Source organism: Alteromonas nitratireducens (assembly GCF_040812025.1).
In the GTDB taxonomy this organism is placed as follows: domain Bacteria; phylum Pseudomonadota; class Gammaproteobacteria; order Enterobacterales; family Alteromonadaceae; genus Alteromonas; species Alteromonas nitratireducens.
The window spans coordinates 57,672-115,157 of record NZ_JBFNPK010000002.1 but is presented as its reverse complement, the minus strand read 5'-3'; the positions used below and the strand labels follow the sequence as shown (position 1 = coordinate 115,157).

Here is a 57,486-nt window from a genome sequence, read left to right as displayed (position 1 = left end):
CCTTCACAGAACCCGAGCAGTGCAGGCTCAATGAAGTGCTTTGCCGCCAGCACAAAGTGCGCCATCAGCTGTTTCACGTCATCAGTGCCCATAGCGATACGCATGGTGGTCAGCTCAATCCCTGCTTTCTTCTGTTCTTCGGTACTCAGTTCTGAATGTGACGTCAGCGCCGGGCACAGAATAATGGTGTTGGTCTGGCCGATACTCACCTGATGGCTGAATGCCGGTTCAAGCGCATCGAAGAAACGGGTAAAGGTTTCACGCGACAGCCCTGCCTCAGCCATGTCAACGGTAAACAACGGACACGGCCAGCCGTGACGATGCTGCTTTTCACGCAGGCCGGCATTGCTGTGCTCAGGCAGCGCATGACTGTTAACCCGGATTTTCGGATGGGAATTCAGAAACGCCGTAAAGACCCGTGTATTGATGACTTTATTCATCATGCGCATCGGCAGTGTCTTCATACCGTTGAGCACATCAAACGCCTTTTCTGAATCAAGGAATGCCCCCTTGATGTAATACACATCCCAGAACAGCGTCTTAGACCAGTCGTAGCCGTTCACACATGCCCCTTTAGGCTGGAACATCCGATATGCTTCACCGATCACCACACCCGCTGTAGTCGCACCGCTACCGCAGATATCCTTGGTGTAGCTGTGCACCACGTAGTCAGGGCGTGCTGCTTTGTCTGCATGCTGCAGTGGCTGATGAAGTTCAGGCGTGGCCAGTGTTGAGTCCAGCATCACCAGCGCGCCTTCCTGGTGCGCACGCTGGCAAATCGCCGGCACATCCAGTACATAACCATGTGGGTTACACGGCGACTCAAGGTACACGTGCAGATTAGCGCCGTCAGCCAGACGCTGTTTGTGCGTCGCTTTCGCTCTTTCCAGACACGCCTCGAACTCCTCTTTGGTATAGCCGTCAAACCAGACCAGCTGAATATCCATTCGGTTCGCCCGCGCAAAATAATCATGCAGCAGCTGATAAACACCGCCATACACGTTACGAGACACCACCAGCACATCACCGTGCGTCAGCACGTTAGACAGCATGCCATCAATAGCGGCCATTCCCGAGTTGAAGTTCCACGCCAGATAATCTGCCGCGTACGGTCCCGCTTCCATATCGACAATCGCATTAGCCAGTGAGATATTGGTCGGGTTGAGAAGTCGCGAGTAAATCTGGTGGGTAAACTCTTTACCCTGGAAAGCGTCATCTACCCATTCGGTACAGGCATAAACGTATGTCGCGGTTCTCACAATCACCGGTGTGGCGGAAAACAGCGCCGTCACGTTATCAAACAGCGGATAGTGGCCCTGTGAGGCGTTACCGCCGGCCAGGCTCTGGTAAGTAGCGCGAAACGGGTTTTGCAGCGTATCCAGAATTTTGGCAATCTGGAACGACAGAAACTTCTTTGCATTGAAGTACGCGACACGGTCTTCTTTATTCAGAGATTTCAGCGTATTGCTGGTAATATCCCACAAACGCATGACATCAGACTGCGCGTGATACAGGTGATTGGCGGTGGCGGCAAGCGCTTTGCCGTAATCGCTGTCAGCCGCAATACCAAAGTGATCAAGCTGTTCACTAACCAGGCTTTCAACAGAGTCTGCGGCGGTGGTGTTACGACGGGGAGAAAGAAGCTTCGCGTTCTCAAAGGGTGACTGCATAAAACGATATCCTTTTACTTTTTCACCCAAATGTAATTTTTTAATAACAATTTATAAACACATTGTCTGAACACGCCGCAATGTGACAGGAAAGAAAAGTTTACTGATAATTGGAAAACCATGATGACCTCTGCTGTGACGTATTCCATTTTAAGCCGTGACGCCGACGAGCTTGCTGCGCTGGTTCGTGACCGGCTGCCGTCCCACTTTACACTGGCGGATGTCACCGACGACCCCGGCCGTGTAGCCGCCGCAAAACTCGACGTACTGCTGGCCGACCCAGGTCTGGCGGCCACGATCATTCCTCATTCAGACCGGCTACGCTGGTGTCAGTCAACCTGGGCAGGTGTAGCCCCGCTGGTAAAGCTGCAAAAGCAGGACTATGTACTGACAGGCGTAAAGGGCATTTTTGGTGAGCAGATGCGCGAATATGTGTTTGCTTACCTGCTGTACTTTTCGCGCAATATCGCCACTTTCAACAAGCAAAAATCAGCAACACCGCCGTGCTGGCATGAAGCCCCCACTGAACGCCTGGCGGATAAAACACTCGGTGTAATGGGCGCGGGCTCTATTGCGCAGGCGCTCATCGCGCCTGCCCGGGCATTTGGCATGCGCATCATCGGGCTACGCCGAAACAATACGGATTTGCTGGGTTTTGATGCCATGTACACACGCGCACAAAAACTCGACTTTGCCGCCCACTGCGATGTTTTAGTGAATTTACAGCCGGACACGCCTGACACAGCACGCTCTATCGATTCAGCTTTTCTCGCCGCGTTGCCTCGTGGGGCCTGTCTGATTAACGCCGGCAGAGGCAGCGCACTTGATGATGATGCACTGATAGCGGCACTGGATCAGGGCCACCTTCGGGCGGCCGTGCTTGACGTCTTCAGACATGAGCCACTGCCAGCCTCGCACCCGTTCTGGTCACATCCGAATATTCATATCACATCGCATACGGCCGCGATTTCGCGGCCACAGGATATTGCCGATATTTTTATCCGGAACGCGAAGCGCTTCACCCGTAGTGAAGCACTTGAACACGTGATTGATTTTACGCTGGGTTACTGACGCGGATCGGTTGCGGTCACTTCAATACGGTCAATGTGACGGTCTCTGAAAGCGCGAAGTTGCGGATAGGCAGCCAGCGAGTGTAATTCGCGAAACTCAACCCAGTCGACCAGCGAAAACAGGCAAATTTCCGGATAGTGCCAGCCACTGAAGCCGCCCTGCTCAAGCTGCGATTCCAGCGCTGAGAAGACCTCCTCAATCCGTTCCCGCTGCAGGCGGAAATGCAGACGGTCCTGGCTGGTATCGATGTCTGAGCGCGTCAGCATCAGTAACTGTACAAACGAATCTGTGGCCGCATCAATCAGAGTAAGCTGGTTTTCAGCTTCCCAGGACAACGGGGCATGAGACAGTTTGTCGGCCAGATAGCGGTAAATAATTCTGGAGTCAAACAGCATCTGCCCGTCATCTTCCAGACAGGGAATTTTCATCGCAGGATTGCGCGACGCCAGTAATACCCGGTCATCACCTGACAGTATTTGCAGATTCAGAAACTCATGAGGCGTATTGGCAAGAACCATTCTGATGCGTCTGACGTACGGTGAGGTTGTTGACCCGTACAGTTTCATTGAGCTCATCACTTATCCCTTCAAATCACGTTTAGCTGTTTACGTATGGCAAAGGGTATGCGTATATCAACAAACCAGCAAGCGGCCCTTCAGCATCGCTTATCAGATGCTGAAGCTGGCACCACAGCCACAGGTGGTTGTCGCATTGGGGTTGTTAACCAGAAAGCGGGATCCCTCGAGGCCATCAACATAATCGACAACGCCGCCAACCAGATACTGGAGGCTCATCGGGTCGACCACCAGCGTGACCTCATCTTTTTCAATGGTCATGTCACCTTCGTTCACTTTTTCGTCGAAGGTAAAACCATACTGAAAGCCAGAGCAACCGCCGCCAGTCACATACACCCGAAGCTTCAGCGCCGGATTTTCTTCTTCCGTCACCAGCTCTTTCACCTTCCGGGCAGCCGCATCCGAAAACTCGATTGGCATTGCGGTCTCTACAGTCATATCCACCTCTTAAAACATACTGTGAACTATTGCACATTGGCGTCTGATCGAATTATCTAATACCTGACCAAATACATCAACTATTAGCGTGCGCCAGGGCATCGGCAATGGCAAGGGAAACGGACAGCAATAACAGGCAGGATTTATCAGTTCTGAAAAACAAAACCGGCAGTGGATGCTTGCGCAACCAGACTGCCGGCAAAAATGCAGCATCCGCACAGCCGGAGATGCTGCCACACAAGGGAGTTACCGCTTAAACGGGGGACGGGAGCCCTTTAATTTATCCCGGTTCTGTGCGTCAGTGATTTCCTCAAACTGCGCAACATCAACCACTGGCATTTCGACAACCCGGCGGCTGTACGGCGGCTTGCCACGATAGTCAACCACCGTTTGTCGGGTCGTTTCCAGTTCATTCTGCGACACCGCCTCAAACTGCGCGATGTCTGACACCGGCACCTCTACGATGGAGCGCTTGAACGGGGGCTTACCGCTGGTATCCACTACCATGACTTGTCGGGTTTCTTCAGCAACAGCGAACTGGCTGGTGAACGCACAAACCAGCGACAACAATGCAATGCGTTTTTTCATCATGTATTACCTCAAAGCAACAAGTACACGAATAATTTACGATAGAAAGACGCTCAGGTTCATCTCTGTTCGCAATAGCTATTGACTATCAGAAAAGGGATATATTGCTGTTACTTTCTGGCATCACTTATCAAAGTGGTGCAACAGATACCTGGCATCGCCCTGTTTCGGTGAAAAAAAGCGCAATAATTACACTATTGGCTCATATTTCGCTGGCCTGAATTTTGCGATAGTGGTTTACGTTCATTTTTCACGGGCCGGCTTATGGTCAGACAATGGTGCGGTATCCTGCTAACGGCATTGCTGATGCTAACGCATTCTGCGCTGGCTGAGGACTTTTCTCAGCAGGTGACGCTTGAACGCAGCGACGCCAATACCCTGTACGTCAGTGCTGTGCTGGATAACCGGCTGACAGCGACCTTTATGGTTGATACCGGTGCGTCGATTATTATTCTTAACCAGCAGACATTTGACGCATTAAAAGCTAAAGGCGCGTCGGTTGAATTTATTGGGCAGTTAGGGGCGAGGCTGGCCAATGGCCATATCAGTACCGTCAAACGCTATCAGATTGCCTCGCTTACGCTGGGTACATCCTGTCAGTTCAGTAACGTAGAGGTCGCCGTCATGCCGAATAAAAACAATATACTGGGCATGAATCTGCTGATGAACGCTTCCCCGTTTGCGATTTTCACCAGCCCACCGCGGCTGGCGCTGAGCCGCTGTGACCTGATGGCCAGTGCGCAGTAAACTCACTCCCTTGTTGGCGGCACGGTCCTGCTGCACTGACCAGTTAACCCTGTCTTCTCAAACATTTACAAAGCGCAATTCATCGTTTAGTTTTTAATCTGCGGATACCGACTCTATCGATAAAATCCTGCAGTATTTTCGAGTAGTTGGAGCATCGAGTCTCGCATATAACGAAAAATAAACTCGAGGAACTCTAATGAAAAAGCTTATTTCGGCTCTTACTGTCGCCGTCGCATGCGCGTCAGCAAGTCCCTTAGCACACGCGGCAGACTACGTACTTTTCTCCAAAGGCAAAGATTTTCCAGCCAACCTGAAAGCCCAGGTTGAAGCCAAAGGCGGCACGCTAAAAGCCGTTTATCCTTTTGGGGTCGCCGTGGCGTCCTCAGACACTGAGCTAAAAGGACTGAAAGGCGTCACCGATGTGGTTGCCGACGTGGTCTTTGATCGCGCCAAACCGGTCCCTGATATCGCACTGGGCGATGAAGCCGGTTACCCGCCGTATAGCAGTGATGATGATTTCTTCTTCGATCTGCAGTGGGGTCATAACTTTGTGAATGCGCAGGAAGCCTGGGCGTCGGGCATTCGCGGGCAGGGCGTACGCGTCGCGGTTCTGGATGGCGGTTTCGACCTCGACCATCCCGATCTTGCGCCTAACATTAACCTGGCACTGAGTGCAGACTTTACTGGTGAAGGCCTGCAATACACGCTGCCCGACACCTTCAGCCATGGTAGCCACGTAGCGGGGACGATTGCGGCGGCGGATAACGGTTTTGGGACTATTGGTGTCGCTCCTGATGCGGAGCTGGTGCTGGTAAAAGTTCTGGGTGATGCTGGCAGCGGCTCGTTCGCAGACGTTATTGCCGGTATTTACTACGCCGCCTCTGTTGATGCCGATGTTATCAATATGAGCCTGGGTGCTGTGGTGCCCCGCGATCAGGACATTACCAAGCTGGCCGTTGCGGTTAGTCAGGCTATCAGTTATGCCGACCAGCAAGGCACTACCGTGATTGTCTCTGCCGGTAATGACGGCATGGATCAGGATGGCGATGGCAACCTGGTTCGCTTTATGGACATTGGCGAAAAGTCAGTACCTATCAGCGCACTCACCACCCTGAACTGGGCGGGTGATCCGGATAATGCCTCTCTGGTACCGGCCTCATACACCAACTACGGCACCAGTGGTGTTGACTTTGGCGCACCAGGTGGCAGTGTCGATTATCCAGGAAATGAAGGGTGTACTGTGGCAGGCCTGGCAAGACCATGCTGGGTATTTGACCTGGTATTCAGTACCGGTAATGGCGGCTGGTACTGGTCAGCTGGCACCAGTATGGCAGCCCCGCATGCAGCCGGTGTTGCCGCGCTTATCATCAGCGAACACGGTGGTGATATGAAGCCGGCACAGGTCAAGGCCGAGCTGCGTAAGCGCAGCATGGACATGGGTAAACCAGGTCGTGATGACTACTATGGCCATGGCGTAACGCAGTCTGGTTACTAATCCGGACGTGTAAAAAAACGGGCGCAACGCGCCCGTTTTTTATCGATGTCTGCTACTGTCTACTCTGAATATTCAGTTGGTTATCCTTACATACTATGTCAACACCCCACTCTGCTTCATACCCACAACTCCCTGACAATCATCATGCGATTTTTCCAGAGATTGGCAATAAATCAGATTACAAAGCCCGTTTAGAGGCACTACAGACGCAGCTGACACTTATCCAGCAGGCGTACTATCACCAGCAGCGTCCCGCCCTGATTATTCTGGAAGGCTGGGATGCTGCGGGAAAAGGCGGCGCTATCCGCCGCCTGACGGAAAAAATGGATGCCCGTGGCGTGCGGGTTTACCCCTTTGGCGCGCCCTCTGAGGACGAGCATCGCTATCACTACCTGCAGCGTTTTGTGCAGCGCCTGCCTGTCAGGGGACAACTGGTCATCTTCGACCGTTCATACTATGGCCGGGTGCTGGTTGAACGCGTTGAACAGTTTGCCTCAAAAGATGAATGGCGCCGGGCATACCGGGAAATTAACGAGATGGAGCGCATGCTCAGCGATGACGGGATACGGATTGTTAAACTGTTTCTGCACATTACGCCGGACGAACAGCTCAGGCGCTTTTCAGAGCGCTTACACAACCCGGCCAAACGCTGGAAACTGACCTCTGAGGATATTCGAAACCGGGCACGCTGGGACGACTACGTTCGCGCGACAAACCACATGTTCAGAGAAACCCATACTGACGTGGCACCCTGGCACATTATTCCGGCCAATCACAAATGGTTCGCGCGCACGGAAGTACTGGCGACGGTTGCCAGTTGCCTGAGTCAGGGCGTGGACGTGTCTCCGCCACCACTGGATGAGCATGTTATCCGGCTGGCCGAAACGGAACTTGGGCTGCTTCTGAAAGATACGACACTGTCCGGCAAACGTTAGTCACCGGTGCCGGCGTTGACACCACTGAGCGCTTCCTCCCAGGAAATATTGACCTGGTAGTCACCGCGGCGCGTGGTGTACTGGTACACGGTCGTGGTAAACCGCAGGTATTCAGGGACGAAGTTGTCGGGCAGCCGGAACTCAAAGCTGACTGGTTGAAAATATTTGAAGCGGTATTTAATGCCGCCGTCCGGCAAAAACGCATCGGTACCCGCCTCCAGGGTATAAGGCGCGCCGTCGCGGCTTCCCTCTATGGCAATGGCTAAATCTCCCTTCACCACCGCTTTGTTCTGTCGTTGCTGCAGCAGCACAAAACGCAGACGAAAATAGCCTGTGCTGGCCGCCGGAATAACTTCAACGCCGTCAACGAAGAACCCGTCCTGGGTGTGCTCGGGAGCCATTACATGCTGATAAAACGCCAGTCGGGTTGTCGCCTCTTCCAGTTTGGCCTTCAGCTCATTCTGCGCTGCCAGTAACTGTTCCGCCTCCATTTTCGCCAGCTCCAGCTGAACGTCGGTCTCATGTAGCTGGCGGATCAGCGCCTGATTCTCATTTTTTAGAAACGAGATGGTTTGTGACTGCGCTGCAACCTTACTGTTGTCATTAGCATGAAAAAAATTTGCCAGCTGATAACCAAAAAAAACCATGGCCGAAAGCGCAGCAAGCAGCACCAGACGCTGTACGCCTGATGACGGATGTTGTGTGTTCATGAACGACTACCACGCGCGTAATTAGGCGCTAACATAACGTGATGAATTGAAAGCAATTGTGTTAGACTTAAGTCACTTTTGCATCAACTCTATCACACTTCGCATGATGTGGCTGTCAGTTCTACGACATGAGGTTGCTCATCCACGTACCTCCGTTCAGCTTTGCCTGTTAGGCATTGTCGGTGGTGTGGCCGCTGCGTCGCTGATTATTCTTTTTCGGCTGTGTGTAGAGTGGCTTCAGCACAGCGGATTTGGTTATCTGCGTACCAGCTTCAATAATGACTGGCCCGTGTGGTTTCTGATGCCGCTAATCAGCGTTGCGCTGATCCTGCTTATTGCCTACCTGACAGGGTTTAAACATTACCGGATGGGTATCCCCTTCATTATCCACCGGGTGAAATACTTTTACGGCTACGTGCCCTTTCGTACTACCATCAATCAGTTCTTTGGCGGCATGCTGGCCCTGGCCGGTGGCTTTGTCGTTGGCCGGGAAGGCCCCTCTGTGCATCTTGGTGCCGCCAGCAGCAGTATGCTGGGGCAGTGGCTGAGACTGCCCTATAACAGTATCCGGATCCTCGCAGGCTGTGGTATTGCAGCCGGCATTTCAGCCTCGTTTAACACGCCATTCGCTGCCGTTATTTTTGTGATGGAGGTGGTACTGCGGGAGTACAAAATTCATATCTTCGTCCCGGTCATGCTGGCCGCCGCCTGCGGTTCGGTGCTGACCCGCATGGTGTTTGGCGAAATCAACGAGTTGTCATTCCTGTCCTTCGGAGATGTCAGTGGCTGGATGTATGCCTACCTGATTATTTTCGGCGTGTTACTCGGCATGCTGGCGACGCTGTTTAACAACCAGCTGATGCGAGTCATGGCCCTGTTCAGGCCTGTCAGCATGATATGGCGCCTTGTCCTGGCCGCACTTATCACCGGCGGTATCGGCATGCTGCTGCCTGAATCTCTCGGTGCCAATTTCGTTGATATTGAACGCATGTTCGACAGTCATCCCGGTACTCTGTTGCTGGTCAGCATTCTGATTGCCAAGGTCCTGCTGGCCGTATTTGCCATCGGGCTCGGTGTTCCCGGCGGGATTATGGGACCGGTCATGGTTATCGGCATGCTTGCCGGCGCAGTGCTGTTGCTGCCGCTAAGCTCCTTGCTGGATACCGATGAGTACACCAGCAGTTTTGCGCTGCTGGGAGTGGCAGGCATGCTGACTGCCGTATTGCACGCACCACTGGCAGCCTTGTCAGCGGTGATGGAACTGTCATACAGCCCGCAGATTATATTGCCTGCGATGCTGGTCATTGTGCCTGCCTATGTCACATCGACCCAGTTTCTTGGCAACCGCTCTATTTTTATCCGTCAGCTGGATTATCAGAACCTGCCCTATGCCATTTCGTCTATCCGCGAGGCACTGGAGAAAACCGGCGTGCTGGCTGCCATGCAGTGTCAGTTCAAACTGTTCTACGATGCACCTCAGCAGGCACTGGAAAATTATCTGTCGAATAACCCGACTGACATTGTGGTTCAGCAGTCAAAGTTTGAGCTGGACGTACAGTACCGCCTGGTTCAGTTTGACGTGAGCCTTGAACACGGAGCATCCGCGCTCAAATATTATGAAATGGAAGGTCTGGATGCCCAGTCCACCCTCAACGAAGTCTACGAAAAACTCAAAAATGCCCGTTCCGGTGCAGTGTTTATCTATGACAACGAGCCGGACCAGATCCGTGGGGTAATTACCTGGAATATTCTCCAGAACTTTCTCCAACGCGCACAATACTAGGAATAAGCAGTAATGATTTTGTGGTTCAAAGCCCTGCACATTTTTTTCATGCTCGCCTGGATGGCCGGGTTATTTTATTTGCCCCGGTTATTCGTCTATCATGCTGAAACGGAAGATAAAGCCGTGCATGAACATTTTAAGGTTATGGAACGCCGACTGTGGTGGTTCGTGACACCGTTCGCCATACTAACCCTGGTGTTCGGGGTTGCGCTCATCGTGACCTACGGCATGGCGTGGTTATCCATGTCAGCCTGGCTGCACGTAAAATTAACACTCTTGCTTGCAGTTTACGGCTATCACTTCTACTTATATAAATTAATGAAACAATTTGCTGCGGATAAAAATACGCACAGTGCGCGTTTTTACCGTTTTGTGAATGAAATCCCGGTATTGTTTATACTGGCGATTGTCATTCTGGCGGTTGTCAAACCATTCTGAACTGGCTGACAACGCCACACACAGGCATCGAAAAAAGGACACCGACAACATGGATGTAACCAATAAGCATCTGAAAGTGCTGCTGGAACGCACCGATAATGCATTCCGGGCACTGATGCGAGATCCCGAATCCTCAGAGCTTAATGTGGCGTATGAAAGCGCCAAATCTGATCTCGACAAATACGTGGCATCACTGAAGCATACGCTTAATCAGCGTCATCAGCAGCGCGGCTGAAGGTCTCAAACTGATTCGGCAGTGCTTCGGCCAGTTCCCCCGCCAGCGCGACATAGTCCTGCAGTTGCATGGGAAGCTGACGCCATAACAGCGGCAAATTCTCCTGCAGTGCAGCCTGTTGCTGAGCATTACGCATCTCCATTGCCAGTCCAACATCGGCAAGTGTAGAAAAAAGACGAAGGCTCCGCTGTAGACGGGCGGACTGGGTTTCTTCGTCTCCGGCAGCCTGTGACCAGGCCTGCTGCCAGTCTTTCTCTGCCTGCTGGTGCCCGCGTAGCAGGCCTTTTAGCCAGTCACGTAATGCCGTTGGCACCTCACTTTCATTTTCGTGCCAGCGACAGGCAAGCGGCAGCAATATCTCGTCATGTCTCATGGCATCAAGATGACAGCGTAAACACGCCATAAAGGCGTCTGCCATGTTGTCGACATCATGATTGTTCAACCCGCCATGGCTGGCGTTGATCAGTTGCGGCATCCAGCGTTCAGGCATCGGTATTTCGGGTGAGGCCGCTACCGCAAAAATGAATCCATCGGTCTCGTACAGTGATGGTAGCACCGACGTCATCGGCGCAGTGTCAAATAGACGGGATAGCGCCATCAGCGCCGGACTGTCTTTGTTCACACGCATTCCCCTGGTTGCGTTACCCCTCGCCGAAACGTTATTGTGTACGTTTTTTTCGGCGGCATGTCAGCATGTCGCTGTGCGTTTTTATGTTCGGCTACACGCGGTGGGCTACACGCGGTGGGCTACACGCGGTGACCCGTTTTCACGCAGTCAGCAGTATTGATTGTAGCGTGATGTTGCGGTGAGTTCGAACCACAAATGAAGAGTGGAACACTATGGCAAAAGACAAATCCGGTTTCGTTATCGCAGCGGCGTTTATCGGTCCGGGAACCGTCACAACCGCCAGTCTGGCAGGGGCAAACTACGGCTTTCATCTGATATGGGCACTGATATTTTCGGTGTTTGCCACCATTGTGCTGCAGGATATGGCCGCCCGGCTGGGTATCGCTACCTCACGAGGTCTCTCGTCGGGCATGAAAGAAATGGTAGCTACGCCGTGGCTGCGAGTGCTCTTTATTGCCCTGATTGTCAGCGCAATTGGAATTGGCAACGCCGCTTACGAGTCGGGTAACCTGACCGGTGCAGCAATCGGGCTGGATGCCTTTATTTCTATTGGCAGTGCCAACTGGGCCATCATTTTGGGCGTATTGGCGGCACTGTTGCTATGGACCGGCCAGCATCAGTGGATTGAATCTGTGCTGGTGTACCTGGTGTTTGTAATGGCTGGCGTATTCTTACTGACACTTATTGTTGCCTCACCAGATATTCCGGCCATGCTGTCGCAGGCGTTCTCGCCCCGGCTTGATGCGGACAGTGTCACAACGGTGCTGGCGCTGATAGGCACAACGATCGTTCCTTACAACCTGTTTTTGCATGCCAGTCTGGTGGCGAAAGCCAGCAAAGGACAAGACAAGGCAACCGCAATCCATGCCAGCCGAAAACAGTCCGCCATGGCAATTTCGATGGGCGGACTGATAACGCTGATTGTGGTGGCAACAGCCATGATGGCTTTTTTCCAGCAGGCAGCAACCATGGATGCATCGAACATGGGCGAGCAGCTAAAACCGGTGCTGGGTGATAAAGCCCAGTGGTTTTTCGCACTGGGCCTGTTTGCGGCGGGGTTAACCAGCGCGATTACAGCGCCGCTGGCAGCCGCTTACGCAGTATGCGGTGCACTCAACCTGTCTGATGACATGAAAGGCAGTGCTTTTCGCTCTGTCTGGATGATCATTATTGTCTGTGGTGTCATTGTGGCGGGCGCCGGATTTAAACCGTTACCGGCCATTTTGTTTGCGCAGGCAACCAACGGCATATTACTGCCTGTAATTGCCATATTTTTGCTCGTTGTCATGAATCGCAGCAGTGCACTCGGTGAATTCCGTAACACCTGGAAAAGCAATCTGGCGGGGGGGCTTGTAGTTGCCACCGTGATTGGCCTGGCAACCTACAAACTCGCCGGACTGATGATGTAGCCCGGCGTGTCCGTTGCGGTCAGTCTGCTGACAGCCGGTCCAGCATGGCATTCAGCATGGCACGACTGCAGCCATAATTAATTCGAAAATGGTCACGGGCATGAAAGTCAATGCCCGGAGACGGGCCAACACCGCGCGACTCAGCCCAGGCCTGGACGTTACTGACACCCAGTCCGCTGGCGTCTACCCAGGCAAGAAACGTTGCCTCAGGCGTGTGCATGGATAAGCCATCTATCTGGTTAATGCGCTCGCTGATAAGACGACGGTTGTCGCGCAGATAATCCAGTTGTGCCTGATGCCAGTCATCACATAGCGTAAAGGCGGCTTCGGTCGCTACCAGTCCAAGAATATTAACCCATGGCACAATACCAGCAGCCGCCTGCACAAACTGTCTGCGCAGCGTGTCATCAGGGATCACCGCAAATGCGGTTCCAAGCCCTGCAACATTAAACGTTTTACTCGCCGCCATAAGCGTAATTGCCTGCGGCTCATGGCGGCCGGCGGGACGGTGCGTCAGGCCGGGCTCCAGAATAAGGTCGCAGTGAATTTCATCGGAACACAGTCTGACCTGGTTGGCCCGACAAATATCGATGATTCTCGCCAGTTCCGATTCCGTCAGCACACTGCCCACCGGATTCATCGGATTGCATAGAATAAACAACGTACAGGCGGGATCGGCTGCCAGTGACTCCAGCGCATCAAAATCGATTGTGGGACGACCATTTTCCCAGCGTGTAGGTACATCGACGCGTTCCAGCCCATTAAGCTTAGGGGCAGCCAGTAGCGGCGGATAATTAGGCGTTTGCACCAGCACCTTGTCTCCCGGCTGACAACAGGCACGGCAGGCAACGTTGAAAGCCGGCACTACACCGGGCATCCAGACTATCCAGTCTTTTTGTATTTGCCAGTCGTGCTTGTCGCCCAGCCAGCGCACTACAGCGTCAAGAGCCGGGGTATATTGCGCCGGCAGCACATAGCCAAGATTTCCATGTTCAACCCGGGCTTTGAGTGCGTCCAGAATTGGCGTGGCACAACGAAACTCCGTGTCGGCAACCCAGGCAGGTATGATGTCTCTGCCCTGATACTTCTGCCATTTGAATGAGAAAGTGTCCTGCCTGTCGGGCGTCTGATCGAAATTCACGGTATGCCTTTTGAGTGTTAACTGCCTGATGAGAAGTAGTCTACAAACACTCGAAGTATGACTCCAGTGCCGATTAGACCGATTTACTCTGACTTATTCACGGGTGACCGATTATTTTGGCAACAGTGATGGTGGTGCCGTCAGCCAGCGCGCATAGTCATCGGCGGGTAGCGGGCGGGAAAAATAGTACCCCTGATAGTAGTCGCAGCCCATGGCATGTAATTCCTTAACCTGCGCTTCGGTTTCGGTCCCTTCTGCAATAATCGCCAGTTGCATGACCTTGCCAATGGCAATAATGGCCCTAATCAGCTCGGCACTTCTGGCATCAAACAGATTATCAACAAACGACTTATCAATTTTAAGCACATCAATAGGCAGGTCGCGCAGATAAGACAGCGACGAATAGCCAGTGCCAAAATCATCCAGCGCCACGCTCATGCCGGTACCACGCAGGGATGTCAGCGTCTCCACCGCAGCACCACTGTCTGATAACAGTCCTGACTCGGTAATTTCCAGTTCGAGTTCGTCTGGGCTGACTTCACAGGCTTTCATGATCCGCTGCACGTTGGCTGCAAAGCCCGGATCATCAAACTGCATGGCGGTGACGTTCACGGATACCTGACCGAACGCGACCTGCAGCTTCTTCCAGCGGCGTATCTGCTCACACACCTCAGTCAGCACCCACAGCCCCAGCGCGTGAATGACACCACTCTCCTCTGCCATCGGAATGAATTCGGCGGGCGAGATAATCCCTTTTACCGGATGATGCCAGCGCAACAAGGCTTCGGCGCCAAACAGCACGCCCTGATGGTTGACCTTGGGCTGATAGACGACAGAGAGCTGGCCGGGCGATCTCAGCGCGGCGGCCAGATCGTTATTGAGCTCACGCCTGGCGACCAGTGACGTCAGCATCTCAGGGTCAAACAGCGAGCACTGGTTACGTCCATTTTCTTTCGCCTGCTTGAGCGCGTGCTCAGCAGCACTCATGGTATCAAAGCGTTCACTGATCTGTTCAGGGAACACCACCGCCCCCATGCTGCACATCACCTGAACACGGCGATGGCCAACCTGGCAAACGCCGTTAATAATGGCGCTGATGGCCGCCCAGTGCACATTCATCAGTGCCCGGGCATCGCCCTGAATGGTCTTTAACAGGACAACGAATTCGTCCCCGCCATTGCGCGCGATAAAAATATCACCCGAGGCATAATGAGACAGCTTGTTGCCAATCTGGCGGATGACCTGATCTCCCACGTCATTGCCGTATTTTCGGTTTATCTCGCCAAAACCATCAAGATCAACCAGCATCAGCATGGCATTTCTGTGGTGTCGCTGACAGTCGAAAAATGTCTGATTGACCACTTCCAGCAGGCGTGCCCGGTTGGGCAACCCCGAAATGTAGTCGGTATAGGCCATGCGTTTGAGTCTTGACTCTAAGTGGTCACGCTCAAATTCGGCCCCCGCCCTGGCAGCAAACACCTGCATAATCAGGTCGGTTTTATCGTCAGTTTCAACCGGATGGCGGTAAAGTAAAGCGAGCAGGCCCGTGGTTTCTCCCTGACTGTTCTGAAATGCCACGCCAAGGTAGGACTCGATCCCCTCATCGGCCAGCATGGTGTCGCCGGGAAATAACGCCGCAACCTGCTTTTCATATCGACAAATACCATGTTGAATGGCGTTTTCACACGGGGTACCTTTTAGCTGGTAACTGAAGTTCTGCGCATTTTTCCCCTCCCGTAAAACCACAACGGTGTTCACGGTGCCGGGATCATCACTGGCAATTTGCCCAAGCAGTACCAGGTCGGCTTTGGCAAAATCGTACAACACCGACACCATCGCCGAATAAAAATCGCGGCTGCCGGGCGCCGACACAGTCTTCGCAATTCGTGCAAACGCGGTTTCCAGCTTAATCCGCTGACGCTGCTGTTTTTCCAGGGCAGCTGAGGTCGACTTCAGGCTGATACTGATAGCCACGGCAATGACCAGCGATAACAGGCTTAGCGGCAGGCCCCCCATGTAAAAAAAGACCACCTGATGGGTGTCTATCTGGTAGGACAAATAGGAAACGGCAATCTGTACCAGGAAAAATGCGATAAGCGATAACGCGAGGGCAGACTTACGCTGCCGGAAAAAGCGCAGGGTGACCGCTAAAAGAAATACCAGGGTCGCGAAGAAGAGCCCGTGAAACAGGTAAAAACCCGCTTCATCCGTGCCCCTTAGCAGGCTGATCATGTCACCGGTCAGGCTCATTTCACGAACCAGCACCACATCGCTGCCAAACCGCAACGTGCCGTCGGTCGCAAAATTAAGCACCACGAGCACCATCACCAGGGCGGTGTAAAACGCCATCAGCAGTTTCAGGTGCCGGATTTTACTCCATAAGCCAAAAGTCATTACCAGCAAGGGTATCGACACCAGGATCATGACGCTGTGCCAGCGCGCAATGACAATCGCGTCACTCAGCACGCGCGCGGTGTGCATTTCGTAGGAAAGCCAGTGATACAGCGCCAGCAAAATATTAAGGCCAATCAGCGGCCACATGTAGGGGCGTCCGCGCTGCCATCCTGACATGCCGATAATCAATACACAGACAATATTGACTGCGATTAATGCTGCAAAATAACTTTCCATAGTAATGATGTGATGCTGACAGAGGCCTTAAGTGTAGTACGGACCCGGGCTTCGTCGCAAAAAAGAGAAAAAACGCCAGCGGTTGCTGGCGTTCATCGTGATTACTTTTTCTCGCGTGAGGCGCGCTTACGATCGTTCTCGGTAAGCAGCTTCTTGCGGATACGGATGCTTTGTGGTGTCACTTCTACCAGCTCGTCATCATCGATAAACTCGAGCGCCTGTTCCAGTGACATTTTAATCGGTGGCACCAGCGTTTGCGCCTCGTCAGTGCCGGATGCACGGACGTTCGTCAGTTGCTTGCCTTTCAGGGCGTTTACCGTCAGGTCATTGTCACGGCTGTGAATGCCGATGATCATGCCTTCATACACTTCAACACCATGACCGATAAACAGACGTCCACGCTCCTGCAGGTTAAACAGAGCGTTAGTCAGCGCTTTACCTGGCGCGTTAGCAATCAGAACACCGTTTTTACGCTTACCAATGGTGCCACCTTTGTATGGCCCGTAGTGATCAAACGTGTGATACAGCAGACCAGAACCTGATGTCATCGTCATAAATTCCGTCTGGAAGCCAATCAGGCCTCGGCTCGGAATGATGAAGTCGATACGCACACGGCCTTTACCGTCCGGCGACATATCTGTCATCTCAGCCTTACGCAGACCAAGCTGCTCCATGATCGAGCCCTGATGCTGCTCTTCACAGTCAATAGTCAGAGTCTCAAACGGCTCAAGCGTCTGCCCGTCTTCTTCACGCAGAATCACTTCCGGGCGAGACACAGCCAGCTCATAGCCTTCACGACGCATATTTTCAATCAGGATACCCAGGTGCAGTTCACCACGTCCTGACACGCGGAATTTGTCCGGGTCACCGGTTTCCTCCACACGCAGTGCCACGTTGTGGACCAGCTCATCCTGCAGACGTTCCAGAATATTTCTGGAAGTAACATACTTGCCTTCTTTACCAGCAAACGGCGAGGTGTTGACCTGGAAGGTCATGGTAACTGTTGGCTCGTCAACCGTAAGTGGCGGCAGCGCCTCAACAGCATTCACGTCACAGATGGTGTCAGAGATTTTCAGCTCACCCAGCCCTGAGATAGCAATGATGTCGCCAGCACTTGCCATGTCAACTTCATGGCGCTGAAGACCGAGATACCCGTATACCAGACCGACTTTACCGGTACGTTTTTCACCCGATGCAGTGACGACCGTAACCTGCTGGTTCGGCTTAACTGTACCGCGCTTCACACGACCAACACCGATAACACCAACATACGAGTTGTAGTCCAGCTGCGAAATCTGCATCTGGAACGGGCCATTGATATCCGCATTCGGTGGAGACACCTGCTCAACAATCGTTTCGAACAGCGGCGTCATGTCAGTACCGGTTGTGTCAGAGTCGAGAGACGCCCAGCCGTTCAGGGCTGACGCGTAAACCACCTGAAAATCAAGCTGGTCATCAGTCGCACCCAGGTTGTCAAACAGATCGAACACCTGATCCATTACCCAGTCAGGACGTGCGCCCGGCTTATCAATCTTGTTAATCACGACGATAGGCTTCAGGCCCTGCGCGAACGCTTTTTGCGTCACGAAGCGGGTCTGTGGCATCGGACCTTCCTGCGCATCCACCAGCAGCAGTACCGAGTCTGCCATTGACATAACTCGCTCTACTTCACCACCGAAGTCGGCGTGTCCCGGTGTGTCTACAATGTTAATTCGGTAGTCGTTCCAGTTAATGGCGGTGTTTTTTGCCAGGATGGTAATACCGCGCTCTTTCTCGATATCATTCGAGTCCATCACCCGCTCTTCCGCCTCGCCACGGCTTTCCAGGGTGCCGGATTGTTGCAGCAGTTTGTCGACCAGCGTGGTTTTACCATGGTCAACGTGCGCAATAATGGCGATATTGCGCAGCTTACTAATATCAGTGGTATTCATTAATGGAACCTGTATCTGTTGGCGCCTGAGCCTTATGGTGTAAGGCAGCAGGAAGTGTTGATTCTTGCGAAGAGAAAAAATTTGCGCGGATTGTACAGAAAAACTACGGTCTTTGCGCCACTTTTTTTTATGCCACTGTGAAAAAGAACAAATCATCTAAATGTGGTGTAGCGAGGCTGGCGGGATCCATGAAGTTACACTAGGCTAGGAAAGGATAAATGACGCAACTTGCACCACAAAAATGCAAGAATGCACCATTACAGGGCAAATCAGAATCACGTCATGCATTCAAACCACCGCTATCCCGCATGGCGTGGCACTGGGTTTTATGGCACGAATATCGCTTCTGATTCTGGAATTGCTGAAGTGATTGCCTTCACTTCACCTGTTTACATCAAACCTGGAGGACACGATGTCAGTAGAAAAGGCATTAGAGCTGATTAAAGAAAGCGAAGCTAAGTTTGTTGATATGCGCTTTACCGATACCAAAGGTAAAGAACAGCATGTTTCTATTCCTGTTTCGCAAATCGATGAGGAATTCTTCGAAGAAGGTAAAATGTTCGACGGTTCTTCGATTTCCGGCTGGAAAGGCATTAACGAATCAGACATGGTACTGATGCCTGATCCGACGACAGTTGTACTGGATCCGTTTGCCGAGGAAGTCCAGGTTAATGTTCGCTGCGATATCCTCGAGCCTTCTACGATGGAAGGTTATGAGCGTGACCCGCGTTCAGTTGCCCGCCGCGCTGAGGAATACCTGAAATCTACCGGCATCGGTGACACCGTGTATTTTGGTCCGGAACCAGAATTCTTCCTGTTTGACGACGTCAAATTCCACACTGATATGGCCGGCTCTTTCTACAAGATTGATTCGTCTGAAGCGAAGTGGAACTCAGGTGCCGATTTCGAAGGCGGTAACCTCGGTCACCGTCCGGGTGTCAAAGGCGGTTATTTCCCGGTACCTCCGGTAGATTCTGCACATGATATCCGCGCTGCAATGTGTCTGGTAATGGAAGAAATGGGCCTGACAATTGAAGCGCACCACCACGAAGTGGCGACGGCTGGCCAGAACGAAATTGCGACCCAGTTCAACACACTGGTTAAGAAAGCAGACGAACTGCAAATCTATAAGTATGTTGTTCATAACGTTGCGGATGCCTACGGTCTGTCTGCGACCTTCATGCCAAAGCCTCTGGTAGGTGACAACGGCTCTGGTATGCACTGCCACCAGTCAATCTCTAAAGATGGCGTCAACATCTTTGCCGGTGACAAGTACGCAGGTCTGTCAGACGAAGCGCTGTATTACATTGGCGGTATCATCAAGCACGCGCGTGCCATCAACGCGTTTGCAAACGCGTCTACCAACTCGTACAAGCGTCTGGTACCAGGCTTTGAAGCACCGGTTATGCTGGCCTATTCAGCGCGTAACCGCTCTGCGTCAATCCGTATTCCTTACGTTACCAGCGATAAAGCACGTCGTATCGAAGTTCGCTTCCCTGATCCAACCGCTAACCCATACCTGGCGTTCAGCGCCATGCTGATGGCGGGTCTTGATGGCATTAAGAACAAGATCCACCCTGGCGATGCAATGGATAAGGATCTGTACGACCTGCCAGCCGAAGAAGCGGCGGAAATTCCAACCGTTGCCAGCTCGCTGGAAATGGCACTGGATGCGCTGGACAGCGACCGTGACTTCCTGAAAGCCGGTGGTGTTATGACTGACGACATGATTGATGCGTACATCGATCTTAAGCGTGAAGAAGTCACTAAACTGAACATGACTACCCACCCGGTCGAGTTCGACATGTACTACAGCGTATAATTACGCACGGTATAAACCTGCATACAAAAGCCCGCATTTGCGGGCTTTTTTTATGTGTGCGTGTCAACTAGTATGTGGAGTATGGTCGCAATGGAGGCGATAGTTTGTGTGGAGAGATAACGTGGCAACAAAGATAGCGCAATACCTCTTGCTTAGTGCGGTATGTATGCCGATGGCCTTTGCCGGCCCGGTGTATAAAGTAGTGAAAGAGGACGGCAGCGTGATCTACACCGACCAGCCGGTACAGGGAAGTGAAGAAGTCCGGTTTAACGAGGCAACCCGCAACGTGGCTGCTCCTCTTGCCACGCCAACCGCGGCACCTGCACAGAAAAAGGCAGCCCGTCAGATTGACTATCATGTCTCCGTCACATCTCCCGAAGAAGAAGCCACGCTACGTGATAACCGTGGCAATATCACCATTACAGCAGCGAAAACCCCGCCCAGTGCCCCCGCCCGCTTTCAGCTTACCTTTGATGGCGAGGTAAAAGCCGTCAACACCAGTGGTGTTTTTCAGTTGGAGGGAATCAACCGTGGCGCCCACCAGTACAGTGTTCAGTTGGTTGACAATAAGGGCAAGACTCTTGCATCTACCAGCGAAAGAACGCTGTTTTTGCATCAGGCATCAGTGTTCATTAATAACCAGTAACGGTCAATCATAGCGCAACGCCCGCACCAAAGCGGTTCAGAGCCAGACCCTACTGTGTGAATCGATCTGACTGACTCGCATTGTCAGGCTATAATGCACCAACACAGTGCAAGGAGATGCGCTCGGTATGCTGGAACCCGGGTTTGATACAACACAACTGATAAACAGTCTTAACACTGCGCTGGTCATGGTGGACAGAGATTTACGTATTCTGTTTGCCAACCACGCCGGTGAAGCCTTATTCGAAACCGGCACCAAACAGTTGTACGGGCACCGTCTGAGTGACTTCTTTATGCCTGAAACCATTGATGAGGCCAGACTGAAAGCGGCTATACGACTAGGCGAAGATTTTACCGAAAATGAGGTGAAGCTGATTTTTCGGGAGGAGCGTTGTGTACTGGCCGACCTGACGGTCACTAACCTGCAATCGGAAGCCGGACCGCGACTGCTGTTTGAAGTCAAAAAAATTGACCAGCAAAAACGTATTTCCCGCGAGAACCTGCAGCATGCCCAGCAACATGCCGCGCGGGAACTTATACGCGGACTGGCGCATGAAATAAAAAACCCGTTAGGCGGGATCCGCGGCGCCGCACAGCTACTGGAAAAGGAACTGGATGACAGCCAGCTCGAATTTACCCGCATGATCATTGAGCAGTCTGACCGGCTACGAAATCTGGTAGACCGTCTGCTTGGCCCGAATTCACTGCCCCGGCTGTCATGGAGTAACCTGCATCAGGCGCTGGAAAAAGTGCGCAGCCTTATCCGCTTTGACGCAGACTCACACATTACCGTGATCCGTGACTACGATCCCAGTATCCCGGATCTCCACATTGACCAGGATATGATTCAGCAGGCCGTGCTCAATATTGTACGCAACAGCGTGCAGGCACTGGCCGACAGCGCCACGCCCGATCCGCAAATACGACTGGTCACACGCGTTGAGCGTCAGATGACAATTCATGGCAACCGCTATCCGCTGGTTGCCAAAATCCAGATTATCGATAATGGTCCGGGCATTCCCCCGGAAATCAAAGACACTCTGTTTTACCCCATGGTAAGCAGCAAACAAAATGGATCCGGTCTTGGCCTTTCTATTGCTCAGACCCTGATTAATCATCACGGTGGAAAAATTGACGTAGACAGTCGTCCGGGACAGACCGAGTTTGTTCTGTATCTGCCCATTCACCGCAAGGAGTCAGAACATGAATAGTGAATCCGTATGGATTGTTGATGACGACAGTTCCATTCGCTGGGTACTGCAGAAGGCATTGCAGGCGGCCAGTATTGCCTGCCATTGTTTTGAGAATCCTGAAGACCTGCTGAGGCAACTCCACAGCGGGCAGGCACCTGAAGTGATTATTTCAGATATTCGCATGCCACAGATGGACGGCATGACCCTGCTTGAAGAAGTGCATACCACGCATCCTGTGTTACCGGTGATTATTATGACCGCCCACTCAGACCTGGACAGTGCCGTTAACGCCTACCAGAGTGGCGCTTTTGAATACCTGCCAAAACCGTTTGACGTGGATGAGGCCGTGTCGCTCACGCAACGCGCACTGGCCCATGCGCGCGAGCAGTCGCGCAGTCAGCAGGTTCCGCAGGATGACGTGGTTACAGAAATTATTGGTGAAGCCCCTGCCATGCAGGAGGTATTTCGCGCAATCGGGCGCTTGTCACGTTCTTCCATCAGCGTACTGATTAATGGCCAGTCCGGCACCGGTAAAGAACTGGTGGCGCATGCGCTGCACCGTCACAGCCCGCGCGCTGCCAACCCGTTTATTGCGCTGAATATGGCAGCCATTCCGGCTGATCTGGTTGAGTCGGAGCTGTTTGGTCATGAAAAAGGCGCGTTCACCGGCGCACAAAATACCCGTCAGGGCCGGTTTGAACAGGCAAATGGTGGCACGTTATTTCTCGATGAGATTGGTGACATGCCGCTGGATGTTCAGACCCGCCTGTTGCGGGTGCTGGCCGACGGCCAGTTTTACCGGGTCGGAGGGCATCAGTCGGTGACCGTTGATGTCAGGATCATAGCCGCAACCCACCAGAATCTTGAACAACGTGTTGCCGAGGGCAAATTCAGGGAAGACTTGTTTCACCGTTTGAATGTTATCCGTATTCATCTGCCGTCACTGGCGCAGCGGCGTGAAGATATACCCCTTCTGGCCCGGCACTTTCTGCGCCGTGCAGCGCGCGAGCTTGATGTAGAAGTGAAAACGCTGAGCACGGAAGCAGAGAAAGTCATGAGCCAGTTACCCTGGCCTGGCAACGTACGTCAGCTTGAGAATGTCTGTCGCTGGCTCACCGTCATGGCGAGTGGTCAGGAAGTCCTGCCCGGCGATTTGCCTCCGGAGATCCACACCGACAGCCATGCCGATGTCACCGGCGAAAATAAGGGCGACTGGACAACGCTGTTATCAGCCTGGGCTGACCAGCAGTTACGAGACGGTAAAATGAATATTCTCAACGACGCCATGATGACGTTTGAAAAAATCATGCTGGAGCGGGCCCTGCATCACACCCATGGCCACAAACAGGACGCCGCACGCCGTCTGGGCTGGGGCCGTAATACGCTTACCCGCAAACTAAAAGAGCTGAATATCAGTTAGTCATGCAGATACCGCCCGGACACTAGTGCGGGCGGGTCAGTAAATGCGTCATGGCGTGGTTAAAGTGGCGTACCCACTTCATGCTGAACTGGCCTTTGGCAATACGGTTTATTTCAATCACCGCCTGCTTCTTGGACAGTTGCTTGTCTTTGTTGTGGGCGCGGGAGTGCGTCATCGCATCGTAGGTGTCCAGAATAGCCAGCAGCTTCGCGCCGTCACAGATATCTTCTTCCTTCAGCCCAAGCGGATAGCCGGTTCCGTCCACCCGCTCGTGGTGCTGCAGTACAATTTTGCGGGCCTGATCCCACTGGTCCAGATGTTCCAGCAACCGTGAACTCTTGTACACGTGTGAGCGCATCAGATTGAATTCAATATCCGTGTACTCTTCCTTTTTATGCAGAATTTTCAGTGGCATAAATGCCATGCCAAAATCATGCACATAACAGGCAACTGCCAGCTGGTCTTCCTCAATCGGACTACCTGCGGTTTCATTAATGTACAGCGCCAGTTTGGCTATCCGGTCACCCCGCCCCGCCCAGTAGTTGGACCGGTGTTCAATGGTTTGCATCAGCTCACGGAAGAACAGGATGTCCATTTTCTTTTCGGCGCTGGTGTCTTTGGGAATGCCTGATGTCGCCAGCGTCGGTGGCTTGACCTTCTGTTCCTCACCCGGGCCGACGTCCAGCGCAGGATTCAGCAGCAACACCGCGTCGGCCAGCAGCTTTTCATGTTCCTGGTGATTGTCCGGTGTGATTCGGCTAATCGCGAGTACCAGTTGTTTATGCAGCTCGTCATCGAATTCTGCGCGCTGATTCAGCATCACCGCCTCGACAAACGCTTTCACCCGGTCCATGGTCAGCAGAACCAGATCGCTCATGGTACTGGAGTAATGAATTTGTCCCTTTCTCAGAAAGTCGAGCAAATCTTCTACATGCTGTAAAAGCGGGATCATCGGCGTAAAGTTGACCAGCCCAAGATCGCCTTTGATGGTATGCACAGACCGAAAGAGCGCGCGCTGCAGTTCATTATCCTCAGGACGCAACTCAAGCTCAATCAGAGTCTGCTCACTGGCTTCGTACAGCTCATTAATTTCATCGATCAGATCGGTGAGGATATCATCTTCAAGATCGTCAGGAACAAACGTTTGCATACACAAATTTCCGCTGGTCAACATGGTAAAAACAGTGTGGTTATATCATTTAGCTAACCGGATAGCGAATCCCGTTGTCGGGCCTGATGAGACACAAGACTGATCGGACATGCTACCTGCCCGCTTTGCCTTATACTGCGCCGCACCATTCGTAAACAAGGTGCTGTTTTGTTAGCTGTTCTACGTATTATCGTCCTTTTGCCGGTTTTTATAATGATAAACCTGTATGTTCTCGTCGTTTGTCTGGTCCGCCCTTTTCATCGTGACAATGTGCACATTGCAGGCAGAGCTTACGCAATAATGGCAGGCATCCTCGGACTGAAGGTTATTCTGCGGGTCTCAGACGCCATAAAAAAAGACGAGCCATATGTGTATATTGCTAATCATCAGAATAGTTACGACATCATTACTGTTGCCAAAGCCGCACAGCCGGGGGTCGTCACTGTCGGCAAGAAAAGCCTGAAGTGGATCCCCATTTTCGGCCAGATTTACTGGCTGTCAGGCAATATTATGATTGACCGGAAAAACTCAGGCAAAGCCCGCGACACACTGGCTGCCGCCGGCCGAAAGATTAAAGCTAAACGCACATCCGTCTGGCTGTTTCCTGAAGGTACCCGCAGCAATGGCCGCGGTTTATTGCCGTTCAAACAGGGCGCATTTCACCTGGCGAAAGCCACCGGCGAGCCCATTGTGATTGTGGCCGCCAGTAACCTGCATAACAAAATTCGCTGGAACCGTTGGAATAACGGCGTGATGCTGATTGAACTGATGGCCCCCCTGACTATGTCTGATGAGCATACCACCAAGGAATGGATGGCGATTTGTCATCAGCAGATGGCCGATAAAATTGAGGCGCTTGATGCCGAGGTCGCAGAGCTGGAAAAAAGCAGATAAACTTGCCGACAAAATCGGTTAAGGATCTCACTATGTCTCAGTTTGACGAACGCACCGAATGGCATGCGTTTAATCAGGAAACCATCGACGCCCTGCTTGAAGACGGCAGCCAGGCAGATGCGGTATACACTATCGAGCACCATTTCGCGAGCAACGACTTTGATAAACTGGAAAAGGCGGCGGTAGACGTTTTTAAGGCCGGTTTTGAAGTCACTGACGCAGAAGAAATGATGCTCGATGACGGCGGCCTTATCTTCTGTTTTGACGCCATCGCAGAGCGCGAACTTGTTCGCGAGGCTCTCGATGCCGATACCGACAAACTGCTGCAGATTGCTGATAAAGCCGACGTATATTATGACGGCTGGGGCACCTATTTTATGCCGCGTGACGAGGACGAAGAACAAACCGACGACTAAGCAGACAGGCTAAGTTAAGACTTCCTTCAGTTTTCGTTCATCAACCTTTTGCCACACTCTCCTTAACGCACATCAACGTGTTGTGTGAAGGAGAGTGTGATGAAAAAAATAACAACCCTTGTGCCTTTGTTGCTGTCTTCACTGTTACTGACCACTGACAGTATCGCAGAAGACATACAGCCCGAAATAAAAACGCAGTCGGTTGCCCGTCAGTTTGACGCCGTCCTGCCCGAGCAATCATCCTCGCCTGCCGCCATCCTCACCCGCCCTGCGACGCAGGCAGTGAAATCGCGCGATGCCGTGGTTCAGTTCAGCAGTCCCGACTTCTGGATCTACGACAGCTGGACTGAGTTCACCATTGATGCCGACTATGATGGTTACTATTCCGCGTTTTCAGTGACGTTTGACGCTGACACGGTGTACAGCGTTGCCGATGTGTATGCCATTATCTATTTAGGCAGACTCGACCGCTTTGAAGCCATCTATGAAACCCGTATTTTTAGCATAAGTGGTGACGACAGCCTGGATGCCATTACCATAGACAGCGACCTTGTCAGTGGCTTCCCGCCCGCCGATTATAGCGTGCTGATTGAGCTGTATGATGCTTACACCCACGAGCTGGTAGCCATTGCTGACGATTATGACGACGCCGATTTATCGTTGCTGAGCCTGGAAAGCCAGAACCATGACCAGGTAATCGAAGAACGTGTTGTCATTGTTGAACAACACGGCGGCAGTCTGTCTTGGCTGACAGCCCTCGCGCTGCTGGGGGCAGTTGGATGGCGGGCCGCCACAGGCCGGCGCATACGCACTTAATCGTCTGATAATGCAGGCTTTCTGCCGAGAAACTTGGTATTGATTTAAGAAAGGTGCCACACTGTAATTCAGCGAGATTCTGACATCAGGTTTTAAGGTAATGGGCAAGCCCGGCATACCCTCTAATTCGGCACTGAAATCGCGCCGCTCATTCCTGAGCGGCGCTGCCGCATTTACCGTTGCTGCTGGCGTTACGCCGTTCGCTATCGGCAAGGAAAAACCGGTCATTCGTGTACTCGGTACGCATGTCACTCTGCAGGAGCCCATCCGACAGCAAGCCATGGCCGACCTGGGGATCGACATCCGGTTTGAGCCAGGCGGCAGTGCAGCTGTGTTGCAAAAAGCCTCAATGGATCCGGCCAGCTTCGACCTGTATGAACAGTGGTCAAACAGCATTACCGTACTGTGGCGTGCCGGCGCTATTCAGGCCATTGACAAAACCCGGTTGCGTTACTGGGACGAAATCAACAGTTTGTCAAAAACCGGCAAAGTCACCCCGTCTGCCAAAATCGGTGCCGGCGATGCGCCGCACAAAATTCTGCATATTCAGGCCGATGGTACGCTGGGAACCGGGCATACTGATCAAATCAGCTTTTTGCCGTACGTCCACAATGTCGATTCCTTTGGCTACGATACCGGTCGGGTCCCCTCTGGCATGAACGCCGGCAATGAAAGCTGGGGCTGGCTGCTCGACAGTCAGTTAAGCGGCAGTGTCGGAATCGTCAACGACCCGACCATCGGGCTGTTCGACCTTGCGCTGGCAGCCCAGGCGAAAGGCTTTATGACTTTTAATGATATTGGCGCCATGACCCGTGACGAACTGGATGAACTGTTTGCCATTCTCATTGAGCTGTCACAACTCAATCATTTTAACGGGTTCTGGACCTCCGTGCCGGAGTCGGTTCAGTTTATGAAGAGCCAGCGGGTGGTGATTGAAAGCATGTTTTCCCCAGCGGTATCGGCGCTGAATGGTGAAAACATTCCGGTTCGGTTTGCCGCACCTAGAGAGGGCTATCGCGGATGGCATGGCGTTATGTGCCTGTCGTCAAGAACCCATGGACGCCGACAGGATGCTGCCTATGACTACATGAACTGGTGGCTGTCAGGTTGGCCGGGCGCCTTTATTGCGCGCCAGGGGTATTACATTTCTACGCCGCAACGTTCAGCCCAGTACCTGAGTCAGGCTGAATGGGATTACTGGTATCGCGGTTTGCCAGCGGCACAGGCTCTGAAAGGCCCGGATGGCAATGTTACCGTGCAGCAGGGTGAGCAGCGCTCTGGTGGCAGCTATGAAGACCGCTTCAACAATGTTGCAGTGTGGAATACCGTTATGCCAACCTACGAATACAGCCTGCAAAAATGGTATGAGTTTATTACGTCGTGAATACTAAGGATCGCTCCGTCGCATGCTGACATCCATTCGCACCCAACTGGTACTGGTACTGCTGGCAATGGTCGTGCTGTTATTGCTGCAGGGGTTTGTTGCCCGGCAAAGCCAGACTGTGCTTACCGACGGTCTGGAAAAGTCAGGCCAGGCAGTGCGCAATGTTTCTTTGGTTAAAGAACTTGAACGGGAAGTGCTGGATTTGCAGCGCAATGTCCTTATCTTTAACGAAAACGCAAGTAACTCCGCAGTCAGACGCTTCGAGCGCCTGATGCTGGCCATTGACGATAAGCTTACTCAGCTTGAGGCCGCGGAGATTGGCGACAGTGACACCATGCAGCATAATGATCTTCTGTCGCGAATGCGCAAACACCTCGAGGCTTACCAGAAAAATTTTCGTGATGTGGTTCTTTCCCGCGCCGAGCGCGATGATCTTATCGACCGCAACTCGCTGAAAGCACTGGTTAGCATCAAAGTTTTGCTGACAGAAGAAGTTGCGAAAGGCTATCTGGAGAGCACGCTGGTGACCCGGCTCAGGCAGAGTATTCTTGATGCAGAAAATGCGGTGCTGCAATACATGACCTCACCCAGTTTTGAACGTGTCACCGATTTTAACCGGGCGATGGATAACCTTCAGCAATCAATTACCGCTGACTCACCGCTGTTAGCCGTACTTACCCCCGTGCTGGCCAGAGCCAAAGAGCACTTCTTACAGCTGACCCAGCTGACCCAGGGCAATCTGTTTTTGGTAAATGTGGTGATGGCAGGTTCAGCGAATGAATTTCTGTATTTAAGCGGAGAACTGGCCGACAGCGTCACAATACAGACTGAACAACTGAAAAAACAAACCCAGGACGTAGCCGAACGTACGCGCAGCAATGGCGAAATGTTCTCATTCTTTGCGATATTGCTGGCGATCGTCACCGCCTTGTTTACGGCCTTCCGTATCCTTGGTCCAATCCGGTCGATTACCGATGTTTTTATCCGGCTGACCAACAATGAAACGAACGTGGTTGTGCCGGGCAGCCAGCGTTCGGATGAAATAGGCAAACTGGCGCGCGCGGCACGTGTTTTCCAGAATAAAAATCAGCAGACAGAGCAGTTGCTGCTTCATTCAAGGGAAATGAATAATCAGCTCGAAGCGCTTAACCGGGCGCTCTCTGAATCCAAGCAGCGCGCCGAGCAGGCCACCGCGTCAAAAAGTATCTTTTTGGCCAATATGAGCCATGAGATCCGTACACCGCTTAACGGCATTATCGGGTTAATTGAGCTGGCGCAGCAGCAGCCCATGTCGGCACAGTTAAAAGGCTACCTCGAAAAAGCGGCGTACTCCGGGCATATTCTGATGAGTGTCATTAATGACATTCTCGATTTCTCAAAAATTGAAGCCGGTAAACTGAATATTGAGGCTGTCAGTTTTTCCCTGCATTCGCTATTCAATAATCTGATTGCTGTGATCGCACTGCGTGCGCGCGAGAAAAACCTCAATGTAACCCTTACGGTGTCGCCGGACATCCCTCCGCAGGTGATTGGCGATCCACTGCGCATCGCACAGATCATCATGAACATCGGCACCAACGCGGTAAAGTTTACCGAGAAAGGGCGCGTTGACATTGCCTTTGACGGACAAATGAACGACGCGGGCAACCAGTTGACCCTGTCGCTCACAATTGCTGATACCGGCATTGGTATGACAGAGGAACAGGTTGCCCGTATCTTTCAGCCATTTACGCAGGCCGATGATGCCACCAACCGCAAATTCGGTGGTACCGGCCTTGGGCTGGCGATTGTAAAACAACTCACCGACCTCATGCATGGCACGCTGTCCGTCACATCCGCCCCGGGTGAGGGTACTACGTTCCAGGTAACGCTACCGCTGCGGGCGTTTAAGAACCAGCATGGGGTATTACATGAAGTACCGAGTATCCCGGATGATACCGTGTATGTCACAGCCTCACCGCTGCTGCCGTTAGCTTACCGGCAACCGGCCCGACTGCTTAACATCATCACGCCAAAGGCGCTGCGCGCTCAGACGCCCGCCCCTTCAGCCGTTGTTGTTGATATTGACGATCCTGCGGAGTTCAGCGAATGGACACCCACGTTTTCCTCCCTGACCGAAAACGGCACAACCGTTGGGCTGGTGCTTACGTCTCAGGCAGGCGCGGGATTAGAGTCACAATTAACCAACTGGAACGGCCCACTGCTGATACATCCCTTCACGCCGCTGCAGTACGAACAGTTTATTCGCGAGCTGCTGTTACCGGCTGGCGTATCCAGTCGCACTGAACAGCGCCAGGTAACAGAAGTTGCACTGCATGGTCACCTGCTGCTGGTAGAGGATAACCACATTAACCAGGTCGTGACCGGCGAAATGCTGACCAACCTTGGGTTGACGTATGATGTTGCCGAAAACGGCGAGCAGGCCGTCGATAAAGTCCGGCAACGAGGCCACTACGACCTGGTCCTGATGGATGTGCAAATGCCGGTAATGGACGGTTATGCCGCGACCCGCAAACTTCGCAGTCTGGGCTTTAAATACCTCGTGATTATTGGTCTATCTGCCAATGCCATGAAAGAAGACAAGTTACAGGCAGTACAGGCAGGAATGAACGACTACCTCACCAAACCGCTCAAACATGCCGCGCTGGTTGATATGCTGCAAAGACGCCTGAAGGTCAGTGACAACGCAAAAGAAACACCATAAAAAAAGGGTTGCCGAAGCAACCCTTTCTAACGTTTACAGAGAGGCGATAGTGTCATGCTGTGCTTTTAGTTTCTCCAGCTGACTTTCTGCGTCTTTCAGTTTCTCTCGCTCTTTCTCAATGACCGCATCAGGTGCATTACTGACAAATTTCTCGTTAGCCAGTTTGCCACGCGTACGCGCGACGTCTTTCTCCACCTTTTCCATAGCCCGTGTCAGACGCGCCAGTTCTGCATCTTTATCGATGAGTCCGGCCATAGGGATTAGAATTTCCATCTCACCAACCAGGGCGGTGGCACTCGGCGGAGGCGTATCGTTGTCACTCAGTACGGTAACGCTTTCCAGACGCGCCAGCTTGTCCAGGAAGCTGTCAGCTGCATCCAGACGGCGATGATCTTCCTCAGAGACGTTTTTCAGCAAGGCATTCAGCGGCTTGTTAGGCGAGATATCCATTTCGCCGCGAATATTACGAATGCCAACGATGAATTTCTTCACCCACTCGATATCGCTGAGTACCTGCTCATCCTGCTTAGCAGCATCCATCTCAGGGAACGGCTGACTCATGATACTGGCATCATCACTGACCTGAACCGCACTGACTTTCACTACGCGCTGCCAGATGGTATCCGTGATAAATGGCATCATCGGATGCAGTAACCGCAGAAGGTGTTCCAGTACGTTGATCAGCGTGTGACGGGTACCGCGCTTTTCAGCTTCTGAACTCTGGTCGTTGTTCAGCACCGGCTTGGTCAGTTCCAGGTACCAGTCACAGAACTGGTTCCAGGTAAACTCGTACACTGCCTGGGCAGCAATGTCGAAGCGGTATTCAGCAATGGCCTGTTCAAACTCTTTCAGGGTTTGCTGGAACTTCGCCCAAATCCAGCGATCCGCCAGACTCAGTACCATTTCACCACCGTCACGCCCGGTGTCCTTATCTTCTGTATTCATCAGCACAAAACGCGAGGCATTCCAGATTTTGTTACAGAAGTTACGGTAGCCCTCAACCCGGCCCATATCGAAGTTAATGTCACGGCTGGTTGATGCCATTGCGGTAAAGGTGAAACGCAGTGCATCAGTACCGTAGGCCTGGATCCCGTCAGGAAACTGCTTACGGGTACGCTTGGCAATTTTTTCAGCCAGTTGCGGCTGCATCATGCCTGAGGTACGTTTTTCAACCAGCGCGTCGGCACTGATCCCGTCAATCAGATCGATCGGATCCAGCACATTACCTTTGGACTTCGACATTTTGTCGCCATTCTCGTCACGAATAAGCCCGGTAATGTAAATGTGCTTAAACGGTATCTTGCCCGTGAACTTTTTGGTCATCATGATCATTCTGGCAACCCAGAAGAAAATAATGTCAAAACCGGTAACCAGCACCGATGACGGCACAAAGGTATCCAGCTCCGGCGTTTTTTCCGGCCAGCCCATGGTCGCAAAAGGCCAGAGCGCAGAAGAGAACCAGGTATCCAGTACATCTTCATCCTGGTGCAGGCTGACCTCAGCGGACAGGTCATGTTTCGCACGTACTTCATCCTCACTGCGACCCACGTACACGTTCCCCGCATCATCGTACCAGGCAGGGATACGGTGTCCCCACCACAGCTGACGGGAGATACACCAGTCCTGAATGTTATTCATCCACTGGAAGTAAGTTTTACTCCAGTTCTCCGGGATGAACCTGATTTCACCACTTTCCACCGCCTCGATGGCAGGCTTCGCCAGTGACTCAACCGCCACGTACCACTGATCGGTCAGGTAAGGTTCAATTACCGCATTGGTGCGGTCGCCACGAGGCACTTTCAGCTTATGCTTATCAACCTTAACCAGCAGTCCCTGCGCGTCGAGGTCAGCAACAATCTGCTTACGGGCCTCAAAACGGTCAAGCCCGCGATAGGCTTCCGGCGCCTCGTCGTTAATTTTGGCGTCGGCGGTAAGAATATTGATCATGGGCAGGTTATGACGCTTACCCATGTCATAGTCGTTAAAATCGTGCGCCGGAGTAATTTTCACGCAACCGGTGCCGAATTCAGGATCGACATAGTCATCGGCAATAATCGGGATAAGCCGGCCGGTAATCGGCAGACGAATAAACTTGCCCACGAACTGCTGATAGCGCTCATCGTCCGGGTGCACAGCCACCGCGGTGTCGCCCAGCATGGTCTCAGGGCGGGTGGTTGCGACGACCAGTTCGCCACTGCCATCACTGAGCGGATAACGCATATGCCACATGTGGCCGTCTTCTTCCTCATTAATTACCTCGAGGTCAGACACGGCCGTGTGCAACACCGGATCCCAGTTAACCAGGCGTTTACCACGATAAATCAGCCCTTCTTCATGCAGTTTCACAAACACTTCCGTGACTGCACGGGACAGGTTGTCGTCCATGGTAAAGACTTCACGCGACCAGTCCGGTGACGTGCCCAGTCGGCGCATCTGGCTGGTGATGGTGCCACCACTGTGTTCTTTCCATTCCCAGACTTTGTCGATAAATGCCTCGCGCCCAAGGTCGTGACGCGTTTTTCCCTGCGCATTGAGCTGACGCTCAACGACCATCTGCGTTGCAATACCCGCGTGGTCTGTACCCACCTGCCATAAGGTATTGTCGCCTTTCATACGGTGGTAGCGGGTCAGCGTATCCATAATCGTCTGCTGAAAACCGTGCCCCATATGAAGGCTGCCGGTCACATTGGGCGGCGGCAGCAAAATACAGTAAGGGTCGCCGGTGCCCGACGCTTTAAACAGCCCGGACTTTTCCCACTTTTCGTAACACTGTTTCTCGATGGATTGAGGTTCGAAGGTTTTATCCATTGTCTCTCTCAAAGATTACGCCGACTTGAACTGCATGGCGCAGCCGGCCTTCTGATATTCTTTATAACGTACCCGGGCCGCCTGTTTGGCGTCCTCTTCAACAGGTACAAAATCGATAATTTGCCGATGACTGTTCATGCTGGAAATGCGTTGTTCGCTCAGGTTGACCAGCATAGGCTGCCTGCCCAGCTGATCTCCCTGCCAGCAGATCTCGACCGGGGTTCCGGCCGCCGGTCCCTCACCATGAAGGTTGTGAGGCACAAAACGGTCAGACGGTAATTGCCAGAGCAGTTCATCCAGTTCCTCGGCCTGTTCCTGACTGCGGCACAGCGCAACCACTTTTTGCTTGTTCGCATAAGCGTCAGCAATCAGAGTGGCTGCACGGGCCGCAGCGGAGTCATCCGCTGCAGTCAGCTGGTAAAACACAACCTGAGGCATACAGGCTTAGTCCTCGTAACTCACACCGGCACGGTTCATCAGGAACTGTGACAGCATGGGCACGGGACGACCTGTCGCCCCTTTATTTTTACCACTGCGCCAGGCGGTGCCCGCAATATCCAGGTGCGCCCAGTTGTACTTCTTGGTAAAGCGCGACAGGAAACATCCTGCCGTAATACTGCCGGCCGGACGGCCACCCAGGTTCGTCATATCAGCGAACGGGCTTTCCAGCTGCTCCTGATAGTCATCCCACAGCGGCAGACGCCAGGCACGGTCTGAACTCTGCTCCGATGCATTCAGCAGTTCGTGGGCCAGCGGATTGTGCTGACTCATGACGGCGGTAGCATGGTGACCCAGCGCGATGATGCAGGCACCGGTCAGCGTTGCAACGTCAACAACCAGTTCTGGTTCGAAACGCTCTACATAGGTTAGCGCGTCACACAATACCAGACGACCTTCTGCGTCGGTGTTGAGTACCTCGACGGTCTGTCCCGACATGGTAGTCAGGATATCGCCGGGACGGTACGCGTTGCCGTCGGGCATGTTTTCACAGCCTGCCAGCACACCAATTACGTTAATTGGCAGGTTCAGTTCAGCTACCGTGTGCATAACACCCAGTACACTGGCTGCACCGCCCATGTCATATTTCATTTCATCCATGGCTTCACCGGGTTTCAGAGAAATCCCCCCGGCATCAAACGTCAGTCCTTTACCAACCAGCACGATAGGCGCCTGGTCAGCCGGACCACCACGATGATGGATGATACTCATGATCGATTCGTTATCAGAACCACGCCCCACCGCCAGGTAGGCCTGCATACCCAGCTCGGCCATCTGCGTTTCATTCACACAAGACGCCTCAACAGAGTCGTAGTCGCTGGCAAGCTTCTGGGCCTGTTCCCACAGATAGGCAGGATTACAGATATTTGGTGGCATGTTCGCCACGTCTTTGGTCGTGCGAGCCCCTTTGGACACTGCCAGACCATGTTCAATGGCTTTCTCACCCACCGTAAGTTCACGGCGTGTCGGGACATTAAACACGATTTTGCGCAGCGGACGACGCGGCTCACCTTTTTTGGTTTTCAGGTGCATGAAGGTATACAGCGTATCTTCGGTCGCCTCGACCGCCTGACGTACCTTCCAGTAGGTGTCACGGCCTTTCACATGTAATTCTGTCAGGAAGCAGACGGCTTCCATTGAACCGGTTTCGTTCAGCGTACGAATGGTTTTAGCGATGATTTGTTTATACTGGCGCTCATCCAGTTCACGCTCTTTACCGCAGCCAACCAGCAATACCCGCTCACTCAGGACATTCGGCACGTGATGAAGCAGCAGCATTTGCCCTGCTTTTCCTTCCAGATCGCCGCGGCGTAACAGGTTGCTGATATAGCCTTCACTGATTTCATCCAGTTGCTCAGCTACCGCAGTCAAGCGTCGTGGCTCGAATACCCCAACCACGATGCAGGCGCTGCGTTGTTTTTCGGGACTGCCACTTTTTACACTAAACTCCACGATAATACCTCGCTGTAATTCATTTTAAAGGTCGCTTGTTAGCGAAATTCACGTAACGTTTTGCGCCGCAATATGTTTTAATACATAGCCAGACCTGCATGCTTGCAGAGACTGTCGCAATGTACAATTATTGTGCGACAGACGATGAGCTGATGCGGCTGAACCGGGTAAGAAACCCGCAACAAATTCAGGCAAAACTTGTAAAAACATAAAGTTTAAACAAAATCGTGCGTTTTTTCATTAAAAATCCCAATTTTCCGAGCCCGTACTTATGCTGATTTTTCGCTATCTGGTCAGGGAAACACTGAAGTCACAGTTCGCTATCTTCTTTATTCTGATGGCGATTTTTGTGACCCTGCGTTTTGTGCGCGTGCTGGGTGATGCGTCGGACGGCGAGCTGCCTGCCGGACTGGTGATGGGCTTTCTCGCGCTCTATGCACCCATTCTTGCCTCACTGGTACTCCCCATCAGCGCTTACCTGGGCATCATGCTGGCACACGGCAGACTGTATGTTGACAGTGAAATGACCGTGCTTAAAGCCTGTGGCGTGAGTGAATGGTACGTTACCCGCGTGATGCTGATATTGTCAGTATTTATCATGCTGATTACCGCTGTCATTACCCTGTATCTTGCCCCCATGGCTGCCCAGAGCGAATACCAGTTGCGCGAAAAAGCGCGCAGTGAAGCCGGATTCTCTGCCCTCATCCCGGGCCGTTTTCAGCAAACCGGCAATGAAAAGGCGGTGATTTTTGCGCACGATATCGATGCGGATGACAACACCTTACAACGGGTCTTTCTGTCACAAACCCAGGAAGAGGACGCCTCACACAGCACCGCTCAGGTTCGCGTGGTATATGCGCGTCAGGGAGAGATTGAAACGAATGATGATGGCACCCGTAACCTGGTACTTCGTCAGGGTGTGCAGTATGAAGGTCAGCGAACACGCCGCGATTTCCGGCGCGTGGAATTTGATGAGTACCAGATTCAGATCAACGACAAACCGATAGAAGAAAGCGGGCGTAACGTGGAAGTCCTCCCCACACTGGCTCTGCTGGACGACGATACTCCCGAAGGCTGGGCTGAGCTGCAGTGGCGCCTGGCCATTCCGCTGTCCATCCCGTTTCTGGTGCTGATTGCAGTTCCGCTAAGCTCTGTCGATCCCCGCCAGGGTCGCTTTGGAAAAATGTTCCCGGCCATCCTGCTCTATCTGGGCTATTTTCTCCTGCTGCTTGCCAGCCGACGTCTGCTTGAAGATGGCAAAATGCCAGCAGAGCTGGGGCTATGGTGGGTACATACCATCATGCTGATCATCGGTGTCATGTTGCTGGTGCGTGACAGAAAGACCGGGACGCAACTGCGTGCCTGGCTGTTGGGGAGGCGCTGATGTTTAAAATTCTGGATATGTACATCGCACGCACCCTGCTGGGCACTATTACCGTGACCCTGTCTGTGCTGGTGGGGCTGTCAGCACTGATTAAGTTTGTTGAGCAGCTGCGTAAACTCGGTGAAGGCGACTACGATATGGCGCTGGCCGCGATTTATGTGGTACTCAGCCTGCCCCGAGAGCTGGAGCAGTTTTTCCCCATGGCCACCCTGCTCGGCGGACTAATCGGTATGGGCGTGCTGGCCAGTAACAGTGAACTGGTGGTTATGCAGGCGTCCGGGCTGAGTCGCTGGAACATCATTGCCTCGGCAATGAAATCCGCGGTGCTGATGATTGTGCTCGTTATGGCGGTTGGCGAATGGGTCACCCCATTCAGTGAGTCGAAAGCAAAAGAAATTCGCACTGAAGCGCTGACCGGCGGCAGCCTGTTTTCTTCCGATAAACTGGTGTGGGCGAAAGACGGCGACCATTTTGTCAGCATTGGCCAGGTACTGTCACAGGACAGCCTTCGCGATATCAGTATCTTTGACTTTAACAGCGATCTGACACTAAACAGCATTACCTATGCGCGCAACGGCAACTTTGACAGCGATGGCTGGTGGCTCAATGATGTCAATGTTACCCGTTTTACTGATGCTAAGGTCAGCGCCGAGCAGCAGGAACAACTGCGCTGGGACTCGACGCTGACACCGGACAAGCTGGGGATAGTCGCAGTTAAGCCAGAGGCACTGTCGATTCAGGGCCTGCTTGATTATATTGGCTATCTTGAAAACAATGCACAGGATGCCAGCCGCTACGAACTGGCATTGTGGCGAAAGATCCTGCAACCGGTTTCCGTCAGTGTGATGCTGCTACTGGCACTGTCGTTTATTTTCGGACCCTTGCGCAGTGTGACAATGGGCGCGCGGGTGATTATGGGTGTACTGATTGGCTTTGGTTTCTTTATTACCAATGAAGTGTTTGGTCCGCTCAGCCTGGTATATCAGCTGCCGCCGGTTGTTGGCGCGCTGTTACCCAGTGCGATGTTTGCCGCGGTAGCTGCGTTTCTGTTAAGACGCTGACACCATTACCAGCTTTTGTGGTCGTTCATTTCTTTGGTGAGCTTCAGGACTTCGGTACCGGCTACCCGGTCCTGCAGCGACTGCTTATTTTTAATATCAAACAGTACCAGCAATGTGCCAAGTCCACCCAGTGAGAATACCAGGCGCAGCAATAAACGCCGCCACGTCATCGGCTCATCTGTTGTACTGTAAATGCGTAGTCGCCAGGCCCGCATACCGAGTGTCTGCCCGCCTTTACGCCAAAACCACAGAAAAAAGCCAATAACCCACAGCGCAACCCAGACCTGAATAATGCCCTTATAGAGTGTGGATTGCTGAATGAAGTCTGCAGGCTGTTCAAACCCGGACATATCCAGCACGCCGTTTTTAAGCAACACGACCATCACAACAGTGACTACCATGGCGGCACACATCCCAACGGCGGTTGCTACCAACGTATCGTAAACCATTGCCAGCAAGCGGCGAATAAAGCCAGCACGTTGCGCCGTGGTCTGTTCATTATCGGTTGTTTTTGTTGCGTCGCTGTTTGTCACGCGTTGTCTCTTAAGGTTGGAAGCCTGCGTAGTTTGCCACAGCATATGAAATTCTCAACGATTGAGGGTGACATGACCGGCATTATTCGACCAGCGCGTCATTGATGCTTGCGATCAACCTCTCTGCATCAGGATGCGAGCGTGACACAATGATATGTACCGGTCTGTCAGACAGTACGTCATAGGTTAGTGCCGGATTTATCGGCAGGGCGTCATCGTAGTACGTGAGAAAATAGGCCAGACGGCCCTTTTCAATCATATCCAGCCCCTTGGCCACGGATGTCACACTGTAAGGAGCCTGATCGTACGCCAGGTCTACATCAAACATCTCAAGATAGTGAAACTGATTACCGGACAGCACTGCAAAAGGATGCTGCCGTAGTGTATTCACATTGCTGACAGGGGGCGTGTCGGCGCGGCGTAGTGATACCAGACGAATATGGTATAGCGGCACACGGCTGACCAGATACGCTGCGTTGATCTTGTTATTGGGCGCAACAGCCGTCGAAATATCATAAACCCCTGCGTGCAGGTTTCTGACACCTCGGGGAACAGAGTCCAATTCATATCGCACCTGCCAGTGAAGTTTTTCAAACAGCGCGTTTAACGCCGAAATAGCAATACCTTCGGGCTGTCCCGAAGCGTTGACAGACTCATAGGGGGGTTGTTGCGAGATGAACACTGAGACTATTTTCGGGTCGTCACCAACGCTGACGTCCTGCGCCCGCAGCATGTGTGGCACCATGCCACACACTGCCAATAACAACCAGAGTACAACACCAGACCGGTACACAGCTGCCCGGTCTGGCATCATCCGCCAGAGGTTAAATTGCAAGCACTTATTCTCTTTCTGAGGTCTACTTTTCCTTGCTTTTTTCCGGCATTTCATTGAAATCAATACCATCATTGAGCGAGATGACCCGGGTCTTACTGATGCGATGACGGTAAATTTGTCGCAGATACCGGATGGTGTCTTTCACGTTATCAATGTTCAGACGAATATCATTGATTGACGTAAAGCTCTTCTCATCACGGATAATCTCGCGGTATTTCTTCTCGTACATGGGCTTGATGGCATGCCAGTTGGTATCGAGGATCTTGGCCGGATCTTCATGTTGCAGCAACATCGATTCCAGCTTTTCCTCATCAAACTCATCGGCCTGGATAAACTCCACAATCGCTTTGTCGATCGTATCGTCATAGCCCACATCACTACGCGCAAAGCAGCGCTTAATGAAGGCCACGATCAGCGTCAGGAAGTCATCACTCAGACACGGACTTTTCGCTATCAGGGTAGTCAGCGACAGGTTAGCAGAGGCACCAATAACCAGCGCATAACGCTTGAGCGTTGTATTCGGGAAGAGTGCGTTCAGGTGTGCCTTTAACCGGTTTAATGCCATGTAAGACAGTTTGTAGTCTTTGGGTAATGACACAATTGACACGACCGACGAGCAGTTCTGGAAAAAGTGAAGTTTACGCAGGTTGCTCGGATCGTAATTAGACTCGCGGTATTGCTGAAGCGCCTTGCGGTATTTGTGTGACTCTACCGGTAACAGGCTGATGCCCTCGATTGCCTGCGTTTTCTGGTTGAAGTGCGGTAAATCAATTGACCGGAAGAACAAGTCATCAATATCCAGTTCCTTGCGCTGCGTATGCGTCGCCATGTCGGTCACCGATTCAGCATAAGCAATGGCAACGGGGCCGGCCAGACTCATAAACAGGTCGTTCGCGTCCATACGGATGGTTTCACCAATGTCGATACCCGCCCGTCTGAAGTAGTTTTCATCGTAATCGGTGGTGACAGCCTGGGCAGTCAGAATGTTAAAAATCTGCTGACTGATATACTGATTGGCGTAGCGCTCCATGGCGTTGACGTCAATGTTCTGAATGCTGCTGTCAGCATCGTTTTGCTCAGCATAGCGCATGATGTCATTGGAAATCAGCATCATGGCATTCCACGGGCGTATGCGTGCCAGCACATCCTTAGAGTGATTCTCAATTTCGCGATCTGAGTTGTAGGAGAAATTCCACTCTTCAGACAAGTATTTACACAGCAAACGGCCTGCATTGATGTGCAGGGCCTCCGACATTTCGGAATGGCGGTCTGAAATATTAGGCAGAATACAAATACCACTGGTAAAGATGGGCTCAAACACAAAAGACTGGTGTTTGCTTTGTATTTCCCGCTCGCTGCGCACCTCGAAAGTCTTACTCATGTAAGAATATTGCTGGGCAAGGCCAAACTCCGACGCCATGCCAGAACCTGTACCACCGCCCGCGCTGAAAATATAAAAGTACAGGCGTGACTGATTCGCTTTAATGCCACAGGAATCGATAAGATAGGAATGAATAAACTTCCACTCTTTATTACTGAAGTGGTCGGTTTCTTTTTTAAGAATAATTTTCGCCAGGTACTGCCCCAGGATAGGCGCATTACCCGCGCCGCCCGCGTGCACTTCGGACAGATCCATAATTTTCAGTTTGTTATAGTCTGTAAGGAAGTCGCCGCTGGCATTCTTTGACGAGAAACGAATGCGCCCCTCGATGTCTTTGTCTAAATCTCCCAGAACCACCAGCGGTTCAATAAGAAACACAGGTTTAATGACTTCTTTTGATGCCAGGTTTAAGTTGCGCTGGATCCACCGGATGGGCCGGCTTTCCTTTTCATGCGCCCGATTCTGCTCATCCCGGAACTCATTAAGGTAATATTTTCGTGCGTTGTACACCAGCGACGAGACATCCAGCGCGATATTTGAACCGCAACGCCCGAGGCCAATCAAACATACCGACGGAAAATGCTGCGCGGGTGCCGACGGCTGTTTATCCGGTGTATCAGCCGGATAAACATCGGTACGCAGTGCATCCAGGTTGGACAGAATGCGGGCAATGTCAGACTCGGTGAAATACCGGTCCGGCAAGGTCTTCGTACTGACTGATTTGGTAACAGGTTCTTTGATGATGACATCGCTGTCCCTGCTGGTGTCTTTTCTGGTGGTGCTGTTTTCTGTTTTTTTTGTTGAGCGTAGCCCGGGTTGCTTACTTTGCATGCCTGTTTCCTACAACTGATAAAATACCCCGAAACTTAACTATAGGTCAGATTTCAAACATCGCGAGTTCATTTCATATCAGTTGTTTCATAACGCCAGGTGATTAATCTCTCGCCAGTTATCTGATTTCTCCCGATAAAAAGCTTGCATGCCAATAGGCGATAACTATAATCACCACGTCGATTCGGTTTCCAATTCCCGAATCGCGTTGTTACTGCAATATACTCTGTGCCAGAGTGGCGGAATTGGTAGACGCAGCGGATTCAAAATCCGCCGACCGCAAGGTTGTGCCGGTTCAAGTCCGGCCTCTGGTACCATCCTTCTTTGCACACAATAAGCCGACCTTTGAGTCGGTTTTTTTGTGTCCTTACGTAACCCTCTTTCAGCAGTTAATTGAGTAATCATACCCTGGCACTTCTCTCACAATTGGAGCGAGATAAACTGCCTAAGGAAGATCCGGAGTGATTTGAACATACGTTGATTAAGTATCTCTTCATCATTAATGTAAACGGGGTAGAATCCAGGTAGAACAGATTAAAAACCGGTTCGCTCTTTCAAATGAGAAAGCAATACAAAGCTACTCTCGAAGAGCCAAGGAGTGGGCGGCGAATTATAAGAGACGCGGTTGCATTTAAGGATATAACTATGAAAGGACTGAAATCGTCGCATCAGTGTCCTATATGCGACAAGCGGCTTGATTACTTCTCAAGATATCCGAATTATGTCTGCAAGCGATGTGAGGAACAAGCAACTGACTCCAGCGGGAGAAATGTTAGGTATTTCAATGTTGGAATCCATGGCGGCATCACTGGTAAATACGTAGATAATGACTCACCTTATGAGCACCAAGAATGCTTCATTAATGGTGTAAAGTGTTTCGCAAGCGATGCGCATACAGGTGGGATCGTAATTGAGACTTGTGAATTTCATGAACGAATTAAAGGGATGCCAGTTTTGAATCATGAACGTTTTACGCTGAGCGAGAATCAATGGTATGCAGCCGAAATAATAGGCGAAGAGTTTGAGTCTGAGATACGAACCTATTCTCCGATAAAAGTCTATCGCCTAGATAGAAAGAAATCGGGTAGGAGTCTCTTTTCCCTTCATTTTTATCACGCAAACTATCCCGAAGGCGTCAGAGACAAAGTTTACGAGTTACAGACAGTTGAGCGAACACGCTCATTTATTCTAGCCAAGACCACTGAGCGTCCAATGACCAGGTATCTGCTAATCTACTCCATCGACGGAGACTGGCTGCATAAACACTTTGGGGTTGAACTGGACAGAACTGTAAGAGTTGATGAGTGGCTTGAACGAAACGCTTAATTAAGAGGAGAGCAGATGGAACCTCGCGAGTTTATTCTTCATTGTCGCAATGAGTTACGGACTTGCTTCGAAAACACGAAGCGAGGCGATAGTGATGACGTTAGGAAAAATCGTACAGAGGGCCTCTTTCAGGCCTGTCGGTTACTTGGGATTTTAACTTCAGACGAAGTTCGCGATATTTATGAGGAAGAACATATTCATGTGTTTGGCGAGACTATACAGCGAAGGAAGGAACGGAAGGAGTATATGGCTAAATTAAAAGCCTCATCTCCAGACGATTACTTTGATATTCCAGCCATTGAGAGAAGGCAATAAAAGCAGAGAAGAAGAGCCACTGTGTGCAAAGAAATGTATAGCGTCTAAAAAAACCACCCAAATCATTGATTTTTAAAAATATTTCTTCACACGCTAAACTTTCAAAATCCGCCGACCGCAAGGTTTTTCCGGTTCAAGCCCGGCCTCTGGTACCAAACATCAAGCCGACGTCAGTCGTTTTTTTTATGCGAAGGAAAGTAGCCAGCTATTCAGCCAGTGTTTGCACAAAATAAGTCAGTTGGTGTTGCTCGGCGTAGTCATTAAATACGCGTTTTAGCAGTTCAAAATGTGGCGAACCTTTGGCGACGGCGAAGTACGCGTTCACTCTCAATAGCGGGGTCACTTTTATCCCCTCAGGCAGCACTAACGCCGTTTGTCGCTGTAAGTGCAGTACGTTGGACTGGTATGAAATCAGCGCATCGCTGCGCCCCTTCAGAAACAACTCCAGTGCGGAGGCGGCGGTGGGCAGGTCGATGAACTGGTAGTGTTGCTCAGTCAGCCGCTGCCGTCCCCCTTCATAATCGAAACCGCGTATGGCTGAAATGGTTCTGAAATCGCCCTGAGCGCCATGATGATAGAGATTAATGATTAGTTGTTTCAGGGGGGGCTCGATCAATTCCACATACGGTTTGAGTGCACGTGTAGATTTAACATTAACGGTAAAGTCGACTTCTGAACGTTCTACCAGGCGGTACATTCTGATGGGTAACGCGCACACCACCTCAAGTTCGATGTTGTAGTGTGCGAGTATCTTACTGGCAACCTCAATATTCTCGCCGACACACTTACCACTGCCCTCATCAATGTATGCACTTGGCGGAAACAGTGATGCACCCAGCGTCACGCGGGCCTGCTCAGCAAACGCCGGCGCCCAGATGCACAGCAAAAAAAGTCCCAGATACGTTTTCATAATATGTGAATGCAGCCCCTACCCCTCTACCCTAACAGAGTAGGTCAATTGCACAATGGTGCATTAATTCCGAACAAGTTTTTTATGACAGGCTTATGCTGCCCTACTTTTCAGTCATCATGTTTTATCTGTGTCCGGCGGTAGTCGCGAAACCCCATACCGGTCCAGCGCTTAAAGGCTTTTGCAAACGCGCTTTCATCGCTGTAACCAAGATAGTCTGCCAGACTTGCCTGAGTAACATGAGGTTTGTGAATTTGGGCCAGTGCATGCTGTTTGCGAATATGTTGTGCAAGGGCCTGATAATGGGTGTCTGAGGCACGTAAACGACGCTGCAGGGTTCGCTCACTGACAGCCAGGCTGGCAGCGATTTGCGCACGTGACAGCCACGGCTGATTAGTAAGCAGTGCCTCAACCTGCTCCACAAAATTCTGCGGCGAGAGCTGCGCCAGCTGCTGATTAGCCAGCCCAAGCATTTGCGCCTGCACCGCAGGGTTCACCTCTCGCTGCTTGTAATGCCAGTCGCTGTCGGCATACACAATGGCATTATGAGCATGCTCAAAGTTCACCTCGGCCTCGCCAAAAGCCTGCTGGTATAATGCGTCCGGTGCCTGCTGAGCATGCGAGAAGCAGACGGCAACAGGGGTAATATTTTTGCCCGCGACCCAGCGCGCCCCCGTGGCGATGCTGGCAAAGATCGCTTCAATGCGTAAGCTCACCGCAATGGTAAACCTGGCGTCATAGCGTATGCTCCAACCCTGCGCCGTATGCGTTTTGGCAAACTGTCCCCCTTCACCAATTAGCGGCGAATAGTTAATCAGGCTGTCTACCGCCACACTCAGCGAAGGACTGCTCAGCAATAAGAAGCCAATGGTGTCAAAATGCTGTGGCAGCATAGCCAGACCGATATGCAGTCCAAGTCCGCGCTCATTGTGCTGCTCCAGCCACTGCCACAACGCATCCTGCAGCGCCATCGGCAGACGCGCATCATCCTGATGCTGACGTATCCGTGACAGCAGTTCAGGATCTATCGCAATATTCAGCTGCTCCAGGCGCGACAGAATCGCCTGGGTAAAGCTTTGGGTCACACTAGCTGTCATGCTGTCCTCTGGGAAAAATGAATGCTGGTAAAGGATACGCATTTTGTCCCGTATTAACTAGTTATTTGTCTCATCCGAGCAAGGCGGGGTTGTGAATAGTTTGTTAATCTCATCGCAATGCAATTACCAGAGACCGTGAGTATGAACCCGTACGTTGTAATTGGCGCTGGTCCTATGGGCCTGTGCACTGTGCGCCGAATGGCAGAACAAGGCATCCGTGTGCTTGGGCTTGAAGCGCATTCGGACGTTGGCGGACTGTGGGACATCGACAGTCCAACCAGCACCATGTATGACTCGGCGCATTTAATTTCGTCAAAGCGTATGACCGAATTTGATGACTTCCCGATGCGTGACGAAGTTGCCACTTATCCACGCCACGACCAGCTCAAAGAGTACTTCCAGAGCTACGCCCGGCACTTTGACCTGTACCGTCACTATGAGTTTGGCTGCTGGGTTGAACGCCTTGAGCCGGAAGGAGACAACTGGCGTGTGCAATACCGCCAGGGTGATAAGCAGCATGAGATTATCGCTGCTGGCGTATTGCTGGCTAATGGCACCCTGCATCATCCTAACAGAGTCAGCTTTGCGGGCCAGTTTAACGGTGAACAACTGCACAGTGCCGATTATCGCAGTGCCGATATCTTTGCCGATAAACGGGTGCTGATTGTCGGCTGTGGCAACAGCGGCTGTGATATTGCCGTAGATGCGGTTCATCGTGCGAGCAAGGTCGATATGGTAGTTCGCCGCGGCTACTACTTTTTACCGAAATTTGTCGCCGGTCTGCCAACCGACACGCTGGGCGGAAAACTGCGGCTGCCTAACTGGCTCAAACAACGTATTGACGGCACGCTGGTCCGGCTGATTTCAGGTAAACCAAGCCACTACGGCCTGCCCGACCCCGACTATAAGATGTATGAGTCGCATCCTGTTATCAATTCGTTGTTCTTACATCATATTGGTCACGGTGATATTCAGGTTCGCCCTGGTATCGACACGCTCACGCCGGATGGTGCCCGTTTTACTGACGGTACTGAAGCGAACTATGACCTGATACTGCAGGCCACGGGCTACAAGCTGCATTATCCGTTCATCGACAAACACCATCTGAACTGGGTGGGCGATGCGCCGCAGTTGTATCTGAATGTGTTTAATCCGCTTCACTCAAACCTGTTTGTTATGGGCATGGTTGAGGCGGCCGGGTTAGGCTGGCAAGGCCGTGATGAACAGGCCAAACTGGTGGCCAGGGTGATCCGTCTGCAACAGGACGATCCGGACGCTGCCGCTGCCTTTTTCGCCCGGGTAAACACCAAAGCCGGTCAGCGAATAGACGGCGGTATGCGATACCTGGCACTGGAGCGCATGGCGTATTACGTACACAAAACCGATTATCTGAACGCGCTGTCCCATGAGCAGCGCCAGCTGAACCCGGGAGTATAGATGTCGCCGGAAACGTTATTTACCCTCAATGCCATTCTCGCCATGATGATGTTTGGCATTGCGCTTAGCCTCACTACCGCAGATTTTCGCCGTGTGGTGAAAAAGCCGTTAGGCCCGGTAGTGGGCATGGCCGCCCAGTTTATCCTGCTGCCCGCCCTGACCTGTCTGCTGACCTGGCTGATCCCCATGCCGGGTGAAATCGCACTGGGGTTATTGCTGGTAAGCTGTTGCCCCGGCGGCAGCTTCTCAAACCTGATGACTTATCTGGCTGGCGGCAACACTGCCATGTCAGTCAGTATGACCGGGATTGCAAGCCTGCTCGCCTGCGTATTAACCCCGCTTAATTTTATGTTTTATGCGTCGATCAATCCCCGCACACACGCGCTGCTAAGCAGCATTTCGGTGTCGGTGACCGACATGCTGATAGTCGTGGCCTTCGTCCTCGCTATCCCGCTCGCGCTCGGTCTGCTGTGTGCGCGCCAGTGGCCGGAGTTTGCGCGTACAAGCGAGCCGTTTTTTCGCTTTATCTCCCTGTTCACCCTGTTCGGCTTTGTCGCCATTGCCTTATTCATGAACTGGGAGCGCTTTATTGGCGGTGCAAGTTTATTTTTACTGGCTGTGGTGGTGCACAATGCCCTGGCACTGCTGATTGGCTGGGGTTCAGCACGTGCACTGGGGTTAGCTACACCCGACCGGCGTGCCATTACGCTTGAGGTCGGGCTGCAGAATTCCGGTCTTGGTCTTGGCATTATTTTTACGTTTTTTTCCGACCTCACCGGGATGGCGATCATTGCGGCCGCATGGGGTATCTGGCACCTTATTTCGGGCACGAGCCTGAGCCTGTTCTGGCAGCGTTCCGACCGAAAGCAACGCCGACAGCGCACCTCTGATAAACAGGTTTCCTATGAGTCTTAATATCCTGATTACCGGCAGTGAAGGCTATATCGGACAACGACTGATAGCCAGACTGGCCGGGCAGCATAAAATTGTTGGCATTGACATCCGCCCGTCAGCACAGCAGACCTATCCCTACTACACGATGGACATCCGTGACGCCGGATTGCGGGATGTTATGACGCGTCATCAGATCACCCACGTCGTACACCTGGCCAGCGTCATGCAGGCCAGCAGTGACCGGGCCCGCGATTATGACATTGATGTCAATGGCACACGCAATGTACTGCGCTGCTGCATTGACAGCCACGTCAGCCATATCACGGTTTCCAGCAGCGGCGCAGCCTATGGGTATCATGCCGACAACCCGTCGTGGCTGAACGAGCAGCACCCGCTGCGCGGCAATGATCACTTTGCATACAGTCAGCATAAACGCCTGATTGAAGAAATGCTGGCAGACTACCGGAGCACACACCCCAACCTCAACCAACTGGTGCTCAGGCCGGGCACGGTTCTGGGCAAATACACCCGGAACCAAATCACCAACCTGTTTACCAAATCACGCCTGCTGGGCGTTAAAGGTTCACCCTCGCCATTTGTTTTTATCTGGGATGAAGACGTGGTCAACATCATTATTAAAGGCGTGACCGACAGTAAAACGGGACAATTCAATCTGGCCGGTGACGGTGCGATGACCATGGCTGAAATCGCCAAGGTGCTCGACAAACCTCTGATTCAGCTCCCGGCCTCATTATTGTCGCTGCTGCTCAAAGCCGGTCACGCGCTTGGCCTGACCCGCTACAGTGCCGAGCAACTTGATTTTTTGCGCTACCGACCGGTGCTGGACAATCGGGCGCTGAAAGCCGAGTTTGGTTATGTTCCACAAAAAAATACGCGTGAGGTGTTCGACTTCTATCTTGAACACAACCTTAAACGGAAATTATCCTGATGCAGACAACGACAACCTCCCGCCCTGTCGCGGTTATCACCGGTGCGGCGTCTGGTCTGGGACTGGATTTAGCCCGGCAACTCGCGCCCCACTACGACCTGATCCTTATCGACGTGCAAGCTGATGCCCTTAAACAAGCGGCTGCATCACTCGGAGGCCAGCGTTATTTCGTCTGTGACCTGAGTGAGCCGACTGACATCACAACGCTCACCCAAACACTCTGCGGTGAGCCAACCCGGATCAGCGTACTTATCAATAACGCAGGGATTACCCACCGTTCGCTGGCCGACAAAACGCAGACACAAATTATTCAGAAAGTCATGCAAATCAACTACCTGGCGCCGGTTCAACTGACCCAGGAACTGCTCCCGGTACTCACTGATCAAGCCTGTATCGTCAATATCAGCTCAATGGCGGGCTGGATGCCTGTACTGGGGCGTGCCGGGTATTGCGCGTCAAAGTCGGCATTACACCAGTACTTTGAAACCTTGCGAGCTGAATGGCATGGAAACGGTAAGCATATCCTGATGGTATATCCCAGCTTTCTGGCCACGCCGATTGAACAGAACGCCCTGAACGGCCAGGGTGGCAGGGCCACACACGCACGCTCCATGGTGGGCGCATTGCGTAGCAGTGAGGCCATGGCCCGGCAAATTGTTACGGCAATGGCGCGGCGCCAGCAACGCCTGCTACCAGATACTTTCACGCGGTTTTCGAGCTTGTTATACCGTCTGATGCCGCGGGTCTACCTGCACCTGATGCGCAAACGGCTGGCCAGTGAACTGGAGCAGGACGCATGACGTTTTTCATTGTTGCTCTGGGTGTTCTGGTGGCGTTCACGATTGAAGCCATGACCGGTTTTGGCAGCATTGTTGTGGCACTGTCTATTGGCGCACTGGTGATGAATATCCATGACTTGATGCAATGGCTGGTACCGCTCAATATTCTGATGACCGGCCCGCTGGTTTTCCGGCATCGCCGACATATTGATTATGACCTGCTGATAAAGCACATTTTGCCGCTGATGGGACTGGGGACACTGGTGGGCGTGTTAGCAACCGGTTATCTGCCCGAGCTATTCAGCAAAGGGCTGTTCGCCCTGATTGTTTGCTGGTTCGCAATACGGTCGCTTGCCCACCTGCATGCACCGGCGCACAGTGCGCTTACCAGAGGCGCATTGATTTTTTCGGCCGGGATAACCCATGGTCTGTTTGCTTCTGGCGGACCACTGCTGGTTTACGCCTGCGCACGAAGCGCAATGGACAAAGCCCGCTTCCGCGCCACACTGCTCAGTGTATGGCTGACGCTGAATACCGCCCTGACCCTGTGGTTTCTGCTGTTTGACAATCTGGCATCACAGGCAACCCATATTGCCTGGCTGGTTCCGTGCGTGGTTGCCGGCGCCCTGTGCGGTAATGCGCTGCACAACAAGGTAAGTCAGGCGCAGTTTAGCCGCGTTGTTTTTGGGTTGTTATTGCTGGTAGGGGTATTGCTGCTGGCAAAAACCATCAGTCAGTTAGTCGGATAATCCCGCCTGCTACGCTTAGTGAGAAGCCCTGCCAGCCAGTGCCGGAAAGCGATCTGCGCACTGGTGAAATCCGCGCATCAGTTTCTGCATGATCTGCTGTGCATCGGGGGTGGATTTTCGAAGGTTAAAATGCACCGGATAGCTGCCCATGTGGCTAAAGTGCAGCTCGGTGATATCAAGCAGGTTGATTGCCTGCCGGGCCGGACCATGATAGCCAATAAAATAGTCGCCACGCTGTTTCAGCAAAGATTGCAGTCCACGTTCGTGATTTTCAACTTCTGCCATGATGGTCAGCGCATGTTCGTTGGCATTAAGAAATTCACGCCCGCTCATGTAACTATATCCGGCTAGCGTGATGATCTTTTGATTCAGCAAATCCTGCCACTGTGTCACCGCCGGCTTATCACCCAGCCAGTAGGCCATCAGTTCAATATGCGCAACCGGCTCCGGGCTAATCAGGTAATTGGCCGGTTCAGGCAGAAAGGTTGGGATCGTAACAGCAAAATTAATGTCTTCTGTTGCCAGCATCATGGCTGCGCGACGGTTCGGCAGGTACTTTGCCTCTACGTTCACGTGTTCTGCGATTGTGACGCAGGCAACAAGCTCAGCCAGTATTCCTTCAGGCTGTCCCACCGCATCCTCACTGAAATAGGGCGGGAAATCAAAATACCCCCATGTCAGCGTTTGCGAATACACCGGAAAGCCCAGCAAACATGCCACCACCATTTTACCCCAATGCTTCAGCATGTTTGCTCCGCGCTATCACCCTTCAACGATTCACTCCATCAAACAACCAACCTCACTATAACCATACCACAGGTATATGACAGACACTGCTTTTCGGGCTGTACTGCCAGCTCTCTGTTAATCCGCCTGCTTTTTTGTGGCAGTTCTGGTAGCATCACGCGCCAACCTGCCATTATCTGAAGTTTGTTAATGTTTAAACGTTTATTTAGCCGCCAGAAAAACGCCAGTGAGAATGTGCTGGATAAGTTTGTTGTAGATGACGAAAATCTGTTGCTTGAAGACGGGGAAGTTCCTCTCACTTATTGGGTAGTGAACCCTAACTTTGGCGATCTTTTGTCTCCCTGGCTGTTTACCAAGTTAACCGGCAAACCCACAAAGCTCATCAGTATCGGCACCAAGTCACCGAAGACCAAACGCAAGCAGCCAACATATATTGCTGTAGGCTCTATCCTGTCACGTGTTCAGGACAGCTCGGTTGTCTGGGGAACCGGTTCATTTGGTACCGAGCAAGCCGCTCAGATTAGCAGCAAAGCAACCTATCATGCGGTACGAGGCCCGCTGACCCGCAGCCTGGTTAAAAATCAGGGCGGCGAGTGTCCCGCAGTTTATGGTGATCCGGCCTTGCTGGCGCCATTGGTGCATAAACCGGATGTGAAGGTGACCCACGAGATTGGGGTAGTACTGCGATGGTCAGAAACAGCGTGGCTCAAGGTAAAACCTGGCCCGGGGATAAAGGTAATCGATCTGGGCACTGATGATATCGAGAAAGTGATCGATGAGATGCGTGCCTGTAAGCGCATCGTTACTTCATCACTTCACGGTCTGATTATTGCGGACGCGTACGGCATACCGAATGCCTGGCTGAGTTCCGGCACGCCAAAAGGCGGTGAGTTCAAGTTTTTCGACTATTTCCTGTCTGTCGATAAAGTCCGCTATGCCAAGCGTTATCACGTTGCCAAACGGGGTTTGACTGTAGAGGCCTTGCTGAAAGGATTTACTTTTGATGGGCGTCCCATCCATTTCGATGCTGAAAAACTGCTCGACGCCTGTCCCTTCCTGAAACGAAAGTAAATAAAGCCGGTCTACGGGCTTTTTTATTTAAAAAGGCGCTTGCTATGTTCCGAACGGGTCGTCAATGGCGCGACTCGGCTCGGTAAACCAGCGTGCCCCCTCAGCCGTGATATAAAAGTGATCCTCTAACCGCACACCGAATTCATCCGGCACCACAATCATGGGTTCGTTACTAAAGCACATGCCTTCGGCAAGCGGCTGCGGATTATCTTTTACCAGGTAAGGCCACTCATGAATATCCATACCGATACCGTGACCGGTTCTGTGCGGCAGGCCTGGTAAGGTGTAGTCAGGGCCAAGCCCATCGGCTTCCAGACTCGCCCGTGCCGCGGCGTCCACAGCACCACAGGCAGTGCCCGGGCGCGCAGCATTAAATGCCGCCAGTTGTGCTTTTTTCTCACTGTTCCATATGGCCCGGTGTTTCGCCGTTGGCTCACCATAACAATAGGTACGCGTAATATCTGACAGGTAGCCGTGCAGCCGACAGCCTGTGTCAATCAGCACCAAATCATTATCCTTAAGCACTTGCGGATTTTTCACGCCATGTGGATACGAGGTGGCATTGCCAAACAGCACAATACAAAAATAGCTTCCGCTGGCACCGACACGCCGGTGTGCTTCATCAATAAATGCCGTCACTTGCGTGGTGGTAATCCCCGGATGCAGGATACTGGCTGCCGCTTTATGTACTTCCAGGGTCATGTCCATCGCACGCTGAATTAGCGCCAGTTCGGTGGCAGATTTTTGCATCCGGCAGTGCGCTGTCACCGCGCTGCCATTGATAAACGGCATGTCGCCCAGCGCCTTTCTCAACCCGTCGACTACAAAGAACGGCGTAGATTCATCAATCGCCAGTTGGCTGCCTCCTCCGGTATCAAGGCGCTCAAGCAGCGTTGCCGCCAGCGCGTAAGGGTTTTCGTGCTCTTCCCATACGGCCATGTCACCGGGCATCACTTTGCGTTCGTTCAGCGACCCTGTCTCAAACGCAGGCGCAACGTATACCGGCTCGCCTGACGCAGGCAACACCGCACCGACAAGCCGTTCACTGGCATACCAGGTCATGCCGGTGAAATACTGCAGATTGGTCCCGGCATTCAGATACAAGGCGCCAATGCCATGCTGTTGCATGTAGCGCTGCGCTTTTTCCATTCGAGCCTGATATTCATCAGGCTGTATTGGCACGGCATCCACCGTCATGTCTGATAAGGCATTTAAGGCCTGCTCTGCCGTTTTTCCACCTACACCGCTTGCCATGTACTTTCCTCCCGACTGGCTGACTGCCGGATACTATAACCATGCTGCAATAAAAAGCGATGTCCGCGCGACAATTTGTCGCCTTTGTACGGCTGACTGACCACGGTCTGACTTGAGCATTTGTCAGCCTGCTGTCACACTGGTTTTCTGTCATTTGTCAGGGATCTCACCGTGGTTGACGTTACAACACACACTGCCGCCGATGATGAGCGCAACGAACATATCCGTATTTACGTTAATGGACGCATTGTCCCGCGGCAGGATGCAGTCGTGTCGGTTTATGACAGCGGCTTCATGCTGGGCGATGGTATCTGGGAAGGACTTCGTCTTTATGACGGCAAATGGGCTTTTCTGGATGAACATATGGACCGTTTGTTTGAAGCAGCCAGAGCGGTCGACCTGGACCTGACTCTGTCACGCGCAGAGGTCATTCAGGCGCTGGAAGATACCCGCCAGGCCAATCATATGCATACCGATGTGCATGCCAGACTGATGTTCACCCGCGGCATCAAAAGCAAGCCGTTTCAGCACCCGTCGCTGTCGCGCCAGGGGCCTACACTGGTGATTATTTGTGAGCATTCCAAACCTGCTATCGGCCGGCCCATCAAACTGGCCACGGTGCCACACCTTCGCGGACTGCCTATGACACAGGATCCGAAACTTAACAGTCATTCCAAACTGAACTGCATTCTGGCCTGCATCGCCGCCGAAAAAGCCGGTGCCGATGAGGCGCTGATGCTGGATGTCCATGGCTTTGTGAATACCACTAACGCCTGCAATTTCTTTATTGTCAGAAAAGGCGAGGTGTGGACCTCCACCGGCGACTATTGCATGAACGGCATTACCCGCCAGAAGGTTATTGAGGTATGCCGGGCAGAGGGTATTCCTGTTTTTGAACGGAACTATTCTCTGGTAGACACCTATGGTGCCGATGAAGCGTTCCTGACCGGCACCTTTGGCGCACAGACGCCGGTGTCACATATTGACGGGCGCAAGATTGGCGAGTCGTACCCGGGACCGGTCACACAACGTATTCGTGACGCCTATTTCCGACTGATTAATAAGGGGGACTGAATGCGTATCGCGATGTGGTCCGGCCCACGTAACCTGTCAACCGCAATGATGTATGCATTCGCCGCGCGCCGCGACTGTGCGGTAGTGGACGAACCCTTTTACGCGGCGTTTCTTCAGCACAGCGGTGAAATCCATCCTATGCAGGACGCCATTCTGGCGTCACAGCCAACCGACTATGACGAGGTGATTGCGCAGTGTCTCGGCCCGATACCTGACAATAAGCCACTATTTTACCAAAAGCAGATGACGCACCACATGCTGCCAGACACACCGCTTGACTGGCTGGACTCACTAACTAACGTGTTTTTGTTGCGTCACCCTGCACGCGTCATTGCCAGTTACCAGCAAAAACGTGAAAACCCGACGCTTAACGATATTGGCTTTGTGCAACAGGCCAGGCTGTTTGATAAGGTAGTTGAGCGGGGGCATCAGCCTGTGGTGGTGGACAGCGATGACATCCTTGCCAACCCTGAAGAGATGCTGCGAGCGTTGTGCAAAGCCATTGGCATCGTCTTCGACCCTGCCATGCTGCGCTGGTCACCCGGAGGAAATCCGGCTGATGGTGTCTGGGCGTCACACTGGTATGCGTCGGTCTGGCAGAGCGATGGCCTGCATGCGACCCCGCGAAAGCCGTTACCTGTGCTGTCTGGGGAACTGACTGCAGTGTGTGACAAGGCCATGCCCTATTACGAAAAGCTGGCTGCATGTGTCCTGTCAGCACCAGCCTCCAGCTAGCCAGGCATTACTGCCAGTCCTCCAGACCATACTCTTCCAGGATCCGGCCAAGCTCTCCTGACGCGCGCAGTTGCTTAATGCCCTCGTCAATCAGGCCAGCCAACGCGTTGCCATCGGGTGAAGTGGTGAAAAATAAAATGTACATGGCCTGGCCCACACTGCATGTCTGTGGCAGCGGCGGCTGGGCAAGCCGCCTGAAGTACCAGCTCGCCACATAGTCGTTTTCAATAAATCCGTCGATACGACCTGCCAGCAACAGCTCGGTGTAACGCTTAACAGGCTCATCACCGGTTAAACGCACCAGCTGTTTGCGGTGTTTTCTGACCAGTTTCTGCACGTCGGAAAAACCGGCGAGACTGGCGATGTCATACCCCATATTCAGTCCGATTTTCCTGACCCCTGCCAGTTCTGTGGGCTCACGGCGCACATACAGACAGACTCTGCTGATGCCATGCGCGGTGGTTGGTGCATAGTAGGTGCCTTCGACATAGCGCTGGGCGAACAGCCCGTCAATCTGACGCTGCTTACCAAGCTGCAGCGACCGTGCATACGGGGCGTGGATAAGATGCAGGCTGATACCCTGCCGGGCAAAGATTCGCTGTGTTATAGCGACCATGTAGCCTGGCTTCTGCCCTGCCCTGGTGTCAAAATTCACATAGGGAAGATAGTTGTCGACCGCCATCGTGACACGATCCGGTAAGGGTGCTGCCCGGCATACCATTGCCAGCATGCCGATAAACAGCAAAAAAAGTCGCCAGGTATTTTGAAATAGTTTCACTCGCCCCTGCCTGTCGCCATCAGTTTGTGATGCTGACACGGATCCGTTTCCTCAAGATATAGCCCTAAACCGACAGGTTTGCTATGTCGCTTATGTGAGGTAGCGGCAGTACGCCATGAGGAAGGCCAATGATAAAACTGACAAGGGCTGATTTTACTGACAGTTCATGCACATTTGCGTAAATTCGGTGCAGGTTAACAAAGTATTGGCAATGTCGATTAATTACTATACGCTTTTGCCTAGGAAACACGGACGACAATAATAATAAACTCATGGTTGCTGTATTACGCCTTTCACTGCTGGTTCTTTTTACCTTTTTTAGTTTTTCGCTTTCTGCCGTTTCTCTCACGCAAACCGTGCCCCTGCACTTCGGTTCAGTGTCGGGTCAGGCGGGCTATAGCTGCGTGCTCGACAGCCGGGGAACGATTTCAGGCGATTGTAACGCCACCGACACCAATATACTGATGGGACAAATCACCGTGACCGACATACTCCGCAACTCGCAGGTAGAAGTCATTATTAATGGTTCAAGCAATGCGTCACTGACCTTTGTGCCTACCGCGGAGGTATCAGGCGGCAAAGGGGGGCGAGCAGTCATCACCGACGGTCAGTCAGTGATCATTGATACCAAAGGCGGCGGTAATGAACTGGTGATAGATATTTATGGCGTGCTGACCATACAGTCAGACTTAGGCGCCGGCGCCACGTACACCGCAGATTATACGGTGCACGTGAACCAGCTTTAATAGCGGCAATGCAGCAGGTTGCGCATCAGCGACCCAGTATGCCCCTGGCGACCACTTCTTTCATAATTTCCGAACTGCCTGCATAAATGGTCTGAACCCTGGCGTCACGATAGAACCGTGAAATCGGATACTCATCGGTATACCCGTAGCCACCAAACAACTGCAGACATTCATTGACCATCGTCAGCTGCATTTCCGTAGCTGCCAGTTTTAGCATTGCGGCATCGTTGACCGTCATTTCATTGCGGCTGAATTTGTCCATGTGCTTTTCCATCAGCGCCCGGCACAGCTCAAGCTGGGTCTGACATTCGGCCAGTTTAAAGCGCGTATTCTGGAACTGACCAACGGTCTGTCCAAATGCCTTACGCTGGGTCACATAGTCTACTGTCAGATCCAGTGCTCCCTGTGCATGCCCGATCGCCTGAACCGCACAGCCCAGACGCTCGCGTGGCAGCTCCTGCATCAGGTACACAAAACCTTTGCCCTCTTCTCCGAGGAGCGCGTCAGCGGGAATGCGCATGTTATTGAAAAACAGTTCAGCGGTGTCACTACTGTGCTGACCGATTTTGCGAATAGGTTTACCGGTTGAAAAGCCCGGCAGGCTGGTGTCAACCATAAACAGCGAGATGCCTTTGGCACCCGCTTTGGTGTCTGTCTTGGCACAGACAATGATCATATCGGCCTGATTGCCATTGGTAATAAACACCTTGGAGCCGTTCAGGATGTACTCGTCGCCATCGCGCACCGCCTGTGTTTTCATACCAGCGACGTCGCTGCCAGCGTCGGGCTCGGTCATGGCCAGTGCAGTCAGCACTTCGCCGGTAACCATTTTAGGCAGCCAGTGGGCTCTTTGTGCCTCGGTTCCGATGTTAAGAATGTAAGGTGCGACAATATTTGCATGAATATTGTAGCCCGTTGCCAGACTGTGCAGACCCAGCCGGCACATTTCTTCCTGGATCATCTGACACACGTC

52 protein-coding genes and 1 tRNA gene (2 of these 53 running past the window's edge) are annotated in these 57,486 nt (G+C 52.4%); 31 read left to right on the top strand and 22 right to left on the bottom strand.

Annotated features, from left to right (window positions below; translation table 11 throughout):
* Positions 1-1,670, bottom strand: partial view of a trans-sulfuration enzyme family protein gene (locus tag AB1N33_RS03115; RefSeq protein WP_411270077.1) — the 5' portion only. It extends 109 nt beyond the left edge of the window; only the first 1,670 of its 1,779 coding nucleotides appear in the window; its start codon is at positions 1,668-1,670; its stop codon lies beyond the left edge, outside the window.
* Positions 1,671-1,790: 120 nt separating this feature from the next.
* Here AB1N33_RS03115 and AB1N33_RS03110 point away from each other — a divergent pair, with 120 nt between their 5' ends.
* On the top strand, positions 1,791-2,741 hold the full coding sequence (locus AB1N33_RS03110) for a D-2-hydroxyacid dehydrogenase (protein WP_411270076.1): 951 nt from the start codon (positions 1,791-1,793) through the stop codon (positions 2,739-2,741).
* On the opposite strand, the gene AB1N33_RS03105 is transcribed toward AB1N33_RS03110, so the two are convergent.
* The 3 genes from AB1N33_RS03105 to AB1N33_RS03095 form a co-directional block, all read right to left on the bottom strand.
* Positions 2,735-3,307: a glutathione S-transferase family protein gene (locus tag AB1N33_RS03105; RefSeq protein ID WP_411270222.1), complete on the bottom strand. Its 573-nt coding sequence runs from the start codon at positions 3,305-3,307 to the stop codon at positions 2,735-2,737. The genes AB1N33_RS03110 and AB1N33_RS03105 overlap by 7 nt on opposite strands.
* Positions 3,308-3,409: 102 nt before the next feature.
* Positions 3,410-3,754, bottom strand: a complete 345-nt coding sequence (gene erpA / locus AB1N33_RS03100; RefSeq protein WP_411270075.1) for an iron-sulfur cluster insertion protein ErpA — start codon at positions 3,752-3,754, stop codon at positions 3,410-3,412.
* A gap of 246 nt (positions 3,755-4,000) precedes the next feature.
* Entirely contained in the window at positions 4,001-4,345 is a 345-nt protein-coding gene (locus AB1N33_RS03095; protein ID WP_411270074.1) for a hypothetical protein, read from the bottom strand.
* 303 nt (positions 4,346-4,648) lie between these two features.
* Between AB1N33_RS03095 and AB1N33_RS03090 the strand changes: the two genes are divergently transcribed.
* The 3 genes from AB1N33_RS03090 to AB1N33_RS03080 all read left to right on the top strand — a co-directional run bounded on the left by AB1N33_RS03090 (position 4,649) and on the right by AB1N33_RS03080 (position 7,519).
* Positions 4,649-5,089, top strand: a complete 441-nt coding sequence (locus tag AB1N33_RS03090; protein WP_411270073.1) for a retropepsin-like aspartic protease family protein — start codon at positions 4,649-4,651, stop codon at positions 5,087-5,089.
* Positions 5,090-5,285: 196 nt separating this feature from the next.
* Positions 5,286-6,584, top strand: a complete 1,299-nt coding sequence (locus tag AB1N33_RS03085; protein ID WP_411270072.1) for a S8 family peptidase — start codon at positions 5,286-5,288, stop codon at positions 6,582-6,584.
* A gap of 95 nt (positions 6,585-6,679) precedes the next feature.
* Complete coding sequence (locus AB1N33_RS03080; protein WP_411270071.1) at positions 6,680-7,519, top strand: polyphosphate kinase 2 family protein; 840 nt, start codon at positions 6,680-6,682, stop codon at positions 7,517-7,519.
* Here AB1N33_RS03080 and AB1N33_RS03075 read toward each other — a convergent pair.
* The gene (locus AB1N33_RS03075) at positions 7,516-8,229 is read right to left on the bottom strand and encodes a DUF6776 family protein (RefSeq protein WP_411270070.1); all 714 of its coding nucleotides are present in this window, start codon (positions 8,227-8,229) and stop codon (positions 7,516-7,518) included. The genes AB1N33_RS03080 and AB1N33_RS03075 overlap by 4 nt on opposite strands.
* A gap of 106 nt (positions 8,230-8,335) precedes the next feature.
* Here AB1N33_RS03075 and AB1N33_RS03070 point away from each other — a divergent pair, with 106 nt between their 5' ends.
* Genes AB1N33_RS03070 through AB1N33_RS03060 form a run of 3 tightly spaced genes read left to right on the top strand, consistent with a single transcriptional unit; the run spans position 8,336 to position 10,685 of the window.
* Positions 8,336-10,012: a chloride channel protein gene (locus tag AB1N33_RS03070; protein ID WP_411270221.1), complete on the top strand. Its 1,677-nt coding sequence runs from the start codon at positions 8,336-8,338 to the stop codon at positions 10,010-10,012.
* A gap of 12 nt (positions 10,013-10,024) precedes the next feature.
* Positions 10,025-10,450 (top strand): protoporphyrinogen oxidase HemJ, encoded by a 426-nt coding sequence (hemJ, locus tag AB1N33_RS03065; protein ID WP_411270069.1) that lies wholly within the window; start codon positions 10,025-10,027, stop codon positions 10,448-10,450.
* Between the two features lie 49 nt (positions 10,451-10,499).
* A complete protein-coding gene (locus AB1N33_RS03060; RefSeq protein WP_411270068.1) occupies positions 10,500-10,685 on the top strand; it encodes a hypothetical protein in 186 nt (61 codons plus the stop codon).
* Here the strand turns inward: AB1N33_RS03060 and AB1N33_RS03055 are convergent.
* Positions 10,657-11,307: a UPF0149 family protein gene (locus tag AB1N33_RS03055; protein WP_411270067.1), complete on the bottom strand. Its 651-nt coding sequence runs from the start codon at positions 11,305-11,307 to the stop codon at positions 10,657-10,659. The genes AB1N33_RS03060 and AB1N33_RS03055 overlap by 29 nt on opposite strands.
* 218 nt (positions 11,308-11,525) lie before the next feature.
* Here AB1N33_RS03055 and AB1N33_RS03050 point away from each other — a divergent pair, with 218 nt between their 5' ends.
* Positions 11,526-12,722 carry an Nramp family divalent metal transporter gene (locus AB1N33_RS03050; protein WP_411270066.1) on the top strand — a complete coding sequence of 399 codons (1,197 nt, stop codon included), beginning with the start codon at positions 11,526-11,528 and terminating at the stop codon, positions 12,720-12,722.
* A 19-nt stretch (positions 12,723-12,741) separates the two neighbouring features.
* On the opposite strand, the gene AB1N33_RS03045 is transcribed toward AB1N33_RS03050, so the two are convergent.
* From AB1N33_RS03045 to typA, 3 genes are all read right to left on the bottom strand, one after another.
* The gene (locus tag AB1N33_RS03045; protein ID WP_411270065.1) at positions 12,742-13,863 is read right to left on the bottom strand and encodes a MalY/PatB family protein; all 1,122 of its coding nucleotides are present in this window, start codon (positions 13,861-13,863) and stop codon (positions 12,742-12,744) included.
* A gap of 111 nt (positions 13,864-13,974) precedes the next feature.
* The gene (locus tag AB1N33_RS03040) at positions 13,975-16,494 is read right to left on the bottom strand and encodes a putative bifunctional diguanylate cyclase/phosphodiesterase (RefSeq protein WP_411270064.1); all 2,520 of its coding nucleotides are present in this window, start codon (positions 16,492-16,494) and stop codon (positions 13,975-13,977) included.
* Between the two features lie 101 nt (positions 16,495-16,595).
* Positions 16,596-18,425: a translational GTPase TypA gene (gene typA / locus AB1N33_RS03035; protein WP_411270063.1), complete on the bottom strand. Its 1,830-nt coding sequence runs from the start codon at positions 18,423-18,425 to the stop codon at positions 16,596-16,598.
* A 412-nt stretch (positions 18,426-18,837) separates the two neighbouring features.
* On the opposite strand from typA, the gene glnA reads away from it, so the two are divergent.
* The 4 genes from glnA (at position 18,838) to glnG (ending at position 23,505) form a co-directional block, all read left to right on the top strand.
* Positions 18,838-20,247 carry a glutamate--ammonia ligase gene (gene glnA / locus AB1N33_RS03030; protein ID WP_411270062.1) on the top strand — a complete coding sequence of 470 codons (1,410 nt, stop codon included), beginning with the start codon at positions 18,838-18,840 and terminating at the stop codon, positions 20,245-20,247.
* Positions 20,248-20,368: 121 nt separating this feature from the next.
* On the top strand, positions 20,369-20,893 hold the full coding sequence (locus tag AB1N33_RS03025) for a DUF4124 domain-containing protein (RefSeq protein WP_411270061.1): 525 nt from the start codon (positions 20,369-20,371) through the stop codon (positions 20,891-20,893).
* Between the two features lie 127 nt (positions 20,894-21,020).
* Positions 21,021-22,103, top strand: a complete 1,083-nt coding sequence (glnL, locus tag AB1N33_RS03020) for a nitrogen regulation protein NR(II) (RefSeq protein ID WP_411270060.1) — start codon at positions 21,021-21,023, stop codon at positions 22,101-22,103.
* A complete protein-coding gene (gene glnG / locus AB1N33_RS03015) occupies positions 22,096-23,505 on the top strand; it encodes a nitrogen regulation protein NR(I) (protein WP_411270059.1) in 1,410 nt (469 codons plus the stop codon). The genes glnL and glnG overlap by 8 nt, the downstream gene beginning before the upstream one ends.
* Positions 23,506-23,527: 22 nt before the next feature.
* Here glnG and AB1N33_RS03010 read toward each other — a convergent pair whose 3' ends face one another.
* Positions 23,528-24,655, bottom strand: a complete 1,128-nt coding sequence (locus AB1N33_RS03010) for an HD domain-containing phosphohydrolase (RefSeq protein WP_411270058.1) — start codon at positions 24,653-24,655, stop codon at positions 23,528-23,530.
* A 168-nt stretch (positions 24,656-24,823) separates the two neighbouring features.
* Here AB1N33_RS03010 and AB1N33_RS03005 point away from each other — a divergent pair, with 168 nt between their 5' ends.
* The 5 genes from AB1N33_RS03005 (at position 24,824) to AB1N33_RS02985 (ending at position 30,869) form a co-directional block, all read left to right on the top strand.
* Positions 24,824-25,549 (top strand): 1-acylglycerol-3-phosphate O-acyltransferase, encoded by a 726-nt coding sequence (locus AB1N33_RS03005; protein ID WP_411270057.1) that lies wholly within the window; start codon positions 24,824-24,826, stop codon positions 25,547-25,549.
* Positions 25,550-25,581: 32 nt separating this feature from the next.
* Positions 25,582-25,965, top strand: a complete 384-nt coding sequence (rraB, locus tag AB1N33_RS03000) for a ribonuclease E inhibitor RraB (RefSeq protein WP_411270056.1) — start codon at positions 25,582-25,584, stop codon at positions 25,963-25,965.
* 99 nt (positions 25,966-26,064) lie between these two features.
* A complete protein-coding gene (locus tag AB1N33_RS02995; protein WP_411270055.1) occupies positions 26,065-26,781 on the top strand; it encodes a choice-of-anchor H family protein in 717 nt (238 codons plus the stop codon).
* Positions 26,782-26,881: 100 nt separating this feature from the next.
* The gene (locus AB1N33_RS02990; protein ID WP_411270054.1) at positions 26,882-28,165 is read left to right on the top strand and encodes an ABC transporter substrate-binding protein; all 1,284 of its coding nucleotides are present in this window, start codon (positions 26,882-26,884) and stop codon (positions 28,163-28,165) included.
* 22 nt (positions 28,166-28,187) lie between these two features.
* Positions 28,188-30,869: an ATP-binding protein gene (locus AB1N33_RS02985; RefSeq protein WP_411270053.1), complete on the top strand. Its 2,682-nt coding sequence runs from the start codon at positions 28,188-28,190 to the stop codon at positions 30,867-30,869.
* Between the two features lie 33 nt (positions 30,870-30,902).
* Here AB1N33_RS02985 and AB1N33_RS02980 read toward each other — a convergent pair whose 3' ends face one another.
* The 3 genes from AB1N33_RS02980 to pepA are packed head-to-tail and all read right to left on the bottom strand — an operon-like array spanning position 30,903 to position 35,627.
* Positions 30,903-33,677: a valine--tRNA ligase gene (locus AB1N33_RS02980; RefSeq protein ID WP_411270052.1), complete on the bottom strand. Its 2,775-nt coding sequence runs from the start codon at positions 33,675-33,677 to the stop codon at positions 30,903-30,905.
* Positions 33,678-33,692: 15 nt separating this feature from the next.
* The gene (locus AB1N33_RS02975) at positions 33,693-34,115 is read right to left on the bottom strand and encodes a DNA polymerase III subunit chi (protein ID WP_411270051.1); all 423 of its coding nucleotides are present in this window, start codon (positions 34,113-34,115) and stop codon (positions 33,693-33,695) included.
* Between the two features lie 6 nt (positions 34,116-34,121).
* Positions 34,122-35,627 (bottom strand): leucyl aminopeptidase, encoded by a 1,506-nt coding sequence (gene pepA, locus AB1N33_RS02970; protein ID WP_411270050.1) that lies wholly within the window; start codon positions 35,625-35,627, stop codon positions 34,122-34,124.
* Between the two features lie 271 nt (positions 35,628-35,898).
* Here pepA and lptF point away from each other — a divergent pair, with 271 nt between their 5' ends.
* Both lptF and lptG read left to right on the top strand, forming a co-directional pair.
* Complete coding sequence (lptF, locus tag AB1N33_RS02965; protein WP_411270049.1) at positions 35,899-37,011, top strand: LPS export ABC transporter permease LptF; 1,113 nt, start codon at positions 35,899-35,901, stop codon at positions 37,009-37,011.
* Positions 37,011-38,072 (top strand): LPS export ABC transporter permease LptG, encoded by a 1,062-nt coding sequence (lptG, locus tag AB1N33_RS02960; RefSeq protein WP_411270048.1) that lies wholly within the window; start codon positions 37,011-37,013, stop codon positions 38,070-38,072. Before lptF ends, lptG begins: the two co-directional genes overlap by 1 nt.
* A 5-nt stretch (positions 38,073-38,077) precedes the next feature.
* Here the strand turns inward: lptG and AB1N33_RS02955 are convergent, their stop codons facing one another.
* The 3 genes from AB1N33_RS02955 to AB1N33_RS02945 are packed head-to-tail and all read right to left on the bottom strand — an operon-like array spanning position 38,078 to position 41,652.
* Positions 38,078-38,650 carry an RDD family protein gene (locus AB1N33_RS02955; RefSeq protein WP_411270047.1) on the bottom strand — a complete coding sequence of 191 codons (573 nt, stop codon included), beginning with the start codon at positions 38,648-38,650 and terminating at the stop codon, positions 38,078-38,080.
* A 37-nt stretch (positions 38,651-38,687) separates the two neighbouring features.
* Positions 38,688-39,440, bottom strand: coding sequence for a substrate-binding periplasmic protein (locus tag AB1N33_RS02950; protein WP_411270046.1), 753 nt, complete (start codon positions 39,438-39,440; stop codon positions 38,688-38,690).
* Positions 39,441-39,462: 22 nt separating this feature from the next.
* Positions 39,463-41,652: a hypothetical protein gene (locus AB1N33_RS02945; protein ID WP_411270045.1), complete on the bottom strand. Its 2,190-nt coding sequence runs from the start codon at positions 41,650-41,652 to the stop codon at positions 39,463-39,465.
* Between the two features lie 230 nt (positions 41,653-41,882).
* On the opposite strand from AB1N33_RS02945, the gene AB1N33_RS02940 reads away from it, so the two are divergent.
* The 3 genes from AB1N33_RS02940 (at position 41,883) to AB1N33_RS02930 (ending at position 43,293) form a co-directional block, all read left to right on the top strand.
* Positions 41,883-41,969 (top strand) — tRNA-Leu (locus AB1N33_RS02940).
* A 328-nt stretch (positions 41,970-42,297) separates the two neighbouring features.
* Positions 42,298-42,978 carry a hypothetical protein gene (locus tag AB1N33_RS02935; RefSeq protein ID WP_411270044.1) on the top strand — a complete coding sequence of 227 codons (681 nt, stop codon included), beginning with the start codon at positions 42,298-42,300 and terminating at the stop codon, positions 42,976-42,978.
* 15 nt (positions 42,979-42,993) lie between these two features.
* The gene (locus AB1N33_RS02930; protein ID WP_411270043.1) at positions 42,994-43,293 is read left to right on the top strand and encodes a hypothetical protein; all 300 of its coding nucleotides are present in this window, start codon (positions 42,994-42,996) and stop codon (positions 43,291-43,293) included.
* A 205-nt stretch (positions 43,294-43,498) separates the two neighbouring features.
* Here AB1N33_RS02930 and AB1N33_RS02925 read toward each other — a convergent pair whose 3' ends face one another.
* Both AB1N33_RS02925 and AB1N33_RS02920 read right to left on the bottom strand, forming a co-directional pair.
* Entirely contained in the window at positions 43,499-44,203 is a 705-nt protein-coding gene (locus tag AB1N33_RS02925; RefSeq protein ID WP_411270042.1) for a transporter substrate-binding domain-containing protein, read from the bottom strand.
* A 110-nt stretch (positions 44,204-44,313) separates the two neighbouring features.
* Positions 44,314-45,300, bottom strand: coding sequence for an AraC family transcriptional regulator (locus AB1N33_RS02920; RefSeq protein WP_411270041.1), 987 nt, complete (start codon positions 45,298-45,300; stop codon positions 44,314-44,316).
* 117 nt (positions 45,301-45,417) lie between these two features.
* On the opposite strand from AB1N33_RS02920, the gene AB1N33_RS02915 reads away from it, so the two are divergent.
* From AB1N33_RS02915 to AB1N33_RS02895, 5 genes are read left to right on the top strand one after another with little or no spacing between them, the layout of a single operon-like run.
* Positions 45,418-46,737, top strand: coding sequence for a flavin-containing monooxygenase (locus tag AB1N33_RS02915; RefSeq protein WP_411270040.1), 1,320 nt, complete (start codon positions 45,418-45,420; stop codon positions 46,735-46,737).
* Positions 46,738-47,652 carry a bile acid:sodium symporter family protein gene (locus tag AB1N33_RS02910; protein ID WP_411270039.1) on the top strand — a complete coding sequence of 305 codons (915 nt, stop codon included), beginning with the start codon at positions 46,738-46,740 and terminating at the stop codon, positions 47,650-47,652.
* A complete protein-coding gene (locus tag AB1N33_RS02905; protein WP_411270038.1) occupies positions 47,642-48,580 on the top strand; it encodes an SDR family oxidoreductase in 939 nt (312 codons plus the stop codon). Before AB1N33_RS02910 ends, AB1N33_RS02905 begins: the two co-directional genes overlap by 11 nt.
* On the top strand, positions 48,580-49,380 hold the full coding sequence (locus tag AB1N33_RS02900; RefSeq protein ID WP_411270037.1) for an SDR family NAD(P)-dependent oxidoreductase: 801 nt from the start codon (positions 48,580-48,582) through the stop codon (positions 49,378-49,380). The genes AB1N33_RS02905 and AB1N33_RS02900 overlap by 1 nt, the downstream gene beginning before the upstream one ends.
* A complete protein-coding gene (locus tag AB1N33_RS02895) occupies positions 49,377-50,108 on the top strand; it encodes a TSUP family transporter (protein ID WP_411270036.1) in 732 nt (243 codons plus the stop codon). The genes AB1N33_RS02900 and AB1N33_RS02895 overlap by 4 nt, the downstream gene beginning before the upstream one ends.
* A 15-nt stretch (positions 50,109-50,123) precedes the next feature.
* Here AB1N33_RS02895 and AB1N33_RS02890 read toward each other — a convergent pair whose 3' ends face one another.
* The gene (locus tag AB1N33_RS02890; RefSeq protein WP_411270035.1) at positions 50,124-50,855 is read right to left on the bottom strand and encodes a substrate-binding periplasmic protein; all 732 of its coding nucleotides are present in this window, start codon (positions 50,853-50,855) and stop codon (positions 50,124-50,126) included.
* 189 nt (positions 50,856-51,044) lie between these two features.
* On the opposite strand from AB1N33_RS02890, the gene AB1N33_RS02885 reads away from it, so the two are divergent.
* The gene (locus AB1N33_RS02885; RefSeq protein WP_411270034.1) at positions 51,045-51,926 is read left to right on the top strand and encodes a polysaccharide pyruvyl transferase family protein; all 882 of its coding nucleotides are present in this window, start codon (positions 51,045-51,047) and stop codon (positions 51,924-51,926) included.
* 42 nt (positions 51,927-51,968) lie between these two features.
* Here AB1N33_RS02885 and AB1N33_RS02880 read toward each other — a convergent pair whose 3' ends face one another.
* Positions 51,969-53,180 carry a M24 family metallopeptidase gene (locus tag AB1N33_RS02880; protein WP_411270033.1) on the bottom strand — a complete coding sequence of 404 codons (1,212 nt, stop codon included), beginning with the start codon at positions 53,178-53,180 and terminating at the stop codon, positions 51,969-51,971.
* 171 nt (positions 53,181-53,351) lie between these two features.
* Here AB1N33_RS02880 and AB1N33_RS02875 point away from each other — a divergent pair, with 171 nt between their 5' ends.
* Together AB1N33_RS02875 and AB1N33_RS02870 are read left to right on the top strand one after the other, a co-directional pair.
* Positions 53,352-54,254, top strand: a complete 903-nt coding sequence (locus AB1N33_RS02875; protein ID WP_411270032.1) for a D-amino acid aminotransferase — start codon at positions 53,352-53,354, stop codon at positions 54,252-54,254.
* On the top strand, positions 54,255-54,989 hold the full coding sequence (locus AB1N33_RS02870) for a sulfotransferase-like domain-containing protein (RefSeq protein WP_411270031.1): 735 nt from the start codon (positions 54,255-54,257) through the stop codon (positions 54,987-54,989).
* A 7-nt stretch (positions 54,990-54,996) separates the two neighbouring features.
* Here the strand turns inward: AB1N33_RS02870 and AB1N33_RS02865 are convergent, their stop codons facing one another.
* Positions 54,997-55,767 (bottom strand): substrate-binding periplasmic protein, encoded by a 771-nt coding sequence (locus AB1N33_RS02865; RefSeq protein ID WP_411270030.1) that lies wholly within the window; start codon positions 55,765-55,767, stop codon positions 54,997-54,999.
* A gap of 272 nt (positions 55,768-56,039) precedes the next feature.
* Here AB1N33_RS02865 and AB1N33_RS02860 point away from each other — a divergent pair, with 272 nt between their 5' ends.
* A complete protein-coding gene (locus AB1N33_RS02860) occupies positions 56,040-56,513 on the top strand; it encodes a hypothetical protein (RefSeq protein ID WP_411270029.1) in 474 nt (157 codons plus the stop codon).
* Between the two features lie 25 nt (positions 56,514-56,538).
* Here the strand turns inward: AB1N33_RS02860 and AB1N33_RS02855 are convergent, their stop codons facing one another.
* On the bottom strand, positions 56,539-57,486 hold the 3' portion of the coding sequence (locus AB1N33_RS02855; RefSeq protein WP_411270028.1) for an acyl-CoA dehydrogenase family protein. The gene runs 207 nt beyond the window's last position; only the last 948 of its 1,155 coding nucleotides appear in the window; its start codon lies off the right edge, out of view; it ends in the stop codon at positions 56,539-56,541.

What these genes read in the sequence shown, in the direction of transcription:
- lptF (WP_411270049.1), top strand. Translation starts at nt 35,899, where the DNA reads ATGCTGATTTTTCGCTATCTGGTCAGGGAAACACTGAAGTCACAGTTC.
- AB1N33_RS03080 (WP_411270071.1), top strand. Translation starts at nt 6,680, where the DNA reads ATGTCAACACCCCACTCTGCTTCATACCCACAACTCCCTGACAATCAT.
- AB1N33_RS03105 (WP_411270222.1), bottom strand. Translation starts at nt 3,307, where the DNA reads ATGAAACTGTACGGGTCAACAACCTCACCGTACGTCAGACGCATCAGA.
- AB1N33_RS02955 (WP_411270047.1), bottom strand. Translation starts at nt 38,650, where the DNA reads ATGCTGTGGCAAACTACGCAGGCTTCCAACCTTAAGAGACAACGCGTG.
- AB1N33_RS02885 (WP_411270034.1), top strand. Translation starts at nt 51,045, where the DNA reads ATGTTTAAACGTTTATTTAGCCGCCAGAAAAACGCCAGTGAGAATGTG.
- hemJ (WP_411270069.1), top strand. Translation starts at nt 10,025, where the DNA reads ATGATTTTGTGGTTCAAAGCCCTGCACATTTTTTTCATGCTCGCCTGG.
- AB1N33_RS02860 (WP_411270029.1), top strand. Translation starts at nt 56,040, where the DNA reads ATGGTTGCTGTATTACGCCTTTCACTGCTGGTTCTTTTTACCTTTTTT.
- AB1N33_RS02880 (WP_411270033.1), bottom strand. Translation starts at nt 53,180, where the DNA reads ATGGCAAGCGGTGTAGGTGGAAAAACGGCAGAGCAGGCCTTAAATGCC.
- AB1N33_RS03090 (WP_411270073.1), top strand. Translation starts at nt 4,649, where the DNA reads ATGCTAACGCATTCTGCGCTGGCTGAGGACTTTTCTCAGCAGGTGACG.
- AB1N33_RS02930 (WP_411270043.1), top strand. Translation starts at nt 42,994, where the DNA reads ATGGAACCTCGCGAGTTTATTCTTCATTGTCGCAATGAGTTACGGACT.
- AB1N33_RS02990 (WP_411270054.1), top strand. Translation starts at nt 26,882, where the DNA reads ATGGGCAAGCCCGGCATACCCTCTAATTCGGCACTGAAATCGCGCCGC.
- AB1N33_RS02925 (WP_411270042.1), bottom strand. Translation starts at nt 44,203, where the DNA reads ATGAAAACGTATCTGGGACTTTTTTTGCTGTGCATCTGGGCGCCGGCG.
- AB1N33_RS02985 (WP_411270053.1), top strand. Translation starts at nt 28,188, where the DNA reads ATGCTGACATCCATTCGCACCCAACTGGTACTGGTACTGCTGGCAATG.
- AB1N33_RS02905 (WP_411270038.1), top strand. Translation starts at nt 47,642, where the DNA reads ATGAGTCTTAATATCCTGATTACCGGCAGTGAAGGCTATATCGGACAA.
- AB1N33_RS03040 (WP_411270064.1), bottom strand. Translation starts at nt 16,494, where the DNA reads ATGGAAAGTTATTTTGCAGCATTAATCGCAGTCAATATTGTCTGTGTA.
- AB1N33_RS02935 (WP_411270044.1), top strand. Translation starts at nt 42,298, where the DNA reads ATGAAAGGACTGAAATCGTCGCATCAGTGTCCTATATGCGACAAGCGG.
- AB1N33_RS02920 (WP_411270041.1), bottom strand. Translation starts at nt 45,300, where the DNA reads ATGACAGCTAGTGTGACCCAAAGCTTTACCCAGGCGATTCTGTCGCGC.
- AB1N33_RS03075 (WP_411270070.1), bottom strand. Translation starts at nt 8,229, where the DNA reads ATGAACACACAACATCCGTCATCAGGCGTACAGCGTCTGGTGCTGCTT.
- typA (WP_411270063.1), bottom strand. Translation starts at nt 18,425, where the DNA reads ATGAATACCACTGATATTAGTAAGCTGCGCAATATCGCCATTATTGCG.
- rraB (WP_411270056.1), top strand. Translation starts at nt 25,582, where the DNA reads ATGTCTCAGTTTGACGAACGCACCGAATGGCATGCGTTTAATCAGGAA.
- AB1N33_RS02915 (WP_411270040.1), top strand. Translation starts at nt 45,418, where the DNA reads ATGCAATTACCAGAGACCGTGAGTATGAACCCGTACGTTGTAATTGGC.
- AB1N33_RS02890 (WP_411270035.1), bottom strand. Translation starts at nt 50,855, where the DNA reads ATGCTGAAGCATTGGGGTAAAATGGTGGTGGCATGTTTGCTGGGCTTT.
- AB1N33_RS03110 (WP_411270076.1), top strand. Translation starts at nt 1,791, where the DNA reads ATGATGACCTCTGCTGTGACGTATTCCATTTTAAGCCGTGACGCCGAC.
- glnG (WP_411270059.1), top strand. Translation starts at nt 22,096, where the DNA reads ATGAATAGTGAATCCGTATGGATTGTTGATGACGACAGTTCCATTCGC.
- AB1N33_RS02895 (WP_411270036.1), top strand. Translation starts at nt 49,377, where the DNA reads ATGACGTTTTTCATTGTTGCTCTGGGTGTTCTGGTGGCGTTCACGATT.
- glnA (WP_411270062.1), top strand. Translation starts at nt 18,838, where the DNA reads ATGTCAGTAGAAAAGGCATTAGAGCTGATTAAAGAAAGCGAAGCTAAG.
- glnL (WP_411270060.1), top strand. Translation starts at nt 21,021, where the DNA reads ATGCTGGAACCCGGGTTTGATACAACACAACTGATAAACAGTCTTAAC.
- lptG (WP_411270048.1), top strand. Translation starts at nt 37,011, where the DNA reads ATGTTTAAAATTCTGGATATGTACATCGCACGCACCCTGCTGGGCACT.
- AB1N33_RS02945 (WP_411270045.1), bottom strand. Translation starts at nt 41,652, where the DNA reads ATGCAAAGTAAGCAACCCGGGCTACGCTCAACAAAAAAAACAGAAAAC.
- AB1N33_RS02910 (WP_411270039.1), top strand. Translation starts at nt 46,738, where the DNA reads ATGTCGCCGGAAACGTTATTTACCCTCAATGCCATTCTCGCCATGATG.
- AB1N33_RS02900 (WP_411270037.1), top strand. Translation starts at nt 48,580, where the DNA reads ATGCAGACAACGACAACCTCCCGCCCTGTCGCGGTTATCACCGGTGCG.
- AB1N33_RS03060 (WP_411270068.1), top strand. Translation starts at nt 10,500, where the DNA reads ATGGATGTAACCAATAAGCATCTGAAAGTGCTGCTGGAACGCACCGAT.
- AB1N33_RS02870 (WP_411270031.1), top strand. Translation starts at nt 54,255, where the DNA reads ATGCGTATCGCGATGTGGTCCGGCCCACGTAACCTGTCAACCGCAATG.
- erpA (WP_411270075.1), bottom strand. Translation starts at nt 3,754, where the DNA reads ATGACTGTAGAGACCGCAATGCCAATCGAGTTTTCGGATGCGGCTGCC.
- AB1N33_RS03095 (WP_411270074.1), bottom strand. Translation starts at nt 4,345, where the DNA reads ATGATGAAAAAACGCATTGCATTGTTGTCGCTGGTTTGTGCGTTCACC.
- AB1N33_RS03010 (WP_411270058.1), bottom strand. Translation starts at nt 24,655, where the DNA reads ATGCAAACGTTTGTTCCTGACGATCTTGAAGATGATATCCTCACCGAT.
- AB1N33_RS03070 (WP_411270221.1), top strand. Translation starts at nt 8,336, where the DNA reads ATGTGGCTGTCAGTTCTACGACATGAGGTTGCTCATCCACGTACCTCC.
- AB1N33_RS02975 (WP_411270051.1), bottom strand. Translation starts at nt 34,115, where the DNA reads ATGCCTCAGGTTGTGTTTTACCAGCTGACTGCAGCGGATGACTCCGCT.
- AB1N33_RS03085 (WP_411270072.1), top strand. Translation starts at nt 5,286, where the DNA reads ATGAAAAAGCTTATTTCGGCTCTTACTGTCGCCGTCGCATGCGCGTCA.
- AB1N33_RS02980 (WP_411270052.1), bottom strand. Translation starts at nt 33,677, where the DNA reads ATGGATAAAACCTTCGAACCTCAATCCATCGAGAAACAGTGTTACGAA.
- AB1N33_RS02995 (WP_411270055.1), top strand. Translation starts at nt 26,065, where the DNA reads ATGAAAAAAATAACAACCCTTGTGCCTTTGTTGCTGTCTTCACTGTTA.
- AB1N33_RS03050 (WP_411270066.1), top strand. Translation starts at nt 11,526, where the DNA reads ATGGCAAAAGACAAATCCGGTTTCGTTATCGCAGCGGCGTTTATCGGT.